Source organism: Streptomyces sp. NPDC001904, assembly GCF_040297005.1.
GTDB lineage: Bacteria > Actinomycetota > Actinomycetes > Streptomycetales > Streptomycetaceae > Streptomyces.
This window is the reverse complement of record NZ_JBEOYI010000006.1, coordinates 338,507-393,137: the sequence shown is the minus strand read 5'-3', so window position 1 is coordinate 393,137 and position 54,631 is coordinate 338,507. Positions and strand designations below refer to the sequence as shown.

60 protein-coding genes and 1 riboswitch (1 of these 61 only partly in view) are annotated in these 54,631 nt (G+C 72.1%); of the genes, 21 read left to right on the top strand and 39 right to left on the bottom strand.

The genetic code is table 11. The features are described 5' to 3' along the window. Positions 1-329 precede the first annotated feature (329 nt). Positions 330-1,160, bottom strand: a complete 831-nt coding sequence (locus ABT127_RS13260; protein WP_351448178.1) for an alpha/beta fold hydrolase — start codon at positions 1,158-1,160, stop codon at positions 330-332. Positions 1,161-1,338: 178 nt separating this feature from the next. Here ABT127_RS13260 and ABT127_RS13255 point away from each other — a divergent pair, with 178 nt between their 5' ends. Further along, a complete protein-coding gene (locus ABT127_RS13255) occupies positions 1,339-2,232 on the top strand; it encodes an RNA polymerase sigma-70 factor (protein WP_351448175.1) in 894 nt (297 codons plus the stop codon). A 265-nt stretch (positions 2,233-2,497) separates the two neighbouring features. Further along, positions 2,498-3,259, top strand: coding sequence for a GntR family transcriptional regulator (locus ABT127_RS13250; protein ID WP_351448172.1), 762 nt, complete (start codon positions 2,498-2,500; stop codon positions 3,257-3,259). A gap of 147 nt (positions 3,260-3,406) precedes the next feature. Here the strand turns inward: ABT127_RS13250 and ABT127_RS13245 are convergent, their stop codons facing one another. From ABT127_RS13245 to ABT127_RS13235, 3 genes are all read right to left on the bottom strand, one after another. Next, positions 3,407-4,564, bottom strand: coding sequence for an ROK family transcriptional regulator (locus ABT127_RS13245; RefSeq protein ID WP_351448169.1), 1,158 nt, complete (start codon positions 4,562-4,564; stop codon positions 3,407-3,409). 131 nt (positions 4,565-4,695) lie between these two features. Further along, the gene (locus ABT127_RS13240; RefSeq protein WP_351448166.1) at positions 4,696-5,346 is read right to left on the bottom strand and encodes a response regulator transcription factor; all 651 of its coding nucleotides are present in this window, start codon (positions 5,344-5,346) and stop codon (positions 4,696-4,698) included. Positions 5,347-5,360: 14 nt separating this feature from the next. Further along, positions 5,361-6,578, bottom strand: coding sequence for a sensor histidine kinase (locus ABT127_RS13235; protein ID WP_351448163.1), 1,218 nt, complete (start codon positions 6,576-6,578; stop codon positions 5,361-5,363). A 108-nt stretch (positions 6,579-6,686) separates the two neighbouring features. Here ABT127_RS13235 and ABT127_RS13230 point away from each other — a divergent pair, with 108 nt between their 5' ends. The 4 genes from ABT127_RS13230 to ABT127_RS13215 all read left to right on the top strand — a co-directional run bounded on the left by ABT127_RS13230 (position 6,687) and on the right by ABT127_RS13215 (position 9,821). After that, entirely contained in the window at positions 6,687-7,610 is a 924-nt protein-coding gene (locus ABT127_RS13230) for an ABC transporter ATP-binding protein (RefSeq protein WP_351448160.1), read from the top strand. A 2-nt stretch (positions 7,611-7,612) separates the two neighbouring features. After that, complete coding sequence (locus ABT127_RS13225) at positions 7,613-8,377, top strand: ABC-2 transporter permease family protein (protein WP_351448157.1); 765 nt, start codon at positions 7,613-7,615, stop codon at positions 8,375-8,377. A gap of 44 nt (positions 8,378-8,421) precedes the next feature. Then, the gene (locus ABT127_RS13220; RefSeq protein ID WP_351448155.1) at positions 8,422-8,841 is read left to right on the top strand and encodes a hypothetical protein; all 420 of its coding nucleotides are present in this window, start codon (positions 8,422-8,424) and stop codon (positions 8,839-8,841) included. 167 nt (positions 8,842-9,008) lie between these two features. After that, positions 9,009-9,821 carry an SAM-dependent methyltransferase gene (locus ABT127_RS13215; RefSeq protein ID WP_351448152.1) on the top strand — a complete coding sequence of 271 codons (813 nt, stop codon included), beginning with the start codon at positions 9,009-9,011 and terminating at the stop codon, positions 9,819-9,821. A gap of 24 nt (positions 9,822-9,845) precedes the next feature. Here ABT127_RS13215 and ABT127_RS13210 read toward each other — a convergent pair whose 3' ends face one another. The 4 genes from ABT127_RS13210 to ABT127_RS13195 form a co-directional block, all read right to left on the bottom strand. After that, positions 9,846-11,303 (bottom strand): amidase, encoded by a 1,458-nt coding sequence (locus ABT127_RS13210; protein WP_351448150.1) that lies wholly within the window; start codon positions 11,301-11,303, stop codon positions 9,846-9,848. Beyond that, positions 11,300-12,967, bottom strand: a complete 1,668-nt coding sequence (locus tag ABT127_RS13205; protein WP_351448148.1) for an MFS transporter — start codon at positions 12,965-12,967, stop codon at positions 11,300-11,302. Before ABT127_RS13205 ends, ABT127_RS13210 begins: the two co-directional genes overlap by 4 nt. 209 nt (positions 12,968-13,176) lie before the next feature. Then, complete coding sequence (gene purB, locus ABT127_RS13200) at positions 13,177-14,616, bottom strand: adenylosuccinate lyase (RefSeq protein ID WP_351448145.1); 1,440 nt, start codon at positions 14,614-14,616, stop codon at positions 13,177-13,179. Between the two features lie 97 nt (positions 14,617-14,713). Then, on the bottom strand, positions 14,714-15,484 hold the full coding sequence (locus ABT127_RS13195; RefSeq protein WP_351448142.1) for an SGNH/GDSL hydrolase family protein: 771 nt from the start codon (positions 15,482-15,484) through the stop codon (positions 14,714-14,716). A 146-nt stretch (positions 15,485-15,630) separates the two neighbouring features. On the opposite strand from ABT127_RS13195, the gene ABT127_RS13190 reads away from it, so the two are divergent. After that, on the top strand, positions 15,631-15,891 hold the full coding sequence (locus tag ABT127_RS13190) for a holin (protein ID WP_351448140.1): 261 nt from the start codon (positions 15,631-15,633) through the stop codon (positions 15,889-15,891). Positions 15,892-15,938: 47 nt separating this feature from the next. Here the strand turns inward: ABT127_RS13190 and ABT127_RS13185 are convergent, their stop codons facing one another. From ABT127_RS13185 to ABT127_RS13155, 7 genes are all read right to left on the bottom strand, one after another. Continuing rightward, positions 15,939-16,952, bottom strand: a complete 1,014-nt coding sequence (locus ABT127_RS13185; protein WP_351448138.1) for a hemolysin family protein — start codon at positions 16,950-16,952, stop codon at positions 15,939-15,941. Next, positions 16,949-18,283: a hemolysin family protein gene (locus ABT127_RS13180; RefSeq protein ID WP_351448239.1), complete on the bottom strand. Its 1,335-nt coding sequence runs from the start codon at positions 18,281-18,283 to the stop codon at positions 16,949-16,951. Before ABT127_RS13180 ends, ABT127_RS13185 begins: the two co-directional genes overlap by 4 nt. Positions 18,284-18,483: 200 nt before the next feature. Beyond that, positions 18,484-18,912, bottom strand: a complete 429-nt coding sequence (locus ABT127_RS13175; protein WP_351448136.1) for a GNAT family N-acetyltransferase — start codon at positions 18,910-18,912, stop codon at positions 18,484-18,486. Between the two features lie 43 nt (positions 18,913-18,955). Continuing rightward, on the bottom strand, positions 18,956-19,405 hold the full coding sequence (locus ABT127_RS13170; protein ID WP_351448134.1) for a thioesterase family protein: 450 nt from the start codon (positions 19,403-19,405) through the stop codon (positions 18,956-18,958). Beyond that, complete coding sequence (locus ABT127_RS13165) at positions 19,402-20,370, bottom strand: 3-hydroxyacyl-CoA dehydrogenase NAD-binding domain-containing protein (RefSeq protein WP_351448132.1); 969 nt, start codon at positions 20,368-20,370, stop codon at positions 19,402-19,404. The genes ABT127_RS13170 and ABT127_RS13165 overlap by 4 nt, the downstream gene beginning before the upstream one ends. Before the next feature lie 26 nt (positions 20,371-20,396). Beyond that, the gene (locus ABT127_RS13160; protein WP_351448130.1) at positions 20,397-21,284 is read right to left on the bottom strand and encodes a beta-keto acid cleavage family enzyme; all 888 of its coding nucleotides are present in this window, start codon (positions 21,282-21,284) and stop codon (positions 20,397-20,399) included. A gap of 176 nt (positions 21,285-21,460) precedes the next feature. Then, positions 21,461-22,276, bottom strand: a complete 816-nt coding sequence (locus ABT127_RS13155; RefSeq protein ID WP_351448128.1) for an IclR family transcriptional regulator — start codon at positions 22,274-22,276, stop codon at positions 21,461-21,463. Between the two features lie 252 nt (positions 22,277-22,528). On the opposite strand from ABT127_RS13155, the gene ABT127_RS13150 reads away from it, so the two are divergent. Together ABT127_RS13150 and ABT127_RS13145 are read left to right on the top strand one after the other, a co-directional pair. Then, entirely contained in the window at positions 22,529-22,768 is a 240-nt protein-coding gene (locus tag ABT127_RS13150) for a toxin-antitoxin system HicB family antitoxin (RefSeq protein ID WP_351448126.1), read from the top strand. Positions 22,769-22,814: 46 nt separating this feature from the next. Further along, positions 22,815-23,153, top strand: coding sequence for a fic family toxin-antitoxin system, toxin component (locus ABT127_RS13145; protein WP_351448236.1), 339 nt, complete (start codon positions 22,815-22,817; stop codon positions 23,151-23,153). A gap of 10 nt (positions 23,154-23,163) precedes the next feature. Here the strand turns inward: ABT127_RS13145 and ABT127_RS13140 are convergent, their stop codons facing one another. From ABT127_RS13140 to bioB, 4 genes are all read right to left on the bottom strand, one after another. Then, positions 23,164-23,823: a class I SAM-dependent methyltransferase gene (locus tag ABT127_RS13140; protein ID WP_351448124.1), complete on the bottom strand. Its 660-nt coding sequence runs from the start codon at positions 23,821-23,823 to the stop codon at positions 23,164-23,166. 190 nt (positions 23,824-24,013) lie between these two features. Further along, the gene (bioD, locus tag ABT127_RS13135; protein WP_351448122.1) at positions 24,014-24,745 is read right to left on the bottom strand and encodes a dethiobiotin synthase; all 732 of its coding nucleotides are present in this window, start codon (positions 24,743-24,745) and stop codon (positions 24,014-24,016) included. Positions 24,746-24,751: 6 nt separating this feature from the next. Next, positions 24,752-26,029, bottom strand: a complete 1,278-nt coding sequence (locus ABT127_RS13130; RefSeq protein WP_351448119.1) for an adenosylmethionine--8-amino-7-oxononanoate transaminase — start codon at positions 26,027-26,029, stop codon at positions 24,752-24,754. Beyond that, positions 26,022-27,158, bottom strand: coding sequence for a biotin synthase BioB (gene bioB, locus ABT127_RS13125; RefSeq protein WP_351448117.1), 1,137 nt, complete (start codon positions 27,156-27,158; stop codon positions 26,022-26,024). Before bioB ends, ABT127_RS13130 begins: the two co-directional genes overlap by 8 nt. 143 nt (positions 27,159-27,301) lie before the next feature. Here bioB and ABT127_RS13120 point away from each other — a divergent pair, with 143 nt between their 5' ends. Next, complete coding sequence (locus ABT127_RS13120) at positions 27,302-28,492, top strand: 8-amino-7-oxononanoate synthase (RefSeq protein WP_351448115.1); 1,191 nt, start codon at positions 27,302-27,304, stop codon at positions 28,490-28,492. Here the strand turns inward: ABT127_RS13120 and ABT127_RS13115 are convergent. After that, positions 28,476-28,700 carry a DUF397 domain-containing protein gene (locus tag ABT127_RS13115; RefSeq protein ID WP_351448113.1) on the bottom strand — a complete coding sequence of 75 codons (225 nt, stop codon included), beginning with the start codon at positions 28,698-28,700 and terminating at the stop codon, positions 28,476-28,478. The genes ABT127_RS13120 and ABT127_RS13115 overlap by 17 nt on opposite strands. A 59-nt stretch (positions 28,701-28,759) precedes the next feature. Continuing rightward, the gene (locus tag ABT127_RS13110) at positions 28,760-29,611 is read right to left on the bottom strand and encodes a helix-turn-helix domain-containing protein (RefSeq protein ID WP_351448111.1); all 852 of its coding nucleotides are present in this window, start codon (positions 29,609-29,611) and stop codon (positions 28,760-28,762) included. Positions 29,612-29,896: 285 nt separating this feature from the next. On the opposite strand from ABT127_RS13110, the gene ABT127_RS13105 reads away from it, so the two are divergent. Beyond that, on the top strand, positions 29,897-30,355 hold the full coding sequence (locus tag ABT127_RS13105) for an ATP-binding protein (RefSeq protein ID WP_351448109.1): 459 nt from the start codon (positions 29,897-29,899) through the stop codon (positions 30,353-30,355). Between the two features lie 7 nt (positions 30,356-30,362). Here the strand turns inward: ABT127_RS13105 and ABT127_RS13100 are convergent, their stop codons facing one another. From ABT127_RS13100 to ABT127_RS13085, 4 genes are all read right to left on the bottom strand, one after another. Then, complete coding sequence (locus tag ABT127_RS13100) at positions 30,363-30,854, bottom strand: DUF6328 family protein (protein ID WP_351448106.1); 492 nt, start codon at positions 30,852-30,854, stop codon at positions 30,363-30,365. An 87-nt stretch (positions 30,855-30,941) separates the two neighbouring features. After that, positions 30,942-31,415, bottom strand: coding sequence for a C40 family peptidase (locus tag ABT127_RS13095; protein WP_351448104.1), 474 nt, complete (start codon positions 31,413-31,415; stop codon positions 30,942-30,944). Positions 31,416-31,418: 3 nt separating this feature from the next. Further along, a riboswitch (cyclic di-AMP (ydaO/yuaA leader) is annotated at positions 31,419-31,542 on the bottom strand. A gap of 412 nt (positions 31,543-31,954) precedes the next feature. Next, entirely contained in the window at positions 31,955-32,263 is a 309-nt protein-coding gene (locus tag ABT127_RS13090) for a hypothetical protein (protein ID WP_351448103.1), read from the bottom strand. Between the two features lie 7 nt (positions 32,264-32,270). Next, the gene (locus ABT127_RS13085) at positions 32,271-32,906 is read right to left on the bottom strand and encodes an ATP-dependent Clp protease proteolytic subunit (RefSeq protein WP_351448100.1); all 636 of its coding nucleotides are present in this window, start codon (positions 32,904-32,906) and stop codon (positions 32,271-32,273) included. 83 nt (positions 32,907-32,989) lie between these two features. Between ABT127_RS13085 and ABT127_RS13080 the strand changes: the two genes are divergently transcribed. The 8 genes from ABT127_RS13080 to ABT127_RS13045 all read left to right on the top strand — a co-directional run bounded on the left by ABT127_RS13080 (position 32,990) and on the right by ABT127_RS13045 (position 40,032). Beyond that, a complete protein-coding gene (locus tag ABT127_RS13080; RefSeq protein ID WP_351448097.1) occupies positions 32,990-33,268 on the top strand; it encodes a type II toxin-antitoxin system Phd/YefM family antitoxin in 279 nt (92 codons plus the stop codon). 390 nt (positions 33,269-33,658) lie between these two features. Then, complete coding sequence (locus ABT127_RS13075) at positions 33,659-33,961, top strand: urease subunit gamma (protein ID WP_351448095.1); 303 nt, start codon at positions 33,659-33,661, stop codon at positions 33,959-33,961. Positions 33,962-33,977: 16 nt separating this feature from the next. After that, positions 33,978-34,289, top strand: coding sequence for an urease subunit beta (locus ABT127_RS13070; RefSeq protein WP_351448093.1), 312 nt, complete (start codon positions 33,978-33,980; stop codon positions 34,287-34,289). After that, complete coding sequence (locus ABT127_RS13065; protein ID WP_351448091.1) at positions 34,282-36,003, top strand: urease subunit alpha; 1,722 nt, start codon at positions 34,282-34,284, stop codon at positions 36,001-36,003. The genes ABT127_RS13070 and ABT127_RS13065 overlap by 8 nt, the downstream gene beginning before the upstream one ends. 22 nt (positions 36,004-36,025) lie before the next feature. Further along, positions 36,026-36,700 carry an urease accessory protein UreF gene (locus ABT127_RS13060; protein ID WP_351448088.1) on the top strand — a complete coding sequence of 225 codons (675 nt, stop codon included), beginning with the start codon at positions 36,026-36,028 and terminating at the stop codon, positions 36,698-36,700. Between the two features lie 118 nt (positions 36,701-36,818). Then, positions 36,819-37,496 (top strand): urease accessory protein UreG, encoded by a 678-nt coding sequence (gene ureG, locus ABT127_RS13055; protein ID WP_351448233.1) that lies wholly within the window; start codon positions 36,819-36,821, stop codon positions 37,494-37,496. Beyond that, a complete protein-coding gene (locus ABT127_RS13050; RefSeq protein ID WP_351448086.1) occupies positions 37,496-38,263 on the top strand; it encodes an urease accessory protein UreD in 768 nt (255 codons plus the stop codon). The genes ureG and ABT127_RS13050 overlap by 1 nt, the downstream gene beginning before the upstream one ends. A 149-nt stretch (positions 38,264-38,412) precedes the next feature. Further along, a complete protein-coding gene (locus ABT127_RS13045; RefSeq protein ID WP_351448083.1) occupies positions 38,413-40,032 on the top strand; it encodes an alpha/beta hydrolase in 1,620 nt (539 codons plus the stop codon). A gap of 54 nt (positions 40,033-40,086) precedes the next feature. Here the strand turns inward: ABT127_RS13045 and ABT127_RS13040 are convergent, their stop codons facing one another. The 7 genes from ABT127_RS13040 to ABT127_RS13010 all read right to left on the bottom strand — a co-directional run bounded on the left by ABT127_RS13040 (position 40,087) and on the right by ABT127_RS13010 (position 46,491). Beyond that, the gene (locus ABT127_RS13040; RefSeq protein ID WP_351448080.1) at positions 40,087-41,115 is read right to left on the bottom strand and encodes an NAD-dependent epimerase/dehydratase family protein; all 1,029 of its coding nucleotides are present in this window, start codon (positions 41,113-41,115) and stop codon (positions 40,087-40,089) included. Positions 41,116-41,190: 75 nt separating this feature from the next. Then, positions 41,191-41,907 carry a lysophospholipid acyltransferase family protein gene (locus tag ABT127_RS13035; RefSeq protein WP_351448077.1) on the bottom strand — a complete coding sequence of 239 codons (717 nt, stop codon included), beginning with the start codon at positions 41,905-41,907 and terminating at the stop codon, positions 41,191-41,193. A gap of 68 nt (positions 41,908-41,975) precedes the next feature. After that, positions 41,976-42,134 carry a hypothetical protein gene (locus ABT127_RS13030; RefSeq protein WP_181512557.1) on the bottom strand — a complete coding sequence of 53 codons (159 nt, stop codon included), beginning with the start codon at positions 42,132-42,134 and terminating at the stop codon, positions 41,976-41,978. A gap of 101 nt (positions 42,135-42,235) precedes the next feature. Next, positions 42,236-43,192, bottom strand: a complete 957-nt coding sequence (locus ABT127_RS13025; RefSeq protein ID WP_351448073.1) for a cytochrome c oxidase assembly protein — start codon at positions 43,190-43,192, stop codon at positions 42,236-42,238. A gap of 104 nt (positions 43,193-43,296) precedes the next feature. Beyond that, positions 43,297-44,322, bottom strand: a complete 1,026-nt coding sequence (locus tag ABT127_RS13020; RefSeq protein WP_111663521.1) for a 6-phosphofructokinase — start codon at positions 44,320-44,322, stop codon at positions 43,297-43,299. Between the two features lie 149 nt (positions 44,323-44,471). Next, entirely contained in the window at positions 44,472-45,206 is a 735-nt protein-coding gene (locus ABT127_RS13015; RefSeq protein WP_351448070.1) for a type 1 glutamine amidotransferase, read from the bottom strand. A 46-nt stretch (positions 45,207-45,252) separates the two neighbouring features. Then, the gene (locus tag ABT127_RS13010; RefSeq protein WP_351448068.1) at positions 45,253-46,491 is read right to left on the bottom strand and encodes a MurT ligase domain-containing protein; all 1,239 of its coding nucleotides are present in this window, start codon (positions 46,489-46,491) and stop codon (positions 45,253-45,255) included. 129 nt (positions 46,492-46,620) lie between these two features. Between ABT127_RS13010 and def the strand changes: the two genes are divergently transcribed. Beyond that, positions 46,621-47,169, top strand: coding sequence for a peptide deformylase (gene def / locus ABT127_RS13005; protein ID WP_351448065.1), 549 nt, complete (start codon positions 46,621-46,623; stop codon positions 47,167-47,169). Positions 47,170-47,178: 9 nt separating this feature from the next. On the opposite strand, the gene ABT127_RS13000 is transcribed toward def, so the two are convergent. Then, positions 47,179-47,832, bottom strand: coding sequence for a TetR/AcrR family transcriptional regulator (locus ABT127_RS13000; protein WP_351448063.1), 654 nt, complete (start codon positions 47,830-47,832; stop codon positions 47,179-47,181). 164 nt (positions 47,833-47,996) lie between these two features. Between ABT127_RS13000 and ABT127_RS12995 the strand changes: the two genes are divergently transcribed. Further along, positions 47,997-49,223 (top strand): acyl-CoA dehydrogenase family protein, encoded by a 1,227-nt coding sequence (locus ABT127_RS12995; RefSeq protein ID WP_351448060.1) that lies wholly within the window; start codon positions 47,997-47,999, stop codon positions 49,221-49,223. A 10-nt stretch (positions 49,224-49,233) separates the two neighbouring features. Here ABT127_RS12995 and ABT127_RS12990 read toward each other — a convergent pair whose 3' ends face one another. From ABT127_RS12990 to ABT127_RS12965, 6 genes are all read right to left on the bottom strand, one after another. Then, positions 49,234-49,986 (bottom strand): SDR family NAD(P)-dependent oxidoreductase, encoded by a 753-nt coding sequence (locus ABT127_RS12990; protein ID WP_351448057.1) that lies wholly within the window; start codon positions 49,984-49,986, stop codon positions 49,234-49,236. Positions 49,987-49,991: 5 nt separating this feature from the next. Beyond that, positions 49,992-50,555, bottom strand: coding sequence for a cupin domain-containing protein (locus ABT127_RS12985; protein WP_351448055.1), 564 nt, complete (start codon positions 50,553-50,555; stop codon positions 49,992-49,994). Next, on the bottom strand, positions 50,552-51,772 hold the full coding sequence (locus ABT127_RS12980) for a cytochrome P450 (protein ID WP_351448052.1): 1,221 nt from the start codon (positions 51,770-51,772) through the stop codon (positions 50,552-50,554). Before ABT127_RS12980 ends, ABT127_RS12985 begins: the two co-directional genes overlap by 4 nt. Next, complete coding sequence (locus tag ABT127_RS12975) at positions 51,769-52,851, bottom strand: type III polyketide synthase (RefSeq protein ID WP_351448050.1); 1,083 nt, start codon at positions 52,849-52,851, stop codon at positions 51,769-51,771. The genes ABT127_RS12980 and ABT127_RS12975 overlap by 4 nt, the downstream gene beginning before the upstream one ends. 151 nt (positions 52,852-53,002) lie before the next feature. Next, positions 53,003-54,328, bottom strand: a complete 1,326-nt coding sequence (locus tag ABT127_RS12970) for an SWIM zinc finger family protein (RefSeq protein ID WP_351448047.1) — start codon at positions 54,326-54,328, stop codon at positions 53,003-53,005. Then, positions 54,325-54,631, bottom strand: partial view of an SCO1167/SCO6262 family helicase gene (locus tag ABT127_RS12965; protein WP_351448230.1) — the end only. Its footprint extends 2,591 nt past the window's final position; the window shows 307 of its 2,898 coding nt (coding positions 2,592-2,898); the start codon falls outside the window, past its right edge; the stop codon is at positions 54,325-54,327. Before ABT127_RS12965 ends, ABT127_RS12970 begins: the two co-directional genes overlap by 4 nt.

The window sequence follows — 54,631 nt, the reverse complement described above, 5'->3', positions numbered from 1 at the left end:
CCGTGTGCGCCGTCGCGGCCCTGGAGTCGGCGGCGGTGGGCCTGGCCGTGGACGGCGCGTCCTGGCTGCGCGTCCCGGACGCCGCGGAGACCGCCGCCCTGGCGTGGCAGGCGGCGGTCGTCACGGTGATCGGCTTCGTGTGCTGGTACATGGGCATGCAGCGGATCGGCACCGAACGCGCCACGCTGTTCTCCGGTCTGATCCCGGTGGCCGCCGCACTCACCGCGCCCCTGGTCGGCTCGGGCACCTACGGCGCCGCCCAGGCCGTCGGCAGCGCACTGGTGGGCGCCGGTGTCGCCGTGGGCTCGGGAGTGCGCGGCCGACGCCGGTCAGCGGCTGGTGTCGAGGACGACCCGCGCGACCAGGGCGGGGTCGTCGTGCATCGGGACATGGCCGCACCCGGGCAGCCGGACCAGCCGCGCCCCCGGCAGGATCTGCTTGGCGCGGACGCCCTGACGGCGCACGAGCAGCCGGTCGCGGGTGCCCCAGGCCACCGTCACGGGCACCTCGGGGACATCGTCGCGGAACTGGACGTCGCGCCCCGCGTCCAGGGTCTGCCGGAACCCGGTCGCGTTGCGCAGCGCCAGCGTCTCGGCGACCACGGCCTCGGGTGAACGGCGCCCGGGATGCGCGTAGATGGTGCTGGTCAGCGCGGTCCGCCCGGCCACCGAACGGGACAGCCGCTCGATCACCGGCAGCGGCAGCACCCGCGCGCCCTGCCGCATCGCCAGCAGCGTGCCGAACGCGTACCGGCGCTCGGCCTGCGTCCAGAACCCGGCGGGGGACAGCGCCGTGACGGACCGTACGAGCTTCTCGCGGCCCAGCTCCAGGGCGAGCAGGCCGCCCAGCGAATTGCCGGCCACATGGGGGCGCCCGATGTCCAGGTGGCGGCAGAACGCGTCGAGGACGGGCACCACGCCCGGCAGGCCGTAGGCCAGTCCCTCGGGCAGCGCCGGGGACGCGCCGAACCCCGGCAGATCGACGGCGATGACATCGCGCTCGGCGGCCAGGATCGGCAGCACCGGCTGCCACGCCTGCCAGTGATGGCCGATCCCGTGCAGCAGGAGCAGCGGCTCCCCGGCGCCCGCACGCTCGTACGTCAGCGTCACCTCGCGCGGTCCGCCGGGGCTCTCGATGGTGAAGGACGCCTGTTCCGCCATGTCGTACGCTCCCTGTCCCCGCCGTGCCGCGACGGTTCTTCAGACTCCTTGTCAGCAACAATTACCGCCCAGTAGCGCCCAGTTCAAGGGGTGGGGAGCGGCGGCGCCCTTGTGGGGCGGACGTCCCGGTCCGGATCCGCCTGGACAAAGCCGTGATCCGTCGGATGGGATGGGGGGCGTGGCCGCCGACACGCCGACCGACGACGCCCTTCGCGCCTTCGAGGAACACCGTTCCGTCCTCATGGGTGTGGCCTACCGCATGCTGGGCCGCGTCGCCGACGCCGAGGACGTCGTCCAGGACACCTGGCTGCGCTGGTCACGCGCCGACCGGGGCGAGGTCCGCGAAGCGCGCGGCTACCTGGTGCGCATCACCACCCGCCTCGCCGTCGACCGGCTCCGCCAGGAGCAGGCGCGCCGCGAGTCCTACGTGGGCCCCTGGCTGCCCGAGCCGCTGGTCACCGACTTCGGCCCGACCGTGCCCGACACCGCCGAACAGGCCGTGCTCGCCGATTCCGTCTCCTTCGCCGTGCTCGTCGTCCTGGAGTCGCTCTCGCCGCTGGAGCGCGCGGTGTTCGTGCTGCGCGAGGCGTTCGGGCTGCCCTTCGCGGAGATCGCCGCCGTGCTGGACCGCGGGGAGAGCGCGGTGCGCCAACTCGCCGCCCGCGCGCGCAAGCACGTCGAGGAACGGCGCCCCCGGTTCGACGTCGACCCCGCCCAGCAGCGCGACCTCACCGAGCGTTTCCTCGCCGCGGCGGCCGAGGGCGACCTCGACGGCCTGCTGGCCCTGCTCGCCCCCGACGTCCGCCTCGTGGGGGACAGCGGCGGCAGGGCCAAGGCGCCGCTGCACGTCATCGAGTCGGCCGACAAGGTGGGGCGGTTCCTGCGCGGCGCCGCGGCGAAGGACGCCCACCTCGGCTTCGAGTTCCGCTTCGCGGAGCTCAACGGTGCGCCCGCGCTGATCGTCCTCGTCGACGGCAAGCCCGACGCGTTCTTCCAACTCGGCGTCTCCGGAGGCAGGATCCAGCACATCTACATCGTGCGGAACCCGGACAAACTGCGAGCGCTCCGCTAACCGGCACCTCACGCCGGGCTGTTGTCCGCCCCGTTCCTGTGCGACTTCTCACGCAACGTTCATCCATGTCTCACGAACGCGGTGTGAACACCGTGCGGCGCTCCATGAATGCTCTGCGGCACGACCCCTGTACGCATCGCAGCCGATCGATGATTGGTCTTGACCAAGTCCGAGGGCGGCCCTACGCTCGCAGTGATAGTGCAGGAACCTTTAATAAACAAGGGCGCTAAAAAGCCGCCGGAGTACGGCTGTTGCGGAGGACAGGGTGGGGACCACGCAGTTGGAAGCGGCACCGGAGCCGAAGTACTGGCACCTCAAGACCGTGCTCAGCGAGGCGCTCGACTCGGAATTCGCCGTGGGGGAGATCCTGCCGAACGAGCGTGATCTGGCGGCCCGCTTCGGCGTCGCCCGTGCCACGCTCCGCCAGGCACTCGAGCAGCTCGAACTGGAAGGCCGTCTGCAGCGTCGCCGCGGCGTCGGCACGACCGTCGCACCGCCGCGCGTCGGGGTGGACGTCTCCGCCACCGGCCACGACTGGCCGGGCGCGGCCGGTGACGCCTGGCAGGCCGTCGACTGCGTCCTCGACGCGGCTCCGGCCGCGGTCGCCGACATGCTGGAGACCGCCCCGGACGAGCGGGTGCACGTCCTGCGCCGCACGCGCGTCTCGCACGGACAGCCGGTCGCCGCCGAGCTGCTCTACGTACCCGCGGCGTCGGTGCCCGACCTGACGGCCATAGACGCCCCGTCCGGCGCGGCACGCGCGCGTGCCGTCCTGCGCGAGCTGCAGCACCTCGGCCTCGACGGCCAGGACCGCGCGGTCGAACTGGGCTCGGCCCGCGCCGACGACGCCAAGGAACTGGACCGTCTTCCCGGCGCCCCCGTCCTCGTGGTGACCACCCGCTACTTCAGCGAGGGCATCACGGCGGCCGTCTCCATGGCCACGTACCGGGCGGACACCTGCCGCCTGACGTTCGGCGACACCCCGGACGTGGAAATCCACCACGCTCCCCACACCCAGGCGTCCTGAGCCCCGCCGGGGGCGCGGGGAACTGCGCGCTCAGCCGCAGACGGCGCTCACCCGTCAGAAACCCTTGAGCAGCACATCGGGTGGGCGCCCCACGGCGCCAGGGCCGCACACGACGGGCCCGCCGGGGGCCGGCGCCCCCGGCCCCCGTCACCGCCGAGCCGTCACCGTCCCCTCGGTGGCGAACAGCTGCTCCTCGACATGGTCCAGAGCCAAGCGCAGGGCCCCGGTCGCCACAGCGGCCTCCCCGAGCAACGACAACGCCACCCGAGGCGGCCGCAGGCAATACCGCTCCAGCTCCCGTCGCAACGGATCGAGCACCCCGTCGAGCCCGGCGGCCCACCCCCCGACCACCACGAGCTCCGGATCGAGCGCGAGCACCAGCGCGGCGACGTCGTGCACCAGCCGCTGAATGAACCGCTCCATGGCGGCCCCGGCCTGCGCGTCGCCCTGGCGCGCCAGCGCGAACACCTTCGTCACGGCCTGCTCGTCGAGAGGGTGCAACGGCTCGTCGGTGGTCGACAGCAACGTCTCCGGCCGCACCCCGCGCCCCAGCAGGTGCAGCGCCCCGATCTCCCCGGCGGCACCCCCGTACCCCCGGTGCAACCGCCCGCCGATCAGCGATCCGGCCCCCGGGCTGAGTCCGGCCATGACGAACACCATGTCGTCCGAGTCGACGCCGGCGCCCTGCCAGTGTTCGGCCACGGCCGCGGTGTTGGCGTCGTTCTCCACGATGACCGGGCACTTGAAGGAGCGGCGCAGTCGCTCGCCCAGCGGCAGCCCCGTCCACCCGGGCAGCGCCGTACCGAGCCGGACCGTGCCGTCGGCCTCCACGATCCCGGGACTGCCCACACCGACCGCCCGCAGCGATCCCCGGGCCACCCCGGCCCGCCGCAGCAGATCGGCGACGGTCCCGCGCAGCCGTTCGATGCGCTCCTCCGCGGGGGCGGCCTCGTCGACGTCCTTGGCGGCCGTGCCGATGATCCTGCCGTCGAGCGCGGAGAGCACCGCGGCGACCCGGTGCGGTCCGATCTCCAGACCGAGCAGATGCCCCGCCTCGGCCCGGAAGCGGAACTTCCGCGCGGGCCGTCCCTGGCGCCGTGCTCCCGGCTCCTCGACGGCCGTCTCCACGACCAGCCCGGCGCCGATGAGATCGTCGACCACACCCTCGACGGTCGGCCGTGACAGCCCCGTCACGCGGGTGATCTCGGTGAGCGTCGCGAAATCCGTGGCCCGCAGCGCGTGCAGCACCACCGCGGAATTGATCCGCCTGAGCAGAGAAGGATCCCCGCCGGTCAGCCGCCCCAACGTCAGTCCTCCCAGCTAGTGCGCGTGTTCGCCGGATGCTACTCGCCGATACGGGCGGCGGCGAGAGCCGGGTGCACTTCTGTGGCGGCCGGCGCTCAGCCGGGCGGCGAACGAAACGGACGGACCGGGCGTCAGCCCGGCGCGACGAAACCGGATTCGTACGCGGCGATCACCGCCTGGGTCCGATCACGCGCCCCGAGCTTGGCCAGCACGGCGCTCACGTGCGACTTGACCGTCTCCGTGCCGACGACGAGATCCGTGGCGATCTCCGCGTTCGACAGACCGCGCGCCATCAGCCGCAGCACCGCCGACTCCCGCTCGGTCAGCGCGGCGCGCGCCATGGCGGCCCGCGCCGACGGATTGCCGTACTCGGCGGCGAGTCTGCGCACGGCGGCCGGAAAGAGGAGGGAGTCGCCGTCCGCGACGAGCCGCACGGCGTGCACGATCTCGGCGGGCCGCGCCCGCTTCAGCAGAAACCCGTCGGCGCCCGCGCGCAGCGCCCCGTACACGTACTCGTCGTTCTCGAAGGTCGTGATGACGAGGATCTTCGGCGGGTCCGGCACGGAGCGCAGTACCGCGCGGGTGGCCTCGATCCCGTCGAGCAGCGGCATCCTGACGTCCATGGCGACCACGTCCGGCCGCAACTCGCGCACCAGGGGCACCACGGCCGCGCCGTCCGCGGCCTCACCCACCACCGTGATGTCGCCCTGCGCCTCCAGCACGGCACGCAGGCCCGCGCGGACCAGGGGTTCGTCGTCGACGAGGAGGACAGTGAGCGGCACGGCGTCAGCGTAGATCACGTCACGGGGAGTTCGACGTGCACCTGCCATTCGTCGCCGAGGGGGCCGGTACGGGCCCGCCCGCCGAGCAGCGCCGCCCGCTCCCGGACCCCGCGCAGCCCGCTTCCCGTACCGCCGCCCCCGGCAGCACGGCCCGCGGGCAGCGGATTGCGGACCTCCAGGACGAGGCGCCGGTCCGCGACGCGGAGGGCCACGGTGACCGGGACGGTGCCACAGTGCCGCAGGACATTGGTGAGCGCCTCCTGAAGGATGCGGTAGCCCTCGCGGGACACCGGCCCCGGCACCGTCTCCAGCGGTCCGTCCACCGCCACCTCCACCGTGGCTCCGGAGGCCCGTGCCGAGTCGAGCAGCCGGTCCGCCTCCTGGAGCGTCGGGCGGCTGCCCGCCGGCCGCTCCGCCTCGCGCAGCACCAGCAGGACCCGTTCCAGATCCTCCAGGGCGGCCCGGCCGGTCTCCTCGATGGCGTCCAGCGCCCGCTGCGTGAACGCCGGATCACCCGCCGCCCGCGCCGCACCGGCCTGCACCACCGCCACGGTCAGGGCGTGCCCGATGGAGTCGTGCAGTTCGCGCGCGATGCGATTGCGCTCCAGGAGTTGCTCGGTGCGCTCCTCCAGGGCGGCGAGCCGTTCCGCGGCCGACGGCCCGAGCAGCAGCGGAGCCACCCGCGCGAGCACCCACCCGACGCCGGCCACCAGATACAGCAGGGCGAGCACGGGGACCGGGACGAGCAGCGCGCACACCAGGGCCGCGTCCGGCGCGGGCAGCACCGAGAGAGTGCCTGCGGGCCGACCCGCGGCGGCCGAGATCAACTCCAGGAACAGCGCCATCAGTTGTCCCGTGGCGAGGGCCACGGACAGGCCCAGAACGAGCCGCAGCACCAGCCACACGGCGGTCCGCGCGCGGTCCCGCCAGGACGCCGAGGGCGCGACCGACACCCCGCCCTCCGCGCCCTCGCCCGCCACGCGCGCGTGCCCGCCCGGGAACAGCATCAGCCGCGCCTGCAGACCCTCCGCCCGCCGGGCCACCGGGACCAGGGCGAACAGCAGGAGGAACGGTACGGGAACCACGTAGACGAGCAGCCAGTCGCGCAGGGTCGGCGACGACAGACCGGGAAAGACCGCGCCGCACACGAACGCGAACACCGACGCGCACAGCAGGTGGAGCCAGCGGGTGTAGGTGACCGCGCGTATCAGCGGTCCCGGGAAGCGGCGCATGCCGTCATCGTGTCAGCAGGCCCGCCCGGCACGGCTCCCCCGGACGGGGGAGACGCGCCCCACCGGCGGGGGAGGCCCCGGCCCCGGTCCGTCCACCAGGCTGGCGACATGACCAGCATCGACGTCCAGAACCTCACCAAGGAGTACGGCGCGACCCGCGCGGTGGACCGGCTGACCTTCCGCGTCGAACCGGGCCGCGTCACCGGATTCCTCGGCCCGAACGGCGCCGGGAAGTCCACCACCCTGCGGCTCGCCCTCGGCCTCGCCCGCCCCACCTCGGGGACGGTGCTCATCGGCGGCCGCCCGTACACGGCGTACGACGCACCGCTGCGGCGCGTGGGCGCGCTGCTCGACCCGCAGGCCGCCCACGGCGCACGGACCGCACGCGACCACCTGCTGGCGCTCGCCGCCGCCAACCGACTCGCCGCGCGCCGCGTCGACGAGGTGCTCGAACAGGTGGGCATCGCCGCGGTGGCGAAGCGCCGGGTGAAGACCTTCTCGCTCGGCATGCGGCAGCGGCTCGGCATCGCGGCCGCCCTGCTCGGCGATCCCGAGGTGGTGCTCCTCGACGAGCCGTCGAACGGGCTCGACGCCGAAGGCATCGTCTGGATCAGGGAGTTGCTGCGCGACCTCGCGCGCGCGGGACGCACGGTACTGGTCTCCAGCCACCTCATGAACGAGACCGCGACCTTCGCCGACCACCTCGTCGTCCTGGGCCGTGGCCGGCTGCTCGCCGATACGCCGATGCCCGACTTCATCGCCGCCCACAGCGCCCGCCGGGCCCGGGTGCGCAGCTCGGATCCGGCGCGACTGCACGCGGTGCTCACGCGCGCGGGCCACACCGTCGCGCGCACCGCCGACGGCCGCTGCACGGTCGACGGAGCCCTCGCCGCGGAGGTCGGCGCCCTGGCCGCCGCCGACGGCATCCCCGTGCTCGAACTCGCCGACGAACAGGTCTCGTTGGAGCAGGCCTACCTCACCCTGACCGCAGGCGACGCCGAGTTCGCCGCGACGCCCCTCCAGGAGGCGTGACCGTGCCCCGAACCGCTGTACCGCACCCCGCCACACCGCACATCGCCGTACTGCACTCCGAGTGGATCAAGATCAGGTCGCTGCGCGGCAGCCTGGGTTCGCTGATCGCCGTGTTCGCCGCCACCGTCGGCATCACGGTCCTGGTCTTCGCCACCGTCGGCCGGTCCGAGGTCACCAGCGGTGACGACCTCCTGTTCGGCGCCTTCTACGCCCTGAACTTCGGCCAGATCGCCGCCCTCGCCTTCGGCGCCACCGCCGTCTCCTGCGAGTTCCTGAACGGAGCCCTGCGCGTCTCCCTCGCCGCCGTCCCGCGCCGCGGTCTGTTCTACGCGGCGAAGACCACGGTCGTCGGGGCCTGCGCGTTCGCCGTCGGTACGGTCACCACCTGCACGGCGTTCCTCGCCGGGCAGGCCTTCATGGGGGACGACGCGCTGCGCCTCGGTGACCCGGGGGCGGTGCGGGCCTGTGTCGGCGGCGGGGTGTATCTCGCGCTCATGGCGCTGTTCGCGGCGGGACTGACCGCCGTGCTGCGCAGCGCCGTCGTGGTGCTCAGCATCCTCGTACCGTTCCTGCTCATCGTGTCGTTCGTGATCGGCGACGTGGCGGGCTCGGCCGCCGACTACCTGCCCGACCGGGCCGGTCAGCAGATCCTGCGCCAGGACGCCGTGGGCTCCCTCGGCCCCTGGACGGGGCTCGCCGTGACCGGGCTGTGGGCCGCCGCGGCCGTCCTCGCCGGCTGGTGGAGCGTGCGCCGCAGGGACGCCTGACGCACGACCGGCCCGTTGTCGGTGGTGGGCGCTTTACTGGAACGGTGAACCTCGCGGAGCAGTGCGCGACCATCGATCAGCTGTGGGCGGCCCCCTTCCCGGACGACCACGGCAGATCCGCCGCGGGCTGGGGCGGACCCGGATACACGGTGGCGGAGCTGACCCGACGGCACGGGCCGCGCGAGGAGGCCGAGGACCGGGCCGACGCGGACCGCGACGACCTGTCGGCGCTGCTCGCGCAGGGCTGGGGGCCGCCCTACCGGTTCAGCCTGTGGAGCGTGCACACCCGCGCGCTGGAGCAGGGCGCGGTGGTGGCCGAGCCCTGGGGCTGGCTCAGCGCCTGCGCCCAGGAACTGCACGCGTGGTGCGTCGGCGAGCGCTGGGTCGCCCTCGCCGTGGCACACCAGGGAGACGACCCGTCCTACCAGCTCATGGCCGTCGTCACCGTTGTGGCGCCGCCGTAGGGGCACCTGGCCGTGGAGACACCTGGGGGAGCCGCCACGGTCGGGAGTCGCCGGACCGGCGACGCGCGGGCGCAACACCCGTGCCACCATGGCATCTTGATCACCAGCGGCACCCCTCACGACCACCGCACGCGGCACCCCGGCAGGACCGCGGGAACGGAGACCAGATGAGCGACGACGGCGCGCAGCAGCAGGACATCGAGCAGCGGATCTCCGCCCACATCGCGCACAACGCCCGCGTGTGGAACTACTGGCTGGGCGGCAAGGACCACTACGAGGTGGACGAGCAGGTCGGCGACATGGTCACGTCCATGTACCCGAGCATCGGCGAGGTCGCCCGCGCCGACCGCGCCTTCCTCGGCCGCGCCGTCACCTACCTCGCGGGCGAGGCGGGCATCCGGCAGTACCTCGACGTCGGCACGGGTCTGCCCACCGTGGAGAACACGCACGAGGTCGCCCAGCGCATCGCACCCGACGCCCGCGTGGTCTACGTGGACAACGACCCCATCGTGCTCACCCACGCCCGCGCGCTGCTCACCAGCTCCGCGCAGGGCGCCACCAGCTACGTCGACGCCGACGCGCACGACCCGAAGGCGATCATCGAGGCCGCGTCGCGGACCCTCGACCTCGACAGGCCCGTGGCGATCATGCTGCTCGGCATCCTGAACTTCGTCCTCGACACCGAGAAGGCCACCGCCATCGTGCGCGACCTCGTCGCCGCGGTCCCCTCGGGCAGCTACCTGGTCCTCACCCACCCCACCCTGGAACTGGGCGGGGAGGGCAACGAGGCGGCGATGAAGTTCTGGAACGAGAACGCGACGCCGCCGATCACCGCCCGCACCGGCGCCGAGGTGTCCGCGTTCCTCGACGGCCTGGAGCTCGTCGAGCCCGGCCTCGTCTCCTGTGCGCGCTGGCGCACCGAGGGCACCGAGGAGGGCCCGCTGGTCGCCCAGTTCGGAGTCGTCGCCCGCAAGCCGTAGCGCGGCGCCCGGCGGCGCCCGCGCTCACCCCGCGAGCGCCGCCGGAGCCGACGCCGACAGCAGCCGCGCGTACCGGTCCCGCCAGGGCAGCGCCTCCTCCAGCTGGGCACTCAGCGCGATCAGAGTGGCCTCGTCCGCGGGCCGCCCGACGAGCGACACCCCGATCGGGATGCCCTCCCCGGCGGTCCAGTACAGCGGAACGTTCACCGCGGGCTGGCCCGTCATGTTGTACGGACTCGTGAACGCGCTGAACGCGCTCTGCCGGTGCAGATTGACCAGCGGATCGCCCGACTCGTCGAAGTACTCGACGGGCCGCGGCACGGTCGCCAGCGTCGGGGTGAGGACGACGTCGTAGGCGGCCGTCGCCCGGATCGCCCGACGCGAGGCGCGCTGCATCCCGGTGATCGCGGCGGCGAACCGCTCGCCCGACACCGTGCGCCCGTACTCCCGCCAGGCGCGGGTGACCGGCCGCAGCAGCTCCTCGCGGTCCGCGTCGACCGCATACCCCAGCGACTGGACGCCCCAGGCCGACACGAAGTGATCGCCGATCTCGGGACCGAAGGGCGTGGGGATGTCCTCGACGCGGTGCCCGAGGCTCTCCAGCAGCGCGGATGCGTGCTCCCACGCGGCCACGCACTCCGGGTCGACCGTGACGCCCTCCGCCGCGGGCGTCGCGTACCGCCCGATGCGCAGCCGGCCGGGGGAGCGGTCGGCGTGCCCGAGGAACGTCTCGCCCGCGGGCAGCGGCGCCGCCCAGTGCGGATCGCCCGGCTCGGGCCCGGCCAGCACGTCGAGCAGCGCCGCCGCGTCCCGCACCGAGCGCGCCAGGGGCCCCTGTACCGCCAGGCTGGTGACCTCGGCACCCGCGGGCCCCGAACTCACCCGCCCCCGCGACGGCTTGATGCCGAACAGACCGCACGCACTGGCCGGGATCCGGATCGAACCGCCTCCGTCGCTGGCGTGCGCGACCGGTACCAGACCGAGCGCCACGGCGACCGCGGACCCGCCACTGGAACCGCCCGCCGACAGCGCCGGATCCCAGGGGTTGCGAGCCGGGCCCTTGATGTCGTTGTCGGTGTAGCAACAGCAGCCGAACTCGGGGGTGTTGGTCTTGCCGATGCTGACCGTGCCGGCCGAACGCAGCCTGGTGACGCTGTGCGCGTCGGCCGCCGGCACGTGCGCGAGGAACGCCTTCGAGCCGTACGTGGTCGCCACCCCGGCGGTGTCGGTGAGGTCCTTCACCGCCGTCGGCACCCCGAACAGGGGCGAGGTCCGGCCCGCCTCCGGCCGCTCCCGCAGCGCGGCCGCCGCGGACAGCGCCGCCTCGGGGGTACGGGTCACGAAGGCACCGAAGGACTCGTCGAAGGCCTCGGCGCGGGCGAGATGGTGCCGGACCAGCTCCTCGGGAGCGAGGTCTCCGGCGCGCACGGCGGCGGCCTGCTCCAGCGCGGTGAGCGCGTGCGGGGCGGTGGGGGTGCTCATACGGTGCTTCCTTCTTCCGCGTCGTGCCGCATTCCGGCGACCTGGCGGGCCACCGACTCCTCGTGCTCCGCGAGATCGCGCTTCGCGTCGCGCGGGCGCCAGCGGCCGGTCATGACGAAGACGAACGGCAGGAACAGCACCTGTCCGCCCAGGCATACCCACCACCAGGTCTGCCACGCGCCGGGGTTGTCCGCGCCGGCCCGCTGTACCTCGGCGCCGTGCTCGCGCAGAATCTTCAACTGCGGAGCCGCCTTCTGGACGGTCCGCAGCCCGTCGGCACCGACCTCCTTCTGTGCGTGGGCGAGCAGTGCCGGGGGCACCTTGCCCGGTCCGTACCGATCGAGTTCCGCGAACAGCTTCGGGTGGGCCTCGGTGATGGCCAGCGCCGGAGCCGCCTGCACCGAGGCCGCCTTCACCTCGGTGCCGTGCTCGATCAGCGGGGTCACCGTGTTCACGACGAGCGGGACACAGGCGGCGGAGAGCGCCACCGTGATGCGCACGATCCAGCCCCAGATGGCGAGGCCCGTCGCGGTGGCCGCCGGATTGTGCCGCTCCACGGTCTCGGTGAAGCTCGCCATCCACGGCGAGTAGGCGATACCGCTGGTCACGCCGATCCCGGCGACGATGAACGCGAACGTGTAGTAGCCGGTGTGCGGTTGGGTGGCGTGCAGCGTGAAGGCGAGGGTGAACCCGATCGAACCGAGCGCGCCCGCCAGCATGAACGGCTTGCGCACCCGCAGCCGGTCGGAGAGCAGTCCCGCGAGGACCAGGGAGATCGCGTTGGCCCCCCAGTACCAGTTGAGCAGGGCGTTCGCGCGCTGCGCCGAGTAGCCGAACGTCGTGGCGAAGTACAGGACGAAGTTGCCCACGGCCGCGTAGTAGAGGAGCAGGTACAGGCTGATGGCGACGGCGGAACCGATGACGTCGAGGCGCATCATCTGCCGCCACTGGCCGTGCAGCGCGCCGGCGGTGTCGATGCCCCGGGCGCGGGCCTCGACCAGCGCGCGGTCGCGCAGGCTCACCATGATCTGGTCCCGCAGCGCCGGCGCCAGCTCCCGCAGTCCGAACAGGGCGATCATGAAGAGCACGAGCCCGCTGATGCCGGCGAAGCGGATCTCGTCCTGCCAGCTCGTCCCGTCGCCGTACGTGCGCGAGGTGACGGCCGTGACCACGAGGGAGCCGATGATCGGCCCCATCGTCCAGTAGCCCATCGCCGAGGCCCGTCCCAGCTGCGGGGAGAAGTCGCGGATCAGGGCGGGGGTGGCGACGAGGATCATGCCCTCGACGAGGGCGACGGCGCAGTAGAGCAGCAGATAGCTCGTCCTCCCGGGCGCCTGGGGCAGCGCGAAAGTGGTCAGCAGCCCGACCACGAGCAGGCCGTAGACCACGATGTTCGCCCGGCCCCAGCGGTCGGCGAACCCGGCCGCCAGCGAGGCGAACGCGCCGACCGCGTTCGCGGCCACCGAGATGTACACGAAGTACAGGAAGGTCATGTGGTACTCGGCGATGATCGCGGTCGACACCGCGTACTGCACGTACAGCTGGTAGTACAGGACGATCGTGACGAGCACGACGATCCCCAAGTACCAGTAGCGGGCGCCGCGTTCGGGGTAGTGGTCGAGCCGACGTCCGCCCGGCCCCCGAAGCGTGAACGAGGTCGTCACCTTGCCTCCTGTGCTGGTCAGCCGCACGCCGGAACGCGTGCTCGCCGCCGCGAGGCTAGTACCGACTGGTCGGTACGTAGAAGGGGTCGGAACGATATTTGTTGATCGGCATGTGTCGGCCGGCCGGAGGCCACCCGCACGCGGAAGCCGCCCGTGGCGTCCGGGTACCGGACATCACGGGCGGCTTCAGGGGCTGCGGCGGGACCGCGTCAGAGAATGGCCCCCGGCGTGTAACCGGCGGCATCCGGGTGCTGCTTCACGATCTCCTCGATCCGGCCGAGGATCTGGCCGACCTGACCGGCGGCGGCGCCCGTGAACGACAGCTTGTCCGCCATCAGCGCGTCGAGCTGGGCACGGTCCAGCGGAATGCGGGAGTCGGCGGCGAGCTTGTCGAGCAGCTCGTTGCGCTCGGCGCCCTGCTCGCGCATGGCGAGCGCGGAGGCGACCGCGTTCTCCTTGATGGCCTCGTGGGCCTCCTCGCGGCCGACGCCCGCGCGCACCGACGCCATGAGCACCTTGGTCGTGGCGAGGAACGGCAGGTAGCGGTCCAGCTCACGGGCGACGACGGCCGGGAACGCGCCGAACTCGTCGAGCACCGTCAGGAACGTCTCCAGCAGACCGTCGAGCGCGAAGAACGCGTCCGGCAGCGCGACGCGACGGACCACCGAGCACGAGACGTCGCCCTCGTTCCACTGGTCGCCCGCCAGCTCGCCGGTCATCGACGCGTAGCCGCGCAGGATCACCATCAGGCCGTTGACGCGCTCGCAGGAGCGGGTGTTCATCTTGTGCGGCATCGCCGACGAGCCGACCTGGCCCGGCTTGAAGCCCTCGGTGACCAGCTCGTGCCCGGCCATCAGCCGGATCGTCTTGGCCAGCGAGGAGGGCGCCGCGGCGAGCTGCACCAGCGAGGTCACGACCTCGTAGTCGAGCGAGCGCGGGTAGACCTGGCCGACCGACGTGAACGCCTGCGAGAAGCCGAGGTGACCGGCGATCCGGTCCTCCAGGTCGGCCAGCTTCGCGGCGTCGCCGCCGAGCAGGTCGAGCATGTCCTGCGCGGTGCCGACGGGACCCTTGATGCCGCGCAGCGGGTAGCGGTTCAGCAGCTCCTCGACCCGGCCGTACGCGACGAGCAGCTCGTCGGCGGCGGTGGCGAAGCGCTTGCCGAGGGTGGTGGCCTGCGCGGCGACATTGTGCGAGCGGCCCGCCATGACCAGCTCGCCGTACTCGCCGGCCAGCTTGCCCAGACGCGCGAGGACGGCCACGGAACGGTCCCGGACCAGCTCCAGCGAGAGCCGGATCTGCAGCTGCTCGACGTTCTCCGTCAGGTCGCGGGACGTCATGCCCTTGTGGACCTGCTCGTGCCCGGCGAGCGCGTTGAACTCCTCGATACGGGCCTTCACGTCGTGCCGCGTGACCTTCTCGCGCTCGGCGATCGAACCCAGGTCGACCTGGTCGAGCACCCGCTCGTAGTCGGCGATCGCGGCGTCCGGCACCTCGATCCCGAGATCCTTCTGGGCCTTGAGCACGGCGAGCCAGAGCTTCCGCTCCAGCTTCACCTTCTCCTCGGGGGACCAGAGGGTGGCGAGGTCGACGGAGGCGTAGCGTCCGGCGAGAACGTTCGGGATACGGGGCTTTGCAGGCGCAGTCACGTGTACGGATTCTACTGGCGGTTCGTGCAGGCCGACGCCACGGGCTCGTTCGTTCGAAGCTACGAGAGCGTCGGCGGCGCCCGCCGCCCGGCAGCCGTCAGTCGTCGTACGGGGCGAGGTCGGCCCGCTTCGGCGGGCGGCCGTCGCCGGAGGACCTGCCGGTCAGGCGGCGGCCGATCCAGGGGACCAGGTGCTGCTTGGCGAAGCGGGCGTCGCTGACCCGGCGCCTGACCCAGGTCGGCGTGACCGCGGGGGGCAGCGGGGTGCGCCAGTCGTCGCCGGGCTCGTACCCGAGCGTCTCCCAGACGGCCTCGGCGACCCTGCGGTGGCCCTCGGCCGTCAGGTGCAGCCGGTCGACGTCCCACAGCCGCTGGTCGCCGAGGACCCCGGCCCCGTACAGGTCGACGACGACGGCTCCGTGCCGGGCCGCGAGGTCGTCGATGCAGGTGAACAGCTCCTCCATGCGGGGCCGGAACCGCTCCATGACCGGCCCGTTGCGGCCGGGGCTGCGCATCAGGACCAGCTGCTCGCAGGCGGGCGCGAGCTTCTCGACGGCCTCGGTGAGCAGGTCGCGGACGCGGACCATGTCGCACTTGGGGCGCAGGGTGTCGTTCAGGCCGCCGACGAGCGTGATCACGTCGGGCTTCATGGCGGCGGCGACATCGACCTGCTCGTCGACGATCTGGCCGATGAGCTTGCCGCGCACCGCCAGGTTCGCGTACCGGAAGCCGGGGGTGTGCGCCGCCATCCGGCCGGCCAGCAGGTCGGCCCAGCCGCGGTAGGAACCGTCGGGCAGCAGGTCCGACATGCCCTCGGTGAAGGAGTCGCCGACCGCGACAAGACTGGTGTAGTTGGCATTCATCTGCATGGCGCCAGTGATGGTATCCCGGCCTCCCCAGCCGCGTGCGCCGCAGGTCTGGGCAGCGGGCGGGCGCGGCGGTATGTCAGGAACACGGAGAAGTCCGGGCACCGGACCCCGGAGCCGGGGAAACGAACGGGGAGAGCGACATGGGCATGAGCAGCTTGTGGACGGCCGCCTTCTGGAAGGCCACCGCCGAGCGCGCCGTCAGGACCTTCGCGCAGTCCCTGGCGGCCGTCCTGGTCGCCGGGGCGACCAATCTGCTGGACGTCGACTGGGCGGCGGCGCTCGGCACCGCGGGCCTCGCCACGCTGCTCGCGGTGCTCACCGCGCTCGGCACCGCGGGCGTGGGCCCGCACGGCCCGGGGCTCCTGGAGACCCCCACGCCGGAGCCCGCGGGCCGCCGCGCGGACTGAACCCGGCCCGGCCGCCAGGCCGGCCCGCACCCGGTGGCACCCGCCCCTCACACGGTCTGCCCGAACAGCTCGCGCAGCAGGTCCTCCATGGTGACCAGGCCCGCAAGGCGGCCGTCCGCGCCGAGGACCGCCGCCACGTGCGTCCGGCTGCGCCGCATCGCGGTCAGGACGTCGTCCAGCGGCGTCGCCTCGCGCACCCGAGCGATGGACCGCATGTCCGGCACCCGGAACGGCAGATCGCGCGGCATGGCGTCCAGCGCGTCCTTCACGTGGAGGTAGCCGACGATGCGCCGGCTCTCGTCCACGACCGGGAAGCGCGAGAAACCGGACTCGGCGGAGAGCTGTTCCAACTGTTCCGGAGTGACGCCCACGCGCGCGTAGACGACCTTCTCCAGCGGCAGCACGACGTCCTTGACCGGGCGGCGCCCCAGCTCCAGGGCGTCGTGCAGGCGTTCCTGCGCGCGGTCGTCGATCAGGCCCGCCTCGGAGGAGTCCCGGACGAGTCGGGCCAGCTCGCTGTCCGAGAAGGTCGCCGCGACCTCGTCCTTCGTCTCCACGCGCAACAGCTTCAGCAGCGTGTTCGCGAAGGCGTTGACGGCGAAGATCACCGGGCGCAGGGCGCGCGCGAGGGTGACCAGCGGCGGGCCCAGCAGCAGCGCGGAGCGCACCGGCTCGGCGAGCGAGATGTTCTTCGGCACCATCTCGCCGAGGAGCATGTGCAGATAGGTCGCCACGGCCAGCGCGATCACGAACGCGATCGGGTGGACCAGGCCGTCCGGCATCCCGACGACGTCGAAGACCGGCTCCAGCAGATGCGCGATGGCCGGCTCGGCGACGATGCCGAGCACCAGGGTGCACAGCGTGATGCCGAGCTGGGCCGCGGCCAGCAGCGCCGACACGTGCTCCAGACCCCACAGCACGCTGCGCGCCCTGCGGTCCCCTTCTTCGGCATGGGGCTCGATCTGGCTGCGGCGCACGGAGATCAGCGCGAACTCCGCGCCGACGAAGAAGGCGTTGACGACGAGGGTCGCCAGGCCGATCAGAAGCTGGATCGCGGTCATCGGGCCTTCTCCTGCACGGCGTCGGTGGCGAGCGGGGCGTGCAGCAGGACGCGGGCGGCACGGTGCCCGTGCGCGTCCACCACGTCGAGCCGCCACCCGGCGACCTCGACGCTGTCGCCGATGTCGGGGATGCGGCCCAGCTCGGTGGCGACGAGTCCGGCCAGGGTCTCGTACGGGCCGTCGGGGGCGCGCAGTCCGACCCGCGCGAGCTGGTCGGTGCGGGCGGCGCCGTCGGCCGAGTACACCGACCGGCCCTCGGCGTCCGCGCCCGCGGCCGCGATGTCGGGCGTCTCGTGCGGGTCGTGCTCGTCCCGCACCTCGCCGACGACCTCCTCGACGATGTCCTCCAGCGTGGCCACACCGGCCGTGCCGCCGTACTCGTCGATGACCACGGCCATGGTGCGCTTGCCGGACAGCCGGTCGAGGAGCTGGTCGACGGAGAGCGTCTCGGGGACCAGGAGCGGTTCGCGCAGCAGCTCGGACACGCTCTTGCGGGCCCGCTGTCCGGCAGGCACGGCGAGGACGTCCTTGATGTGGGCGATGCCGACGACGGTGTCGAGGTTGCCCCGGTAGACGGGGAAGCGGGACAGGCCGGTCGCGCGGGTCGCGTTCGCCACGTCCTCGCAGGTGGCCTGCGTGTCGAGGGCGACGACCTGGACGCGCGGCGTCATCACGTTCTCCGCGGTCAGGTCGGCCAGGTTCAGGGTGCGTACGAAGAGCTCGGCGGTGTCCGCCTCCAGGGCGCCCTCCTTCGCGGAGTGGCGGGCCAGGGCCATCAGCTCCTGCGGACCGCGCGCGGAGGCCAGCTCCTCGGTCGGTTCGATGCCGAAGCGGCGCACGAGCCGGTTCGCGGTGTTGTTCAGGTGCGTGATGAACGGCCGGAACACCGCGCTGAACCAGCGCTGCGGCGTCGCCACCCGCTTGGCGACCGCCAGCGGGGAGGAGATGGCCCAGTTCTTCGGCACCAGTTCGCCGACGACCATCAGGAACACGGTCGACAGCGCGGTGCCCAGCACCAGCGCCACCGACGACGACGCGCCCTTCGGAATGCCGACGGCTTCCAGCGGCCCCGCGATGAGCTTGGCGATCGACGGCTCGGCGAGCATGCCGACGACCAGGTTGGTGACGGTGATGCCGAGCTGGGCGCCCGAGAGCTGGAAGGTGAGGTTGCGCGCGGCCTTCAGGGCGCCGGCGGCACCCCGCTCACCCCGCTCGACGGCGTCCTCCAGCTCGCCGCGCTCGACGGTGGTGAGCGAGAACTCCGCGGCGACGAAGGCGCCACAGATCAGCGAGAGCAGCACTGCGACGGCGAGCAGGAGCACTTCGGTCATCATCGGGACCTCACCTCCGTCCCATGATCGGCCAGGGGCGGCTGTGGCGCGCGATCTCGGGGACCGCGCAGGGGGAAGGACCGGGTACTGGGAGGCTCGCCCATGGGCGGACGCTCACACCTTTCGCTGGAGAAGTTGGTGTGCCTCGCGCGATGCGAGGCACACGCCCATGGTAAAGGACGGGCAAAGCAAACGATGCGCTACCGCTCGGTCAGCGGCTTGACCCACCGGCTCCACTGCGGCTCGGGCGCGTAACCGGCGGCCTCCCACGCGTGGTGCGCCTGTTCGTTGCGGTCCAGGACCATCGCGTCAGCGCGCCGCCCGCCGAGCGCCAGAAACCGCTCCTCGGCCGCCGCGAGCAGCGCCGAGCCGATGCCCCGCCGCCGCGCGTCCGGATGGACGGCGAGCCGGTACAGATGGCACCGCCAGCCGTCGAATCCGGCGATCACCGTCCCCACCAGCTCTCCGTCGCGCTCGGCGAGCAGCAGCGCCGCGTGGTCGCGGGCGACCAGGCGCTCCACGCCCGCGCGGTCGTCGCTGATGCTGGTGCCCTCGGCGGCCACCTTCCAGAAGGCGAGCACGGCGTCGAGATCGGTGGGGGCGGCGGACCGGATACGAAGATCACTCATGGCCGGAAGGCAATCAGGCGGAGCCGGACCCCCGCAAAGGTTTTCAGGGACCGGTCACCGACCGCCCCGCCCACGGCGGCGCCGGTTCCGCCAGGGCCGCGAGCCGGTCCCGCAGCGCGTCGGGGAAGGGGACCGCCCGGCCCGCCTTCTGATCGACGTACAGGGCGAGCAGTTCGATGGTGGCGACGGCCTCCGGGCCGCCGGCGAACATCTCGTGCGCGAACCGCACCTTCTTCCCGGCCGCTCCGAGCACCCGCGTCCGTACGGTGAGCGCGGTCCCCTCGGGGACGTCCCGCAGATAGCGGACGTGGGACTCGACGGTGTACAGCGAGCAGCCGGTGCGCTCGCGGTGGACGGCGTCCACTCCCGTCCGGTCCATCAGCGCGTCCGTCGCGAACCCGAAGACCAGGACGTAGTACGCCTCGCTCATGTGGCCGTTGTAGTCGATCCACTCCGGACGCACGGTCTCGTGGAACAGCGGGAGGCCGCTCACGCGTCACCGCCCCGGGGCAGCCGGCCGGTCGCGCGCAGGACGGCGATGACGCCCCGGTCGCGCTCGCCGACCAGGTCGGCGACGGTGCGCCCGGCGGCGGCGTCGTCGCAGCCGGAGACCACGGCGTCGTACAGCTCCTTGTCGAGCTCGGGGGCTTCGAGCCGGGTCCACGGGGACTTCAGGGACGGCCCGAAGTGGTCGAGCATGTGGGCCATGCCGCCCTCGCCGCCCGCCAGCGCGAAGGTGAGCATCGGGCCCATGACCGCCCAGCGCAGCCCCGGCCCCTCGGTGATGGAGCGGTCGATGTCGGCGACCGTCGCCTCGCCGTTCGCCACCATGTGCAGGGCCTCGCGCCACAGGGCCTCCTGGAGGCGGTTGGCGATGAAGCCGGGGACCTCCCGGTCCATGGTGATCACGGACTTGCCCGCGCACTCGTAGAAGCGGGACAGCCAGTCCACGGCGTCCGCGTCGGTGTCCTCGCCGCCCGCCACCTCGACGAGCGGTACGAGGTACGGCGGATTGAAGGGATGCCCGACGACGAGACGTCCGGGAGTGGCCGCCGCCGTCTGCATGTCCGTCATCGGATAGCCGGAGGTGGAGGAGGCGATCACGACGCCGGCGGGGGTCGCGGCGTCCAGCGTCGCGAGCAGGTCGCGCTTGAGCTCCAGCTTCTCCGGCGCGCTCTCCTGCACGAACTCGGCGTCTGCTACGGCCTCTTCGAGGGTGCCGGTGACCGTCAGCCGGTCCGGCGACGCGCCGGGGGCGAGCCCCAGCTGTTCGAGTGCGGGCCAGGCCGCGTCCACCAGGCGTCGCAGCCGGGCCCCGGCGTCCGGCGCCGGGTCCCACGCGGTGACGTCGTAGCCGCGGCCGAGGAAGTGCGCGACCCAGCCGCCGCCGATCACTCCGGCGCCGACGCAGGCGACTCGGCGCACGCTCTCGGGGGAGGTCCTCTTCGGGGAACTCACGGAAGGCTCCTTGGGGTGGTCGTGGCTCAACTGCGGGGCTTGAGGCCGAGCTTGAGGCGGGCCTCGTCGGGCGTGGCGATCCGGGCGCCCATCGCCTCGACGATCGTCACGGCCCGTTCCACCAGCTGGGCGTTGGTGGCCTTGACCCCCTTGCCGAGATAGAGGTTGTCCTCCAGGCCGACGCGCACGTGCCCGCCGAGCAGGACCGACTGCGCCACCCACGGCATCTGCATCCGGCCGAGCGCGAAGCTCGCCCACTGGGCGCCGTCGGGGAGCATGGCGACCATCGACTGGAGCACGCCGGGATCGGCGGGCGCGCCCCAGGGCACGCCCATGCAGAGCTGGAAGACGGTCGGGTCGTCGAGCAGCCCCTCGGCGAGCAACTGCTTCGCGAACCACAGGTGTCCGGTGTCGAAGATCTCCAACTCCGGCCGCACACCCAGCTCCTGGATGCGCGCGGCCCCGGCCCGCAGCATGTCGGGCGTGGAGATGTAGAGGTTCGAGCCGTCCCCGAAGTTCAGCGAGCCGCAGTCCAGGGTGCAGATGTCCGGCAGCAGTTGCTCGACGTGCGGCAGCCGCTCAAGGCCGCCGACGAGGTCGGTGCCGGGCAGGTGGCGCAGTGGCTCGTCGGGGTCGACGACCAGGTCGCCGCCCATGCCGGCGGTGAGGTTGATGACGACGTCGGTGCCGGTCTCCTTGATGCGCTCGACGACCTCGCGGTACAACCGCGGATCGCGTGACGGCGCACCGGTCTCCGGATCACGTACGTGGATGTGGACCGCGGCGGCACCGGCCTCGGCGGCCTGCACCGCGGAGGCGGCGATCTGCTCGGGGGTGACGGGGACGTGGGGGCTCTTGCGCACGGTGTCACCTGCGCCGGTGAGGGCGCAGGTGATGATGACGTCCTGGTTCATGGGTCGCGTCGGTTCCTCTCGGGAGTGAGGCGGGCGGGCGACGGGAGAAGGGCCCGAAGGGCGGGCGGCTCGGGGTCGGGACGTCACGACCGTAACCACGGACCGGCCGCAACCTCAAGTCTCCGTTTCATTATGCGAGCGAGCATCGCACCAAATGAACGCCGGAAGAGCGGCTGTCAGAGCGTCTCCGTGGCCCGTGCGATCTCCTCCGCGGCGGCCCGCGCGAGCGGTCCGAGCGTCTCGAAGCGTGACTCCGGCACCCGGTCGTGCGGCCCCCAGATGCTGACCACCGCGAACGGCCGGCCGCGGCTGCCGAGCACCGGCGCGGAGACCCCGTACAGGCTCCGTTCCATCTCGCCCGTGCAGACGCTGTACCCGCGCTCACGGGTCCGTTCGAGATCGGCCCTGAGGCGTCGCCGGTCGGTGATCGTCGTGTCCGTGTACGCCTTCAGCGCGTCGCCGAGCAGCGCGTCCCCCTCGTCCTCGGGCAGCCAGGCGAGCAGGGCCTTGCCGGTGGACGTGGCGTGCAACGGCACCTGTCGGCCCAGCCACTTGGCGCTGAGCACCACCGGCGGCGTCACCTCGTCGACGTAGGTGAGCCCGAGCTGTTGCACCACCGCGAGGTCGGCCGTCTCGCCGGTCTGCTCGCTGACCCGGCGCAGGGTGCCGTGCGCGCGGCGGATCAGCCCGTCGTACCCGGCGGCCGACGCCATCCGGGCCACCTCGAAGCCGATCGTGTAGCGGTTGGTCACCGGGCTGCGCTCCACCAGGCCGAACCGCTCCATGGTCGACAGCAGCCGCCAGGCCGTCGCCCGGTTCAACTCGCAGCGGGCGGCGAGATTCGTCGCGGTGTCGCCGTCCGGCGCGCTGTCGGCCGCCGCCCGCAGCAGAGTGATCGCGCGCTCCAGGGACTGGACCTTGCCCGACGGGCTCGCACCCTCGCCGGCCTGGGCGGATTCACTGTCGTTCGTGGTGTGCCGTGCGTTCGGCATCGGTATCTGTCCCTCGGCTCTCTGGCCCGGTTGTTCATCGGGGGAATGCAAGTGTTCATCGCGGGCAGGAGCGCAGGCGCACGGCCTGCGACCTGGATCTTCCTCACTCGACCTGCCTCACGGCCGTCCCCATGTTCTCAGCATCCGGGCGGCGACCGCACTATGTGAACGCAGACAACGTCTTCCCGTACCCGGGCCGACGGCGGCGCACCGCTCTTGCCGGTGCTAGCGGACCGGCGCTAGCGTGAAGGCATGCCGAAGACGCAGCTGAACGTGCGGGTGGACGCGGACACCGCGCGCGCCGCCCGCGAGCGGGCCCTGGCCCGCGGGATGAGCGTGAACCGCTACATCGAGGAGCTCGTCCGGCGGGACGCGGGCGAGCAGGGCCGCATGTTCGTCGACGCCGCCGCCGACTTCATGCAGCGGTACGAGACGGTCTTCGCCGAGGAGTTCGGCCCGGACACCGAAGGCCGGCGCCGCCCCGTTGAGTGACGTGAGCGGCGCCCCGCACTTCACGGTCGACCTCGCCTGGCTGCTGATGGTCGCCGAACAGAAGACCCCGGGCGACCCGCAGGTCACCGACTGGGGCGCCCTCGTGGCGGCGGTGTCCCGGCACACCGCGCGGATCCTCGACCTCCCGGTCTACGACTCCCCGCAGGCGCGCGCCGCCGCACTCCTGCAACTGCTCATCCACGTACCGGCGTTGGAACGGTCGAACGCGATGTACGCCACCGCCGTCGCCTATGCCTACCTGGTCGCCAGCGGGGTGCCGGTGACCACGTCCCCGGAGCAGGTCAGGGAACTGGCCCGGCTGGTGAAGCACGACGGCGCCAGCGTCCACGACATCGAGAAGGAACTGCGCGGCTGGAGCCGGTGAAGCCTGCGCCTCAGGGGAGTCGGGCCGTGCCGAGCACGCAGTACGAGGTGGGCAGCCGCGGCCCGCGATCCGGGACGATCAGCCTCCGGTGCTCCCCGATCTCGAACCCGGCCCCGCGCAGGTCGGCCACCGTGTCCCGCGCGGTGTGACACCCGCCGAAGAGCAGCGGCCACACCGTCCGGTCGAGGCCCTTCTGCGCCCCGCGCATCGCCCGCCCCGGCGCCCGCCCGTGCTCGAAGAACCGCACCTCGCCGCCGGGCCGCAGCACCCGCCGCACCTCACCCAGGGCCCGCGTCACGTCGCGCAGGCTGCACAGCACGAGACAGAGCACGACGGCGTCGTACCCCTCGCTCTTGACCGGCAGCGCCTCCGCGGTCCCCGGCGCCACGTCCACCGGGACGTCCACGCGCTGCGCCGCCTCGACGGCCAGCCGGCGCAGGCCCCGCTCCGGCTCGATGGCGACGACCTCGGAGACCGCGGCGGGGTAGTGGCCGAAGTTCAGCCCGTTCCCCGCTCCGACCTCGAGCACCCTGCCCGAGAGCCCGGCGAGCAGTTCGCTGCGCACCGGGCCCATGAACGGCTCGATCCGTTCACTGAGTCCCGCGTAGAACCGGGCGAACACGGGGTGCCGCACGGCGTCCCCCGTTGCTGTGCGAGGCCGATCCGTCATCGCGCGCCTCCTGTCGTGTCGTGACCGGAGTCTTCCCCGACCGGGGCGTGCGTCAACGCGGAGCGTGGTTTCTCCGGTGGCCGGGGGGGGGGGCGCCCCTGAGGCTGCGGCTGCGCCGCGGACGCCGCACGAAGTGCGCATCTCAGGGGCGCGGGGAACTGCGCGACCAGCCACGACGCGAGGCGCGCTCTCAGAACTCGCCCGCGGAACCCCAACGGCGAGCGAACGCGGCCCCGTCCCACACCCCGCCCAGCTCGGGCGCGACCCAGCCTCCTGCCGACGCCCGGAACCTATCCGCCGAGAGCCCCCCGGACGCCTCCGGCACCGCTCCGAGCAGCGCGGCCCCGGCGACCTTCGGCAGGTCCGCCACGTTGCAGCGCTCGGCGAGTCCGGGATCCCGGGGCCAGGCCCCGATGACGACCCCGGCCTGCGTCAGCCCGCGGGCCCGCAGCGCCTCCGCGGTCAGCTGCACCGAGTTCAGCGTCCCGAGCCCGGCCCGCGCCACCACCACGACCGGCGCACCGATCAGCCGCGCGGCGTCCGCCAGGGTGGACCCCTGCCCGTCGAGGTGCACGAGCAGTCCGCCGGCGCCCTCGACCAGCACCAGATCGTGCGAGGCCGCCAGCTTCGCGGCCGCCTCGGCGATCTCGGCGGGCCCGACCGGCGCCAGCCCGGCCCGGGCAGCGGCCGTCCCCGGCGCCAGCGGTTCCGGATAACGGGCCAGCTCGACCCCGGTCACCTGTTCGCCGGCCAGCCGCACCACTTCGGCGACATCGCCCGGCTCATCCGGCGCGACCCCGGTCTGGGCGGGCTTGAGCACCGCCACCGAACGCCCGGCCCGGACGGCGACCGCCGCCAGCGCCGCCGTCGTCACGGTCTTGCCGATCTCGGTCCCCGTCCCGGTGACCACCCATACGGTCATGCCCGTTCACCCTTCCCTCGCGGCGGCGCACACCGCACGCGTGATCCGTGCCAGATCCTCGTCACCCGTGACGTACGGCGGCATGGTGTAGACGAGGTCCCGGAACGGCCGCACCCACACCCCCTCGGCGACCGCGGCGCGGGTGGCCGCGGCGATCTCCACCTCGTGGTCGAGCTGGACGACACCGATCGCGCCGAGCACCCGCACGTCCCGGACTCCCGGTACGTCCCACGCCGCCGACAGCCCCTCACGCAGCCCGGCCTCGATCCGCTTCACCTCGCCGAGCCAGTCCTGCCCGAGCAGCAGATCGATCGAGGCGCACGCCACGGCGGCGGCCAGTGGATTGCCCATGAAGGTCGGCCCGTGCGCCAGCACCGGCACCTCGCCGCGCGAGATGCCCTGAGCCACCCGTGCCGTGCACAGCGTCGCGGCCAGCGTCAGATATCCGCCGGTCAGCGCCTTGCCCACACACATCACATCGGGGGTGAGCGCGGCGTGCTCCGCCGCGAACAGCGCGCCCGTGCGCCCGAAGCCCGTAGCGATCTCGTCGAACACCAGCAGCACGTCGTGCGCGTCGCACGCCTCCCGCAGCACCCGCAGATACGCGGGGGAGTGGAAGCGCATCCCGCCGGCGCCCTGCACCACCGGCTCCACGATCACGGCGGCCAACTCGTGCGCGTGCCGTTCCACGGTGCGCCGCAGATGCTCCGCGTACGACTCCTCGTACGCGCTCGGCGGAGCGTCCGCGAACACCTGCTCCGGCAGCACACCGGACCACAGGCCGTGCATCCCGCCCTCGGGGTCGCACACGGACATCGGCTGCCAGGTGTCGCCGTGGTAGCCGCCCCGCCAGGTCAGCATCCGGCGCTTCTCCGGCCGCCCGAGCGAGCGCCAGTACTGCAGGCACATCTTCAGCGCGACCTCGACCGACACGGACCCCGAGTCGGCGAGGAACACGTGCTCGAGACCGGCCGGCGAGATCTCGACGAGCCGCTGCGCGAGCCGGACCGCCGGTTCGTGGGTGAGCCCGCCGAACATCACGTGGCTCATCCGGTCCAACTGCCCGCGCGCCGCCTCGTTGAGGACCGGGTGGTTGTAGCCGTGGATCGCCGACCACCACGACGACATCCCGTCGACCAGCTCGCCGTGCCCGGCGACCCGCAGCCGCACCCCGGCCGCCGACTCGACGACCAGGGGCTGCTGCCGACCGGGCATGGGGCCGTACGGATGCCAGACGTGATCCCGGTCGAGCCGGAGCAGTTCCTCGATGCGCGGATCAGGCATTGGGCGCGAGATCCGTCCCGGCGCCCCGGCGGCGTACGGCGACCAGGTCGGTCCGCGCCTCCGACACCTCGGGCGTCCCGGCGGCCTCGGCCTCCTCGGGCCCGCAGACCGAGCCGCAGCCGCCCGCGCGGTGCTCCGGCAGCGTCACCTGGTCGGTGCCCTCCACCTCGAACCCGGCGTCCGCGATCATCTCCAGGTCCGCCCTGCCCGCCTGGCCCTCACTGGTCAGGTAGTCGCCCAGGAAGATGGAGTTGGCGATGTGCAGGGCCAGCGGCTGCATCGTGCGCAGATGCACCTCGCGGCCGCCCGCGATCCGCACCTCCACGTCCGGGCAGACGAAGCGGACCATGGCCAGGATCCGCAGACAGCGCTGCGGCGTGAGGTTCCACTCCTTGGCCAGCGGCGTCCCCTCGAAGGGGATCAGGAAGTTCACCGGGACCGAGTCCGGGTCCAGCTCGCGCAGCCCGAACACGACGTCGACCAGGTCCTCGTCGCTCTCTCCCATGCCGGCGATGAGCCCGGAACACGCGGACAGACCCGCCGCGTGCGCCTTCTGCACCGTGTCGACCCGGTCGGCGTACGTGTGCGTCGTGGTGATGTCGCCGTACGTCGCCTCGGACGTGTTCAGGTTGTGGTTGTAGGCGTCGGCGCCCGCGCCGCGCAGCCGCTCCGCCTGTCCGTCGGAGAGCAGCCCGAGGCAGGCGCACACCTCGACGCCCTCGTTCTCCGCCTTGATCGCGTCGATGGTCGCCGCGACCCGGTCCACGTCCTTGTCCGTGGGGCCGCGCCCGCTCGCCACCAGGCACACCCGCTTGGCGCCGCCCGCGACACCCGCGGCGGCCGCCTGCGACGCCTCGTCCGGCTTGAGCCAGGTGTACTTGAGGATCTCCGCCTTCGAGCCGAGCCGTTGGGAGCAGTACGAGCAATCCTCGGGGCACAGGCCCGACTTGAGGTTCACCAGGTAGTTCAGCTTCACCCGGCGCCCGAACCACTGGCGGCGCACCTTGCCGGCCGCGGCCACCACGTCGAGCAGTTCGTCGTCCCGCGTCGCCAGGACGGCGAGCGCTTCTTCACGGCTCGGCGTCTCGCGCCGAAGCCCCTTGTCCACCAGCGTGTTCAGCAGGTCCATGAGCCCTGATCCTGGCTCAAAGAAGTGTCCCGGCGAAAGGAGAGTTCGTACAAAGGACGGTGCTCGACGTGTGGGTATTGCCACATCCTGGGCCGGTGGCGCGGCGGCTAGGGTCTGTGCATTACCTACAAACAGAGGGAGTCATGGCTCCAGCGCACAGCACCCCTGCCCCCGCCCTCGCCCCGGCCTTCGGCTGGCTCGGCGAGCAGCGCCGCGCCCGCGAGGCCGCCGGACTCGTCCGCACCCTGCGCCCGCGTCCCGCCGACTCCCCGCTGCTCGATCTGGCGAGCAACGACTATCTCGGCCTCGCCCGGCACCCCGAGACCGTCGCGGGGGCGGTCGAGGCGGCGCGCCGCTGGGGCGGCGGCGCGACCGGTTCGCGGCTCGTCACCGGCACCACCGAACTCCACGCGGAACTGGAGCGGGAACTGGCCGGGTTCTGCGGCTTCGAGGCCGCGCTCGTGCTGTCGTCCGGCTACGCGGCGAACCTCGCGGCCGTCACGGCGCTCGCCCCGCAGGGCTCGCTGATCGTCTCCGACGCGGCCAATCACGCCTCCCTGATCGACGGCTGCCGACTGGCCCGCGCCACCACCCGCGTCGTACCGCACGCCGATCCCGAGGCCGTCCGCGCGGCACTCGGCACGCACGACGGCCCGGCTCTGGTGGTCAGCGACACCGTCTTCTCGGTGGACGGGGACCGCGCGCCGCTCACCGAACTGAGTTCCGTGGCACAGGAGTTCGGGGCCGGTCTGATCGTCGACGACGCGCACGGGCTCGGTGTCCTCGGGGCGGGCGGGCGCGGCGCCCCGTACGCGGCGGGTCTCGCGGGCGACCCCGGGACCGTCGCCACCGTGACCCTCTCGAAGTCGTTCGGCAGCCAGGGCGGCGCGGTCCTCGGACCGGCACCGGTCATCGAGCACCTCGTCAATGCGGCGCGTACGTTCATCTTCGACACCGGCCTCGCGCCGGCCGCCGCCGGTGCCGCGCTCGCGGCACTGCGACTGCTGCGCCGCGAACCCCGGCGGGCGACACGGGCCCGCGAGGTCGCGGCGACGCTGCATCAACTCCTCACCGATGAGGGCCTGTCGGCCGTTCGCCCGGAGGCGGCGGTGGTCTCGGTGCGCGCACCCTCGCCCGACGAGGCGGTGCGCTGGGCCGCGGCCTGCCGGGCGGCGGGACTGGCGGTGGGCTGTTTCCGTCCGCCCTCGGTGCCGGACGGTGTCTCACGGTTGCGGCTGACCGCCCGCGCCGACCTCACCGACGAGCAACTCGCCGAGGCGGTGCGGGTGATCAGTCGAACGGCTCCCCGGGGCGCGGTCAGCGCAGGGAGCTGAGGAACCCTTCCCAGGCGGAAGGCGCGAACAGCACGGCGGGTCCCGCCGTGTCCTTGGAGTCGCGGACGGCCAAGAGGCCGGCCGTGGACCCCGAAGGCAAGGGGGCCGTCTCGACGCAGTTGTTGGCGCCTGTGCTGTAGCTGCTGCGCCGCCACCGCGCGCCGTTCAGCGACATGCTGTCGGAAACGTACCGAGGCAGTGCATTCATGGTGCCTCCCTGACGCAGTGCCGGAGCGTGACGGAGCGTCGGCGGCCCCGCACACCCGGCTATCCGGCGATCTGTGCGATGAACTCGAGCGAGTCCTCGGGCGAAAGAGCGTGTCCTTCAAGAGCTTCAAAGGCGTCCGTGTACGCCTTGAGGTCTTCTTTCCGCTCGAGGTAGAGACTACTCGTCAAATGGTCGAGAACAACCACATCCAGATCAGTTGTGTTCGGAAATGAGAACACAACGAAAGGCCCGGTGATACCGAGGTGCCCACCTGCTGAGAAGGGAAGCACCTGAATCCGGACATGCGGCAGCCTGGCCACCTCGGCCAAATGTGCCAATTGCCTTTGCAGAATGTCTTTTCCGCCCACTTCGCGACGGAGTACCGCCTCGTCGAGGATGGCCGTCAACTGAAGGGGCGTCTGCGAACGCAGCACCTCCTGTCGCGCGAGACGCACTTCCACCAGTGCCTCGATGTGCCCCTCGGACATGCCGCCGAGAACGGATCGCGTCACCGCGTAGGCGTACTCCGGCGTCTGCAGCAGCCCCGGCACGACGGTGTTCTCCAGCGTCCAGATCCGGCATGCCTGTGACTCCAGGCTGATGAAGTCGCGGTACGCGGGCGGCAGCAGACCGCGGTACGCGTGCCACCAGTGGTGCCCGCCGACATCCTCCGCCCCCGCCAACGCCACCACGAGCTGACGTAGTTGGGGGTCCTTCGCGTCGAAGGCGTCGAGCAGACGGAGTACGTCCGACGCCTTCACGCCGCTGCGTCCTGTCTCGATCCGGCTCACCTTGGACTGGTGCCATCCGACGAGTCGCGCGGCCTCACCACTGGTGAGCCCGGCGCCCACGCGCAGCGCGCGCAGTTCGGCACCCAGTTTGCGGCGACGTACCACGGGACCGTACTTCATGCTGACTCCTCTGCCCTTCGGGCCGCGCGGCCGCTCTCCCTCCCGGCCCGTGCGGGGACGGCTCCTGAGCAGACGGTAGAGGAACCGGCGTGCGCTCGCCCAAATACGGTCTACCGTCGCAGAGTTCACCGCTTCGGGCGACAGATATATGCATATCTTGGGGGATCGCCACCCTGGAAGCGCATCCAAGTGGCACGCTGGCGCGAAGCAGTAGCCGGGGCCGGTGAAGTGATGCATCCGCGGCGGGCGGTCGAGCGGCCCCGGCAGGAAAGGGACGACTTCGCCATGGCAGACCACCAGGAAGCATCCGTCACACTGCCGAGCGATCCCGCGTCGGTCTCCACGGCCCGGAGGTACGTGAGCAACGTGCTGACGGAGTGGGGCATGCCGGGAGACGGTGACACGGCCGACACGGTCCGGCTGATCGTTTCCGAACTCGCGACGAACGCGGTGCAGCACACCCGCGGCCTGTCGCCCACCTTCACCGTCGAGCTGGAACTGGAGCGGGACGAGCGGCTGCGGATCGGCGTGACCGACAGCCACCCCCGCTATCCCAAGCGGCTGCCCGCCGCGGTGCAGCAGGACAACGGACGGGGCATGGTCATCATCCGCTGTCTGACGGCGGAGTGCGGCGGCAGACTCTCGGTCTGCCCGACCCCCGAGGGCGGCAAGACGGTGTGGATCGCGCTGCCCTGGAGAAGCGCCCTGGCCGGCGGAGACCCCCACCCGGCCCCGATCGGCTGAGCGCCGGTCAGCCGGACCCCTCCTCGCCCGCGGGCCGCCCGGCCAGCGAGCGGCGGAGCACCCCGGGCAGCACGCCCCACAGGCCCGCGCACACCAGGAACGTTCCTGCGCCCGCGGCGATGCCGCCGCCCCGGCCGACCGTCACATCGACCACCAGCAGCACCGAACCCGTGAGCGCGAGGGAGAGGGCGGCCATGCCGCACGCGGCGAGCCGTGACGAGACCCGGACGATCCGGGTCTTCGCCCCCAACTGGAACAGCACCCGGTGCACCGCGGCGGGCGCCATCAGCAGTGCGGCCGCGACGACCGCGAGGAGCAGCGTCGTCACATAGGTGGCGCGCTGCACCGAGTCGAGCGTGGGAAAGCGCTGCGTGAACGCGAGGGTGAGCAGAAAGGCGAACAGGAACTGCACGCCGGTCTGGGTGACCCGGAGCTCCTGCAGCAGCTCGCCGAAGTTCCGGTCGGCCCGCTGCAGCGGCGTCTCGTTCCGTTCGTCCATGCGGTGCGCGTACCCCTTCCGGCCGATCGAGGCATGGTGGCGGGCCTGGCGCCCGGCCCGTCACCACATCCTGGCCGAGGGCGAGCGTCAGCGCACTCGGCCGTACCAGACGCTCTTGGTCCAGATCTTCTGCAGGCGCACCACGTCCCCGGTCTTCGGGGAGTGCCAGATGCGTCCCTTACCGGCGTAGATGCCGACGTGGTAGACGCTCCGGCCGGAGTGGAAGAACACCAGGTCGCCCCGCTTGCGCTGGGACCCGGACACATGGCGGGTCTTGTTGTACTGCTGCGCGGCGGTGCGGGGCAGCTTCTTGCCCGCTCGCTTGAACGAGTACAGCGTGAGCCCCGAGCAGTCGAACCGGTGCGGGCCGGTGGCGCCCCACTTGTACGGCGCCCCCTTCTTCGAGGCCGCGACCTGGAGAGCCTTGGACGAGGCCACGGCCGCCGACGCCTCGGGCGCGGCGCCGGGGACCAGCAGCCCGGCGCTCGCGACGGCGAGGGTCAGGGCCGAGGCGGTGCCGGCCCGGGTCAGCAGCGAGGGGACACGATTGAGCGCGGACATGCGCAACCCTTCGTCAGCCGCCTGCGAAGGATGACCTGTCGGGTTCGGGCTGGCGAAGATGCCCGGCCGCTGGACGCGGCTTCACCCCAAGGACTGCTCGCAGCGGTTGCTGCGGCGGCCCGTCGTGCCTGGGTCCTCCACTCCTGCCGATCCACTCCTGTCGACCTGACATCCGGGCGGCGGCAGGACTCGGCGTCCGCACGGACCGCCCCGCCGCGGCGGCGGGGGCTTGTCGTCGGAGGGATCTTGACCCACCTCTGCGGTGAAAACCGAGCTGAACCGGCGGTAAGTGAGGCTCCTCACGCTTGACCCGTTCAGGTGGACAGTGCGGCTTTCGGGGCCCGGCGGCCATGCTCGACCATGCCCGCACCAGGCACGGAACCGGAAATTCCGGTGTCGGCCTACCGCCGTCGCGCAACTCTTGCGGTCTCCAGCGTCTACTCATATCTACGCCATCCGGCGGTACCCCATCTGGCCCGTTTCGCCGCGGCCGCGGACGACGTGGCCGCCGAGGGGCGTCCGGCGACTCCAACTGACTGTCAGGTGGCGTTTTCTGGCGGCAAGGTGACTGCCTTCGTTCGTCTCTCGCCGTCCAGGACGCGCAGCGCCCGCGCCAGGGTCTCCGCGTGCACCCGGCTCTCGCCCCGCTGGTGCATCAGGGCCAGGGCGTCCCGGAGCGCCACCGCCCGGGCGACGAGCGCCTGGGCCGCCCGCAGGCCCCGGTAGGTGTCGTCGCCGCGCGCCGGGTTGATCCGCGCCAGCAGATCGACGACGGCCAGATAGCCGTCCACCAGCTCGCACTCGGCGCGGGTCAGCGCGGGCAGCGGCGGCAGTTCGGGCGGATACACGGCCGCCTCACCTCGCGCCGGGTGCGCCGTGCGTGGTCTTGCGGCTCTGCAGCACGTGGTCGACCAGGCCGTAGTCCAGGGCCTGGTGGGCCGTGAGGACGGTGTCCCGCTCGATGTCCGCGCTGATCCGCTCCGTCGGCCGGCCCGAGTGGTGCGCGAGCAGTTTCTCCAACCGTGCCCGCGTACGCGCCATTTCACGGGCCTGGATCTCCAGGTCGGTGGGCTGCCCCTGGGCCGGCTCGGGCAGCGCGGGCTGATCGAGCACCACCCGCGACCCGGGAAGCATCATCCGCTTGCCCGGCGCACCGGCGGCCAGGAGCACCGCGGCGACGGACGCGGCCTGCCCCAGACAGGTCGTCGCCACCTCGCAACTGACGTACCGCATCGTGTCGTAGATCGCCGTCATGGCACTGAACGAGCCGCCGGGGGAGTTGATGTACAGCGCGATGTCCTGCTCCGGCGCCGTGTGTTCGAGGTGCATCAGCTGCGCCATCACGTCGTTCGCCGACGTGTCGTCGATCGGCGTCCCGAGCATGACGATGCGCTCTTCCAGGAGCTTGGAATAGGGGTCGAGGGTGCGCTGCCCCGACGTGGTGCGCTCGGTGAACTCGGGCAGGACATAACGGCCGGACGGGCGGGTCATGGAGCCTCCAATGACGATGCGGGCGCTGTGGGCGCCGCCCCTGTAAAAAATGTACAGGATGTACATCACGTACGATGGGGAGCATGGCCTACGAGATTCCGGTGACGCAAGCCAGGGCTGAGCTCGCCGAATTGATCAACCGCGTGGTGTACGGCGGTGAGCGCGTGGTCGTCACCCGGCACGGCAAGCCGCTCGTCGCCCTCGTATCGGCCGCTGACCTGGAGCGACTCGAGGAGATGGAGCCGCAGGCCGAGGAGCCGGTGATCAGTTCCGTCTCCCGCGTGGGCACCTTGTCGTCCGCTCCGGGCGAACGGCAGCGGTTCGGCATCGCGGCCGAGCACCGCGGCCCCGAGTCGAGGTAGCCGCACCCGCCCCCACAGTCCGCACCCGCCCCCACGGTCCTTCGAGCGCTACGGCGACCGGGCGGAGTGGAGCGCCGTCCCGATCCCGGCCGGCCCGGTCAGCACCCCGGGCCGGCTGTCCGCGTGCGCGGTTCCCGCGCGTCCCTCCAGGCGGGTCCGCCGGGACCGTTGGGCATGGGCGAGGTCAGCCGATCACCATGGCGCGGTCAAGCGACGGTTAACGTCATTGAAACTCCGCGCCATTAGCCTGCGGCCCACGCCACCAGGGGTTTTCGTAACCGGGGTGCGCAAGATCATGCGCGTTTCTTGTGTGTTACATCTATATCCGTCGCGGTGGCCGCGGCAGCCGGGCCCCGCACGGCCCGGAGCGAAGGACTGTGAGGTGGGACCGTGCAACTGACCCCGCACGAGCAGGAGAGACTGCTCATCCATGTGGCCGCCGACGTGGCCGAGAAGCGTCGGGCCAGGGGGCTGAAGCTCAATCACCCGGAGACCGTCGCCCTGCTCACCTCACACATCCTGGAGGGCGCCCGCGACGGCCGCTCCGTCGCGGAACTCATGGCGTCCGGGAGGAAGTTGCTCACCCGCGACGACGTCATGGAGGGCATCCCCGAGATGATCCACGACGTGCAGGTCGAGGCCACCTTCCCCGACGGCACCAAGCTGGTCACCGTCCACGAGCCGATCGTCTGACGGAGAAGCGGCAGCCATGATTCCCGGAGAGATCCTCTTCGCCGACGAACCCGTCGTCTACAACGAGGGCCGCGACGTCATCCGCATGACGGTCCTCAACGCCGCCGACCGCCCCGTCCAGGTCGGCTCCCACTACCACTTCGCCGAGGCCAACCCCGGTCTCGACTTCGACCGCGCCGCCGGCCGCGGCAAGCGGCTGAACATCGCCGCGGGCACCGCCGTCCGCTTCGAGCCCGGCATCCCCGTCGACGTCGAACTCGTACCCCTCGCGGGTCGCCGGATCGTCCCCGGCCTGCGCGGCGAGACCGGAGGTCCCCTCGATGCCTGAGCTGTCCCGCGCCGCCTACGCCGATCTGTTCGGCCCCACCACGGGCGACCGCATCCGGCTCGCCGACACCGACCTCTTCGTCGAGATCGAGGAGGACCGCTGCGGCGGCCCGGGCCGCTCCGGCGACGAGGCGGTCTTCGGCGGCGGCAAGGTCATCCGCGAGTCCATGGGCCAGTCGCGTGCCACGCGCGCGGAAGGCACCCCGGACACCGTCATCACCGGCGCCGTGATCATCGACCACTGGGGCATCGTCAAGGCCGACATCGGCATCCGCGACGGCCGGATCACCGCCATCGGCAAGTCCGGCAACCCGGACACGATGGACGGCGTCCACCCGGACCTCGTCATCGGACCCGAGACCGAGGTCCTCGCCGGCAACGGGAAGATCGTCACCGCGGGCGGCATCGACACGCACATCCACTTCATCTCGCCGACCATCGTCGACGAGGCGCTGGCGTCCGGTGTGACGACGCTCGTCGGCGGCGGCACCGGACCGGCCGAGGGATCGAAGGCCACCACCATCACCCCCGGCTCCTGGCACCTCGCCCGGATGTTCGCCGCGATGGAGAACAGCCCCGTCAACATCGGCTTCCTCGGCAAGGGCAACACCATGTCGAAGGAGTCCATGCGCGACCAGCTGCGCGCCGGGGTCTGCGGATTCAAGATCCACGAGGACTGGGGCGCCACCCCGGCCGTGATCTCCGCCTGCCTCGACGTCTGCGAGGAGTCCGGAGCCCAGCTCGCCGTCCACTCGGACACCCTGAACGAGGCGGGCTTCGTCCAGGACACCTTCGACGCCGTCGGCGGCCGCACCCTGCACGCCTTCCACGTCGAGGGCGCGGGCGGCGGTCACGCCCCCGACATGATCACCGCCGTGCAGCTGCCCAACATGCTGCCGTCCTCCACGAACCCGACCCGGCCGCACACCGTCAACACCGTCGAGGAACACCTCGACATGCTGATGGTCTGCCACCACCTCAACCCGGCGGTCCCCGAGGACCTCGCCTTCGCCGAGTCCCGCATCCGGCCCACCACCATCGCGGCCGAGGACATCCTGCACGACCTGGGCGCCATCTCGATCATGTCGTCGGACTCGCAGGCCATGGGCCGCATCGGCGAGGTCATCATGCGCACCTGGCAGACCGCGCACGTCATGAAGCGCCGCCGCGGCCTGCTCCCCGGCGATCTGCGCGCCGACAACCAGCGCGCGCGTCGCTATGTCGCCAAATACACGATCAACGCGGCGATCGCCCAGGGCATCGAGGGCGAACTCGGCTCCGTGGAGAGCGGCAAGCTGGCCGACCTGGTGCTCTGGGACCCGCGGTTCTTCGGCGTGAAGCCGCTGGTGGTCATCAAGGGCGGGCAGATCGCCTACGCGCAGATGGGCGACGCCAACGCCTCCATCCCCACCCCGCAACCGGTGCTGCCGCGCCCGATGTTCGGCGCGCACGGCAAGGCCCCGGCCGCCAACTCCCTCAACTTCGTGACCGAGGCGGCGATCGAGGACGGGCTCGTGGAGCGGCTCGGGCTCGACCGGTCCTTCGTCCCGATCCGGTCCACCCGCGGCCGCACCAAGGCAGACATGATCAACAACGACGCCCTGCCGCGCGTCGAGGTCGCCCCCGACTCGTTCGCCGTGACCATCGACGGTGAACTCGTCGAACCCGCCCCGGCCGCCGAACTGCCGCTCGCCCAGCGGTACTTCCTCTTCTGAGCGCGGAACGGGTACGTATCTCATGACGCGCGCGACGCTGCTCGTCCTGGCGGACGGCCGCTTCCCCGCGGGTGGGCACGCCCACTCCGGTGGCGCGGAGGCCGCGGTCAGGGCGGGCCGCATCACCGGCGGCGCGAGCCTGGAGGAGTTCTGCCGCGGCCGCCTGCACACCAGCGGGGCCGTCGCGGCGGCCCTCGCCGCCGCGGCGGCGCTGGGCATCGACCCGGTCGCCCTCGACGCGGCCGCCGACGCCAGAACCCCGTCGGCCGCGCTGCGGGTCGCGGCCCGCAGGCTCGGGCGCCAGCTGATGCGGGCCGCCCGCGCCACCTGGCCGCACCCCGAACTCGACGCCCTGGCGCAGCAGTTCCCCAAGGGCGCCCATCAGCCGGTGGTACTCGGACTCACCGCCCGCGCTGCCGGACTCGGGCCCGAGGACGCCGCGTACTGCTCCGCGTACGAAGGGATCAGCGGGCCCGCGACCGCCGTCGTGCGGTTGCTCAGCCTCGATCCGTTCGACGCGACCGGGGCGCTGGCGCGGCTCGCACCGGAGCTTGATCTGGTGGTCGCCGACGCCGTGGACGCGGCAAGACGGGCCGTCGACATCGGGGTCGACGCGCTGCCCGCCGGGTCGGCGCCGCTGTTGGAGATCGGCGCGGAAGCCCATGCCGCCTGGCCTGTGCGGCTGTTCGCTTCCTGAACCCCCGGGGGGGGGGGGGGGCTGCCCCCCCCGGACCCCCTATCGGCCTGAACGGCCTCGTCCGCGAACGCCGGACGGGCTGAAAGACATTCCTTCTGGAGCCGTGATCGCTATGCACATGCACCTCGGACACACCCACGACGAAGCCTCCGCCGTCTCCGCCGACGCCCGGCGGCCCGACGGGACCCGGCGCGCCCTGCGCATCGGACTCGGCGGACCCGTCGGGTCCGGCAAGACCGCCACCGTCGCCGCGCTCTGCCGCACCCTGCGCGACGAACTGTCCCTCGCCGTCGTCACCAACGACATCTACACGCGCGAGGACGCCGAGTTCCTGCTGCGCGAAGCGGTGCTGCCGCCCGAGCGGATCACCGCCGTGGAGACCGGCGCCTGCCCGCACACCGCCATCCGCGACGACATCTCCGCCAACCTGGAGGCCGTCGAGGACCTGGAGGACGAGGTCGGGCCGCTCGACCTCATCCTCGTGGAGTCCGGCGGCGACAACCTCACCGCGACCTTCTCCAAGGGCCTCGTCGACGCCCAGATCTTCGTGATCGACGTCGCGGGCGGCGACGACATCCCGCGCAAGGGCGGCCCCGGCGTCACCACCGCCGACCTGCTCGTCATCAACAAGACCGACCTCGCCCCGTACGTCGGCTCCGACCTGGACCGGATGGCCGCGGACGCCAAGGCGCAGCGCGCCGAACTCCCCGTGGTCCTCCAGTCCTTGCGTTCCGAGAGCGGGGTCGCGGACGTGGCCGCCTGGGCGCGCGGCCGGCTCGCGGCCTGGACGGCGTGATGTCGGCGGGTGTCCGGTCCGTCGCCCGGATCGCCGCCCGCGGCGACGGCCGGGGCGGCACCGCCCTGCCGGTCCTGGAGGGCGAGGGCTCACTCGCCGTGCGCCGCACCCGGGCCGCACACGCCGACGAGGCCCGCGTCATGCTCGTCGGCGCGATGAGCGGCCCCCTCGGCGGCGACCGCTTCACCGTCGAGGCCCGCGCGGACGAGGGCGCCCGGCTGCACGTAGGCTCCGTCGCCGCCACGCTCGCCCTGCCCGGCCAGGCCAAGGGCGAGGCCCACTACGACGTCCGGCTCACCGTCGCCGACGGCGCCCGTCTCGACTGGCTGCCCGAGCAGCTGATCTCGGCACACGGCAGCGATCTGCGGGTCACCACCCGCGCCGAGCTGGCCCCGGGCGCCCGGCTCGTGCTGCGCGAGGAGCAGGTGCTCGGCCGGGTGGGGGAGGAGCCGGGCCGCCTGACCAGCCGGCTGACCGTCCGCATCGGCGACCGCCCGCTCCTCGACCAGGAACTGGCGTGCGGCCCCGGCGCACCCGGCGGCTGGGACGGCCCCGCCGTCCTGGCCGGGCACCGGGCCCTGGGCCAGCTCATCGTCGTACGGCCGGAGTTCGAGAAGGACCGGCCGGGCGCCGCGGTCCTGGACGAGCGGGGCACGGCCGCGCTCACTCCGCTCGCGGGCCCCGCCGTTCTCGTCACCGCGGTGGCCCCGGATGCCCTGCGGCTGCGCCGCACGCTCGACGAGGCGTTGCTCCGTCTGGCCGACTGACCGCTCACCGGGGCGAGTTATCCCGTTTATCGGATTGGTAAAGATCGGACGTCGCGACTGTCCTCAGGGTGCTCACAGCCGAAAGGATCCCCGTACCGGTCGGCAACCCGATCGACGTAATGATCGAATCCATGTACGGGAGGGCTCTCTTGAGACGGACTCGACAGACGGGAAGCGGCAGACGGCGGGTGGCGGCCGGTTCCGCCGGTGCCGTCGCCGTGGCGGCGCTGATAGCGGGAGCGGTCACCGCCCCTTCCGCCAGCGCGTCGGCGCAGCACTCGAAGGGCGCGAGCAGCCACAACCGTGAGGCGGTGGGCGCGGCGGTCGCCGCGGCCAGGGCGGCGAAGCACGGCATCGACTGGCAGGACTGTCCCGCCGACTGGGGTCTGGCCAAGCCGATCCAGTGCGGCTACGTCAGCGTGCCGCTCGACTACGCGAAGCCCTTCGGCAAGCAGATCAAGCTCGCCGTCGACCGCGCCGTCAGCACCGGCACCACGGACGAGCGCCAGGGCGCCCTCGTCTACAACCCGGGCGGCCCCGGCGGCTCCGGCATGCGCTTCCCGACCCGGGTGACCAACAAGAACCCGCTGTGGACGAAGACCTCGAAGGCGTACGACTTCGTCGGCTTCGACCCGCGCGGTGTCGGCCACTCGGCGCCGATCTCCTGCATCGACCCGCAGGAGTTCGTCAAGGCTCCCAAGGCGGATCCGGTCCCCGACTCCGAGGCGGACAAGCGCGCCCAGCGCAAGCTCGCCAAGGAGTACGCGGACGGCTGCTACGAGCGCAGCGGCGAGATGCTGCCGTTCATGACGACGCCGAACACCGCGCGCGACCTGGACGTCATCCGGGCCGCGCTCGGCGAGAAGAAGCTCAACTACCTGGGCGTCTCCTACGGCACCTACCTGGGCGCCGTCTACGGCACGCTCTTCCCGGGCCACGTCCGCCGCATGATCGTGGACAGCGTCGTCAACCCCGAGAAGAGCAACATCTGGTACCAGGCCAACCTGAACCAGGACATCGCCTTCGAGGGCCGCTGGAAGGACTGGCAGGACTGGGTCGCCAAGAACGACGCGACCTACCACCTCGGCGACACCCGCGCCAAGGTCCAGCAGCAGTGGGAGACGCTGCGCGCCGCCGCGAAGAAGAACCCCATCGGCGGGGTCCTCGGCCCGGCCGAGCTGATCGGCTTCTTCCAGAGCGCGCCGTACTACGACTCCGCGTGGGCGCCCACCGCCCAGGTCTGGAGCAAGTACGTCGCCGGCGACACGCAGGCCCTGGTCGACGCCGCCGCACCCGACCTGTCGGACACCGCGGGCAACGCGTCCTCGGAGAACAGCAACGCGGTCTACACCGCCGTCGAGTGCGCCGACGCCAAGTGGCCGACCAGCTGGTCCAAGTGGGACAGGGACAACACCGAGCTCCACAAGAAGTACCCGTTCATGACGTGGGCCAACGCGTGGATGAACCTCCCCTGCGCCACCTGGAAGACCAAGCAGCAGACGCCGACCGAGGTGAAGACCGGCAAGGGTCTGCCGTCGGTCCTCATCGTGCAGTCCGAGCGTGACGCGGCCACCCCGTACGAGGGCGCCGTCGAACTGCACAAGCGTTTCAAGGGCTCCCGCCTGATCACCGAGAAGGACGCGGGCTCGCACGGTGTCACCGGTCTGACCAACCCCTGCATCAACGACCGGGTCGACACGTACCTGCTCACCGGCGACGTCGACAGCAAGGACGTGACGTGCACCCCGCACGCCACCCCCAAGCCGTGACCTCCGGCGCCTGAGAGGCCCGGCCCCCTTCACCGGGGGCCGGGCCTCTCGCTGTCAGCGGGACGCCAGCCAGGCGTCCTCGGCCGCGTAGTCGAAGATCCCGGTCGTGTACGAGGCCACCATCTTCGGGAAGCCGTCCTGCCAGTCCTGCTCGCGCAGCCGCCCCGCCAGCCACTCGACGGTCTCGGGAAGCGCCTCGGCGTACGTCGTCACCGGCTTGTACCCCAGCTCGCGCTCGGCGGCCGACATGTCGACGATCAGCGAGTGCGGCACCGCCCACGGGGAGTCCCCGACGGTCGGCGCCGGCGGCGGCCCGTCGACGAGCACCGACTCCGTCTCCACGCCCATCAGCGCGTCGATCATCGCGCCGATCTCGCCGACCGAGGGATGGTCGGGATCGGCCCCGTTCAGCACCCGCGACCCGGGCCTGGCCGCGGCCAGCCGCACCAGTTCCGCCAGGTTGTGCACGCTCGCCGGATGGAACGTGCTGCTGCCGTTGTACGCGAGCACCCGCGACCGGCGCCCGTCCAGGTTCCGCTTCACGAAGTACAGCTCGCGCGGGGTGCGGCAGTGCGGGCCGTACACGGCCGTCGGCCGCAGCACCGTCGTCGGCAGCCGGTCGCCGAGCGCCAGCAGGTCCCGCTCGATCCGCACCTTGCGCGCCCCGTAGCCGTCGCCCGCGGCCACCGTGTGCCAGCTCTCCGGGATCGGCACGGGATATTCGGGCCAGCCGTCCGGCTCCTCCTGCGTGTGGAAACCGCGGCCCCGCTCGTCCACGTAGACCGCCCCGCTCGACGCGACGATCACCGAACCGGCCCGGCCGGCGAGCCCCGCGAGCTGCCGCCCGTGCTCCGGGGTGAAGGCCACCAGGTCCACGACGACGTCCACCCCGTCCCCGACCAGGGCGGCGAGTGCCGCGTCGTCGTCCCGGTCGAGCCGTACCGACCGCACCTCCTGCGGCCAGTCCGCGTCCCGGCCGCCCCCGAGCGAGGCGGCCGTCACCGTCCATCCGTCCCGCGCGAGCGCCCGTACCGCCGGTCGCCCGATCTGTCCTGCCGCACCGATCACCAAAGCCGTCTTCATGCCCGGACCGTACGGTGATCAGGGCGCCGGGGCCCAGGGTTCTCTGCTCACCGCAGAGCGGCCCGCCCGCGGGTTTCAGCTGAGGGGCATCCGCGGGAACTTCCGCGCCGTGGCCTCCTCGGCCTCCGCCTTCACCTGCGCCGCGTACTTGTCGACGTACTCCTGCCCGGACAGCTCCAGGATCGCGTACATGATCTCGTCGGTGACCGCCCGCAGGATCGCCTTCTCGCCGTCCATCCCCGCGTACCGCGCGAAGTCCAGCGGCTTGCCGAAACGGATGGTGATCCGGCGCATGCTCGGGATCTTCTGGCCCGGCGGCTGCGCCTCGAACGTGCCGATCATCGCGCACGGGATCACCGGGACCTGCGCCTTCAGGGCCATCGCGGCGACCCCGACCTTGCCCTTGTAGAGGCGGCCGTCGTGCGAGCGGGTGCCCTCCGGATAGATACCGAGCAGTTCGCCGCGGCGCAGCACTCCGAGCCCCTCGCGGATCGCGGCCTGGCCCGCCTCCTTGCCGGAGCGGTCGACCGGGATCTGCCCGGCGCTGCGGAAGAACGCGGCGGTCAGCCGGCCCTTCACCCCGGGCCCGGTGAAGTACTCCGCCTTCGCCAGGAACGTGATCCGCCGCTTGAGGATCGCGGGCATGAGGAAATGGTCCGAGAACGACAGATGGTTCCCCGCGACGATCGCGGCGCCCTCGTCCGGCACGTGTTCGAGGCCCTCGATGCGCGGCCGGAACATCAGCCGCAGCAGCGGCCCGAGGATCACGTACTTGAGCAGTCGGTAGAACATGGCCGTCGCCTTCCCCCATGGAGCAACTACGGGCGCGAACGCACAGTAACCAAAGCCCGGACCGCGTGTCAGGGGTTGTGCGAGGCCACCATCGCCACGGTGATCAGGCCCAGCACGATCCAGCCGAACCAGAGCCAGCCGTTGCTGCCGAGCGCCACCGTGTAGGCGGTCACGGCCACCAGGCCACCGACGGTGAACACGCCCATCGTCTTCGTGGATCCGGGCATCACACACCCTCCTCCCGGCAGCCGGGACGCCGTACGGCGGTGTTGTGCGGCGCCCGTGCCGCGGCCAGAAGGCCATCCTCACCCGGGAACGGCCTGTGGCGCTACTGTCCGCGTGCGTTCAGCGAGGCCAGGTAGGCGTTGTACGCCTCCAGCTCCTTGTCGCCGTCCCGGTCCGCGGCGCGGTCCTTGCGCCGCGCCTGCCGCTCCTCGGACTTCTTCCACTGGAAGAGCAGCGCGAGCAGCACGAGCACCGACGGCACCTCGCTGAACGCCCAGGCGATACCGCCGGCGGCGGTCTGGTCGGCCATCGGATCGAGCCCCAGGGAGGCCGGCGGGTTCTCGAAGGTCCCGACCATCGTGGTGCTCGCCATCATCAGCGCGATCCCGAAGAACGCGTGGAAGGGCATGCCCGCGAACAGCTCCAGCATCCGCATCACGTACCCGGGCCGGTGCGGCCCCGGGTCCACGCCCATGATCGGCCAGAAGAACACCACGCCCACGGCGAGGAAGTGCACCATCATCGCCAGGTGCCCGACCTGCGACCCCATCAGGAAGTCGAAGAGGGGCGTGAAGTACAGGGCGTAGAGGCTCGCGATGAACAGCGGAATGGTGAACGCGGGATGCGTGATGATCCGCATGTAGCGGCTGTGCAGCAGCATCAGCAGCAGCTCGCGCGGGCCCTTGCTGCCGCGCTTCGACGCCACCGGCAGCGCGCGCAGCGCCAGCGTGATCGGCGCGCCCATCAGCAGCAGGATCGGCGACAGCATGCTGATCACCATGTGCTGCACCATGTGCACGCTGAACATGACCATGCCGTAGTCGTTCAGCTTGGTGCACATCACCAGACCGATGGTGAGCACGCCCACGACGAACGAGACGGTACGCGCCACGGGCCACGAGTCCCCGCGCCGCGCGAGGCGGACGACGCCCCACCCGTAGAGCGCGAGGGCGAGGAGGCAGCCGACGAGGAAGAAGGGGTCGGCCGACCATTGAAGGCCGTTCCCCAGCGTGAACGGCGGCAGATCCATGCCGTCCATGCCGTGCCCGCTGTGGTCCATCGGCCGGCTCCCGGTGCTCGATTCGTACGGATTGTGCGCCACCAGACTAGAACTGCCCCCGGCCGTGACATCGGCCGGGGGCAGTTCTGTGGCGGGGTGGGGGGCTAGAGCACGCACTCCGCCTCGGCGTACCGCTCCTCGGGGACCGTCTTGAGGGTCTCCACGGCCTCGGCCAGCGACACCATCACGATGTCGGTGCCGCGCAGCGCGGTCATGTGTCCGAACTCCCCGCGGTGCACGGCCTCCACGGCGTGCCAGCCGAAGCGGGTGGCGAGCACCCGGTCGTACGCGGTCGGGGTGCCGCCGCGCTGCACGTGACCGAGGATCACCGGCCGCGCCTCCTTGCCGAGCCGCTGCTCCAGCTCGATGGAGAGCTGGCGGGCGATCCCGGCGAAGCGCTCGTGCCCGTACATGTCCTTGACGCCCTCGTCGAACGCCATCGAACCGGCGCGCGGCTTGGCGCCCTCGGCGGCGACGACGATCGCGAACTTCTTGCCCGCGTCGAACCGCTCGCCGACCTTCGCGGCCAGCTCCTCGATGTCGAACGGGCGCTCCGGCACGACGACGGCGTGCGCACCGGCGGCCATGCCCGAGTGCAGCGCGATCCAGCCGGTGTGCCGTCCCATGACCTCGACGATCAGCACCCGCTGGTGCGACTCGGCGGTGGTCTTCAGTCGGTCCAGCGCCTCGGTCGCGACGCCGACGGCCGTGTCGAAACCGAAGGTCACGTCGGTGACAGCGATGTCGTTGTCGATCGTCTTCGGTACGCCGACGATCGGCAGCCCGTTGTCGGAGAGCAGCCGGGCCGCCTTGAGCGTGCCCTCGCCGCCGATCGGGATGATGGCGTCGAGACCGAGGTCGGCGACGTGCCCCTTGGCCCGGTCCACGCCGTCACGCAGATGGGCGGGCTGCACCCGCGAAGAGCCGAGGATGGTGCCGCCGCGGGCGAGGATGCCGCCCACCGCGTCCAGGTCCAGCTTGCGGTAGTCGCATTCGAGCAGCCCCTTCCACCCGTCGTGGAAACCGATGACCTCGTCGCCGTGGTCGACGACGGCCCGGTGCACGACCGAACGGATCACCGCGTTCAGGCCGGGACAGTCGCCGCCTGAAGTGAGGACACCAATACGCATAAGCCCGGATTACCTTTGCAAACGTGGCCCGACGACCGGACCACGTCGTCCGGCGGGAATCCCCCGTACCTTAGCGGCGCCCGGGGGACCGGCCGTATGGGGCGTCCGCCAGGTGGACAGCTCCGCTCATATGGGCGCGGAAGCGCCCCTTAGGCGGGCTGTGCAGCGGTCGCGGAAGCGATCCGCTCGTTGCGGAGCGCCTCGTACCACCGGTCGTCGACGGGCGGCAGCGCGTTGACGTCCAGCGCCAGCTTCAGCAGCAGGTCGGCGATCTGCGGGTTCCGCGCGAGCACGGGTCCGTGCATGTACGTGCCGAACACGGTGTCGTTGAAGGCGCCCTCGGTGCCGTCCCCCGTGCCGTTGCCCTTGCCGATGCGGGTGCGGGCGAACGGGCGGGCCGACGGGCCCAGGTGCGTGATGCCCTGGTGGTTCTCGAACCCGGTCAGCGGCGGCAGCCCCAACTGCGGGTCGATGTCGCCCAGCACGTCACCGACGCACCGCTCGCCCTCGCCGCGCGTGGAGACGACGTCGAGCAGGCCGAGGCCCGGCTCCCGCTCGCCGAGGTCGTTGATGAACTCGTGGCCGAGGATCTGGTAGCCGGCGCACACGGAGAACACGATGGCGCCGTTGGCCACCGCGCGCTGCAGGCCGCCGTCGCGGCGCAGCCGCTCCGCGGCCAGCCGCTGCGGCCGGTCCTCGCCGCCGCCGATCAGATAGATGTCGCCGGAGGTCGGTACCGGCTGGTCGCTGCGGACGTCGGCCCGCTCGACGTGGAGGCGGCGCTGGTTGGCCCGGCGCTCCACGACCAGGGCGTTGCCCTGGTCTCCGTACGTGCTGAGCAGGTCGGGGTAGACCCACACGAGACGCAGGCTGCTTTCACTCATGCTCATGATCCTTCGCTGGCTCGAGCCGCTGTACTGGGGTTCCGGGTCAGTTGCCGACGCGGCGGCGGACGTCCTGGAACGCGGTGTAGTTGGCGATCAGCTCGATCCGTCCGGGGGGCGATGCCTGCACGGCCTGGTCGAGGGTGTCGCAGACCTGGAACTGCAGGCCGGCCACCTCCAGACGTACCGCGAGGTCCAGCTTGCGGTCGCCGATGACGGCGATCGGGTGCCCGGCCAGCCGGGTGTAGTCGACGTCCCACAGCCAGGAGGTGTCGGTGCCGTCCGCGCCCCGCGCGTTCACCGAGAGGATCACCGGGGTGGGCGGCGGGTCGATCAGAGTGAACGTTTCGAGCCAGCCCGCCGGGTTCTTGGCGAGCAGCAGCCGCAGGTCGCGATTGAGGAACTGCACGACGTCGTAGCGGCCGGCCACGGCCTGCACCTGGTACATCCGCTCCAGCGCGACCTGCGGCGGGACGCCGAAGCAGGCGGCGACGGCGGCGGAGGTGGCCGCGTTCGCCTTGTTGGCCCGGCCCGGCAGCTGGAGGTGGATCGGCCAGGCGGAGCCGTGCGGGTCGAGGACGTAGTCGCCCTGGAGCGCCCAGCTCGCCGTCGGGCGGCGGAAGCCGCACTCGCCGCAGAACCAGTCGTCGCCCGGGCGCTGCATCACACCGCCGCAGGCGGGGCAGGACCAGGCGTCGTCCTTCCACTCCTGGCCCGCGGCGACCCACACGACGTTCGGCGAGGAGGACGCGGCCCAGACGACCAGCGGGTCGTCGGAGTTCGCGATGATGATGGCCTTCGAACCGGCCAGCCCCTCACGCCACTTCTCGGCGAGCATGCGGGTCTCGGCGGCGCGGTCGAGCTGGTCGCGCGAGAGGTTGAGCAGCGCGATCGCCTTGGGGGACACGTCCCGGGCCACGCCGGCGAGGTACTTCTCGTCGACCTCGATGACGCCGAACTTGGCCTCCGAACCGCCGGCCAGGGCCGAGGTGATGCCAGCAGGCATGTTCGCGCCCAGCGCGTTCGAGACGACCTCGCCGCTGGCGCGCAGGGCCTCGGCGATGAGGCGGGTGGTGGTCGTCTTGCCGTTGGTGGCCGAGACGAGCACCGTGTCCAGGTGCTGGGCGAGCCGTCCGAGCAGCTCGGGGTCGAGCCTGAGCGCGACCTTGCCGCCGATCACCGAACCGCTGCCGCGACCTGCCGCGCGCGACACCGCGGCCGCGGCCTTGCCCGCCGTCACGGCGAGCTTGGCCCGCGGAGTCATCGACTCCGAGTTGCCTGCCATCTTCTTGGGTCCTCCTTGCGTACGGCGCCGCGCCTGCCCCCGGCATCGCTTTCCTGGCCCAGCCTATCGAGATCCCCTGACAAGCCCGAACTGCGGCTCGGGGTACCGCTCGACCGTACCCTTGCGCTCATGCGACACGGCTCTGTACCGGGCGCCTCCGGGCGCGTACGACCCCTGACCCTGCTCGGTGATCCCGTGCTGCACCGCCCGTGCGGGGAGGTGACCGACTTCGGGCCGTCCCTCGCGCGCCTCGTCGAGGACATGTACGCGACAATGTACGCGGCCCAGGGCGTCGGCCTCGCCGCGAACCAGATCGGTGAATCGCTGCAAGTCTTCGTCTACGACTGCGAGGATGACGACGATGTCCGTCATGTCGGTCATCTCGTCAATCCGCGCCTGGTCGAGGCGGACGGCGTGGTGATCCGCGGCCCCGAGGGCTGTCTGTCCCTGCCGGGCCTGGAGGCGGGCACCCCGCGCTTCGACCACGCGCGCGTGGAGGGGCAGAACATGAAGGGCGACCCGGTGGTGGTCCACGGCACGGGCTGGTTCGCCCGGTGCCTGCAGCACGAGTGCGACCACCTGGAGGGCCGGATCTACGCCGACCGGGTCACGGGCTGGCGCCGCCGCCGCGTGCTGAGGCAGGCGGCGAAGGCGCCCTGGGCGAAGGCACCCCGTTAGAGGCCCGCGTCAGAACCCGGGTCCACCCGCCTTGTCGCCCGCGGCCGCGAGCCGACCCCACAGCAGGTCGGCGAGCGCCCGCACCAACTCGGCCCGCGAACAGGGGCGTTCGCCGAGCCACCAGTCACCGGCGGCGTGCATCATCCCGACGATCCCGTGTCCCCACACGCGCGCGAGCTGCTGGCTCCCGGGCCCGAGGTCGACCCGTTCCTCGATGACCTCGGCCAGTTCCTCGCCCATCCGGCGCAGGAGCGGTGCGGAGTGCTGTCCGACGTCGAACCCCGCCTCGACGGGGGCGCCCTCCGCCGGATGCATCAGGAAGCGGTAGACCTGCGGCCTGGCCTCGATCGCCGCGAGGTAGGTGTCCAGCGTGGCCTCGACCCGCTCGCGCCGCTCGGCGGGGGCGTCCAGCGCCGCCCGCAGGGAGGCCAGCAGGGCGTCCGTGTGCCGCTTGGCGAGCGCCGCGTACAGTCCGCCCTTGTCGCCGAAGTGCCGGTACAGGATCGGTTTGGTGATCCCGGCCTCCGCGGCGATGGCGTTCATCGAGGCGCCGGGACCGTCCCGGAGCACCACGCGGTCCGCGGCCTCCAGCAGCTCGCGTCGCCGGCGCTCGGCGGCGGACTGCTGCTCCGCGCGCTGGTCCGTCCGTTGCTTGGTCTCCATGACGTTCTCCCCGCCCGTGCGATTGCTTGACGCACGCGAAAGGTAACACCCGCCCGCACTTCGGGATCGAACGCTCACTCGGAGGTTGACACGGTCTACTGGCGAGTAACAGACTCTCGTTACCGCAAGTAACATATGCAGTGCACGCAAGCCCTGGAGGGGTCATGGCCGAGTTCACGATGGATCTCAACGACGAGCAGAAGGAAGTCCGTGACTGGCTTCACGGCTTCGCCGCCGATGTGATCCGCCCTGCGGCCGCCGAGTGGGACGAGCGCGAGGAGACCCCCTGGCCGGTCATCCAGGAAGCGGCCAAGCTCGGAATCTACTCCCTCGACTTCTACGCGCAGCAGTTCTTCGACCCGAGCGGCCTCGGCATCCCGATGGCCATGGAGGAGCTGTTCTGGGGCGACGCGGGCATCGCGCTGTCCATCGTGGGCACGGGCCTCGCCGCGGTCGGCGTCCTTGCCAACGGCACCGAGGAGCAGATCGGCACCTGGATCCCCCAGATGTACGGCGACGTGAACGACGTGAAGGTGGCCGCCTTCTGCTCCTCCGAGCCGGACGCGGGCTCGGACGTCGCCGCCATGCGCACGCGTGCCGTCTACGACGAGGCCAAGGACGAGTGGGTGCTCAACGGCACCAAGACGTGGGCGACCAACGGCGGCATAGCCAACGTCCACGTGGTCGTCGCCTCCGTCGACCCCGCGCTCGGCTCCAAGGGGCACGCGTCGTTCATCGTGCCGCCGAACACGCCGGGCCTGTCGCAGGGCCAGAAGTTCAAGAAGCACGGCATCCGCGCCTCGCACACCGCCGAGGTCGTCCTGGAGAACGTGCGCGTCCCCGGCTCGTGCCTGCTCGGCGGCAAGGACAAGCTGGACGAGCGCCTCGCCCGCTCGCGCGAGAAGGCCCAGAAGGGTGGCGAGCGCGTGAAGAACGCCGCCATGGCGACCTTCGAGGCCTCCCGCCCCGCCGTCGGCGCGATGGCCGTCGGCACCGCCCGCGCCGCCTACGAGGAGGCGCTGGAGTACGCCAAGACCCGCGAGCAGTTCGGCCGCCCGATCATCGACAACCAGGGCGTCGCGTTCCAGCTGGCCGACATGCGCACCTCGATCGACGCCGCGCGTCTCCTGGTGTGGCGCGCCTCCTGGATGGCGACCACCGGCAAGAAGTTCGAGAACGCCGAGGGCTCCATGTCCAAGCTGTTCGCGAGCGAGACCGCCAAGAAGGTCACCGCCCAGGCCGTCCAGATCCTCGGCGGCAACGGCTTCACGCGTGAGTACCCCGTCGAGCGCATGCACCGCGACGCGGCGATCTACACGATCTTCGAGGGCACGAGCGAGATCCAGCGCCTGGTCATCGCCCGCACCCTGTCCGGCATGCCGATCCGCTAGCGGTCACCGCTCACGGGTCGGCCAGGGCCCCGCACGAGATGTTCACCGTGGCGGACGTCATCGTGCGGGCACGGTCGCTGGCCACGAACGCGGCGACCTCGCCCACGTCGGTGAGGGTCGCCGCCCGGCCCAGCAGCGTGGGCTCGGTCAGCAGCTCGGTCAGCTCCGCGCGCCCCTCGAAGTCGGGCGGCAGGCTTTCCGGCACACCGCCCGTCTTGAGCGTCACCACACGGATCCCCGAAGAGCCCAGTTCGCACGCCCACTGCCGGCGCAGCCCCTCCAACGCGTCCAGGGAGACCTTGAAGCCGCCCAGGCCCGGCTCCGTCTGCGGGCCGGAGCCGCCGAAGGCGAGCACGACGCCCGAGCCCCGGGCCGCCATGTGGCGGGCCGCCGCCCGCGTGGTGAGGAACTGGGTGCGCATCGTGTTCGTGATCGGGGCCAGGAACTCGTCGACCGTCAGCTCCGTCAGCGGCTTCTGGACGTCGCCGACGCCGATGAGGTTGAACGAGATGTCGATGCGGCCCGCCCGCCGCGCGACGTCGTCGACGAAGCCCTGTACGGCGCTCTCGTCGAGCGCGTCGACCTCGAAGGCCTCCGCGGTGCCCCCGGACTCCCTGATCGCGGCAGCGACCCGCTCGGCGGGCGCCAGGGACCTTCCCGCGAGGAACACCGAGGCCCCTTCGCGCGCGAATCCGCGTGCCGCCGCCCCTCCGACGGCCCCGCCACCGCCGTAGACGAGCGCGACTTTCCCGTCGAGCAACACGGGCCTCAACTCCTCCTGGTGGAAACGTCGTCGAGGTCTCCACCATGGCGCAACGGCGTCAGCTGTTCGATGTCGTAGCGCGAACGGAGGTCGGCGATCGCCGCGTGGTCCGGCGGACCGCCCGCCGAGAGGATCTCCAGCAGTTCCTCGAAGTAGCGCTCGTGGTCCGGCGGGGGAGAGGCCTGGAAGAACATCTTCGCCGGCGTGTCCGTCGGATTGGCGAACGCGTGCGGGCAGCCGGGCGGCACCACGATCACCGTGCCCGGCGTCGCCCGCACCACCTTGTTGCCCGAAGGGGACTGCCAGCGCCGCCAGTTGTCGGGGGTGCGCACCCGCGGCTCGAAGGCGAGCACGTCCAGCTCGCCCTCAAGAACGTAGAACAACTCCTCGCTCCGCGTGTGCACATGGGCCCCGACGTCGAAGCCCGGGGGCACCACGACCTCGAAACTGGACGCCATACGTGAATGGTCCCCGGTGACCTTGAAGGTGACCTGCTGGGCGGCCGTCTGCACGGTCCGGCCGTGCCCGGGCGGCACCAGCAGCCCCTCCGCGGGTGTCAGCGCCGTCATCCGGCCGCCGACCAGGTCACCGGAACGGACTCGGGGCCGCGGATCAACGCGCCTTTGCGGAAGGGAACCTGCTCGGGCGGCACGTCGAGCCGCAGCCCGGGGAAGCGGTCGAGCAACGCTCCCACCAGCAGCTCCGACTCCAGCTTCGCCAGCATGCCGCCGACGCAGTAGTGCGGTCCGAAGCCGAAGGAGACGTGCGGATTCGCGGCGCGGTCGAAGTCGATGCGGTCCGGGTCGGGGAAGACGTCCGGATCGCGGTTGGCCGCCAGGTAGGACACGTAGACCGGGTCGCCCGCACAGATGCGCACCCCCGCCACGTCGACGTCCTCCAGGGCGATCCGGGACAGGCCGACGGCGCTGCGGTGCGGGATGTAGCGCAGCAGTTCGTCGATGGCCCGGGGCCGCAGCGCCGGCTCGGCGCGCAGCCGCTCGGCGAGGTCGGGACGGGTGAGCAGGATGTAGACCATGTTGCCGCAGTTGTTCGTGACGGCCTCGCCGCCGATCTGCACGAGGACCGCGAGGCCCACCGCCTCGTCCTCCGTCAGCTCGCCCGCCCCGACCGCCGTGCCCAGCAAGGAGGTGACGTCCTCGCCGGTGCCGTCGTCGCGCGAGCGGATCAGCCGGGCGAAGTAGGCCGACATCTCGTCCTTGGCGCGCTCACTGACCTCGGCCCCGTGGGCCGACGACAGGATCAGCTGCGTCCAGGTGTGCATCAGGTGACGGTCGGCCGCGGGCACCCCCATCAGCTCGCAGATGACGGCGATCGGGAACGGCGCCAGGAGACGCTCGGTGAGATCGGCGGGCGGACCGTCGCGCAGCAGGCCGGTCACCAGCTCGTCGAGCATCTCCTGCGCGCGCGTGCGCAGACGTTCCACCCCGCGCGCGGTGAACGCCGCCGCCACGGCCCGCCTCAGCCGCGTGTGGTCGGGCGGATCGGCGAAGCCCACGGCTCCCGCCTGCGGGATGAAGTGCGGGGCGAGCCGCGTGACCTGACGCCCCACGACGGCCTCACGGCTGAAGCGCGAGTCGTTGGTCACGGTGCGCACGTCGTCGTAGCGCGTGACGAGCCAGGCCCAGCCCTCGCCGTTGGGCAGCCGGATCCGGGTCACCGGGCCCTCGGCCATCAGCTCGCTCAGCACGGGGTCGAAATCGACCCCGTGCAGGTCCAGGGACGGCCACGGACGGACCGGCGGCCTGGTGGTGGTCTCCTCGGTCATACAGCGGCCTCCACGAGCGCCTCGCGGTCGTCGGAGTGGCTCCAGCGGCCCAGCGACATCTCCGCGGTGATGCCGGGGCCGAACCCGGCGAGCATGCCGCGGGCCGTGTCGTGCGCGCCGCCCTCGTCGAAGAGCCGGCGCAGCGCGTCCAGGACCACGGCACTGGCGATGTTTCCGTACTCCGTGAGCGTGGCGCGGCTGAAGCGGAACGCGTCCGGCGGGACCTGGAGGAACTTGCTGAGGTCGTCCAGGATGCGCGGACCGCCCGCGTGAATGATGTAGAAGTCCAGCTCGGAGGCGTTCCAGCCGTGCAGGCCCGCCAGCTCCTGGAGCGCCGGAGCGAGCGGTTCCATGGTGGTGGGCACCCGCTTGTCGAGCAGGAAGTGGAATCCGGTGGCGCGGACGTCGTACGCGATCCAGTCCTCGGTCTTCGGGATGAGGTACGACCCGTTGCGCTCCAGGGTGATGCCGGTACCGCCGCGACCGCGCACCACGGCGGCCGCCACACCGTCGCCGAAGAGCCCGTTCGAGAGCAGCGAGCCGATGCCCAGATCGGTCGGCTGGTAGCACAGGGAGCAGAACTCGCAGGCCACGATGAGCGCGTTCGCGTCCGGGTAGGCCGTGCAGAAGTCGTGCGCCCGGTTCACCGCGGCGCCGCCCGCGGCACAGCCCAGCTGGGCGATGGGTATCTGACGGGTGTCGCTGGAGAAGTCCATCTCGTTGATCAGCCACGCGGTGAGCGACGGCATCATGAAGCCCGTGCAGGAGACGTAGATGATCACGTCGATGTCTGCGGCCCTGAGCCGGGCGTCGTCCAGCGCCCGCTGCACCACCGCCGGCACCCGGGCCTTGGCCTCCGCCTGGTAGAGCGCGTTGCGGTCCTCGAAGCCGGGGTGCTTCAGCGTCTCCTCGATGGGCTGCACGAGGTGCCGGGTCTGCACGCCCGTGTTCTCGATCAGGCGCAGCGCCAGCGGAAGTTGAGGGTGGTCGGCGTGGTGGGAGCGTGCCAGGGCGAGCGTCTCCTCCATCGTGATGACGTGTTCGGGCACGGAGACAGCGGGTCTGCACAAAGTGGCCATGAGCCTGCGCCTTCTGGTCGCCCCCCGGCTGAGGATGGCCTCCCCGGCACGGGGAGGTCCATTCACGATCACCCGCCGCGCGCCGTTCGTCCCGTCGGACTACTCCATGCCGGTCGCGCGGCGGCCGCCACGGCCCGCCCTGCCGCCCGCGTCAGTCCTGGCCGCTGCCCAGCGCGAGGGCGAGCGCGGCCGCCGGATCGGACGCGGCCGGGCCCGCGGGTGCCCAGCGGCCCCGTTCCTTGCGGTACGGCCACCACCGTCCGTCGCGCCCCAGCCGCAGCTGGGTGACGCCGTCCGAGACCGTCCAGCGCCCGCGCGCGCCCTTGAGGACCGGCCGCTCGTCCTCCTCCCAGGCCGCTTCGATCGCGGCACGCGCGCGTGCGGCACTTCTGGCGTCGGGAGTCCATGCCTCCTCGAGGACGGCCAGCGCGGCGACGCCCCCGTACTCCCAGGCACGGGCGGCCAGCGCGAGACCCTCCCGGTCCCGGCCCGACGCGCGGGCGAGGCGGACGGCGACGGGCTCCGGCGGCGCCGCCGCGGCGAGCCGCGCGGCATCCGCGGAGAGCGTCGGCTCCTGCGCCACGGGCCGCTGCTCATGAGCGGTGGCGAGCGCCTCGGACAGCAGCCGGTGGGCCTCGGCGGCGGCCTGCGCGGCCAGGAACTCCAGCGCGTCGACGTCCGTGTCCCCGGGCGGCGCCGTCTCGGTGTCCAGGACCGGCGGCAGCCCGGGCTCGGACGGCAGGGGCGGCGGCGGGGGCAGCGGCGGCAGGACGATCGCCGACGCGTAGGCATCGGCGGCGTCCACGCCCTCGGCCCCGCCGCTCTCCCGCTCGGCCGGCGCGGGGTCGGCGGCCGCCGCGCTGCGCACCTGGAGCTCGTCGAGCAGCGACCGCTCGTCCCGCCCGCGCAGCAGAAGCAGCACGAAAGGATCCTGGTCGAGCAGGCGTGCCACCTGATAGCTGAGCGCGGACGTGTGCGCGCAGTGGTCCCACGCGCCACAGTCGCACCGCGGCTCCAAGTCGCCGATCCCCGGCAGGAGTTCCACGCCGGCCGCAGCCGCGTCCTCCACCAGGTGCGGCGGCATCTCACGATCGAGGAGCGCCGCGATGTGCCCCGACCGCTCGACGGCCATGCCCAGGAGGCGGTCCCAGTCGTCGCCGTCCAGCTGGTGCAGCAGCACGTCGGAGCGGTGCAGGGCGCCGCCGCGGTCCCGTACGACAGCGGTGATCCGCCCCGGCCGCACCGACACCGCACCGACCGCCCCGGCCCGCGCCAGCCTGCGGCCCGCCTTGAGCTGGGCGAGGTCGAGAGCGGTGTCCTCCAGCGACTTCAGCCACGCCCGGCCCCACCAGGTGTCCGCGAAGCCCCGCCCCTGGGCGGGCGGCAGGGCGGCGAAGACGCGCTCCAGGGCATCGCCGGCCCGGCCCCCCTCACCGAGCTCGTCGAACGCGTCCTGGTCGTCGTACAGGTCACTCATCGGGATCCCCCTCGCAGTTCGACCAGATCGGCCAGTTCGGCATCGCTCAGCTCGGTGAGGGCCCCCTCGCCCGCCCCCAGCACGGCGTCCGCCAACTCCCGCTTGCGGACGAGCATCTCGGCGATGCGGTCCTCGATCGTGCCCTCCGTGATCAGCCGGTGCACCTGGACCGGACGCGTCTGCCCGATCCGGTACGCACGGTCGGTGGCCTGCGCCTCGACGGCCGGGTTCCACCAGCGGTCGTAGTGCACGACGTGTTCCGCGCGCGTGAGGTTGAGACCGGTACCGGCCGCCTTCAGGGAG

Excerpts from the sequence above, each read along its gene's own strand:
- ABT127_RS13260 (WP_351448178.1), bottom strand. The coding sequence starts at position 1,160 with ATGGCGGAACAGGCGTCCTTCACCATCGAGAGCCCCGGCGGACCGCGC.
- ABT127_RS13235 (WP_351448163.1), bottom strand. The coding sequence starts at position 6,578 with ATGCGCCGCTTCCCGGGACCGCTGATACGCGCGGTCACCTACACCCGC.
- ABT127_RS13230 (WP_351448160.1), top strand. The coding sequence starts at position 6,687 with ATGACCAGCATCGACGTCCAGAACCTCACCAAGGAGTACGGCGCGACC.
- ABT127_RS13215 (WP_351448152.1), top strand. The coding sequence starts at position 9,009 with ATGAGCGACGACGGCGCGCAGCAGCAGGACATCGAGCAGCGGATCTCC.
- ABT127_RS13210 (WP_351448150.1), bottom strand. The coding sequence starts at position 11,303 with ATGAGCACCCCCACCGCCCCGCACGCGCTCACCGCGCTGGAGCAGGCC.
- ABT127_RS13195 (WP_351448142.1), bottom strand. The coding sequence starts at position 15,484 with ATGCAGATGAATGCCAACTACACCAGTCTTGTCGCGGTCGGCGACTCC.
- ABT127_RS13190 (WP_351448140.1), top strand. The coding sequence starts at position 15,631 with ATGAGCAGCTTGTGGACGGCCGCCTTCTGGAAGGCCACCGCCGAGCGC.
- ABT127_RS13185 (WP_351448138.1), bottom strand. The coding sequence starts at position 16,952 with ATGACCGCGATCCAGCTTCTGATCGGCCTGGCGACCCTCGTCGTCAAC.
- ABT127_RS13180 (WP_351448239.1), bottom strand. The coding sequence starts at position 18,283 with ATGACCGAAGTGCTCCTGCTCGCCGTCGCAGTGCTGCTCTCGCTGATC.
- ABT127_RS13175 (WP_351448136.1), bottom strand. The coding sequence starts at position 18,912 with ATGAGTGATCTTCGTATCCGGTCCGCCGCCCCCACCGATCTCGACGCC.
- ABT127_RS13160 (WP_351448130.1), bottom strand. The coding sequence starts at position 21,284 with ATGAACCAGGACGTCATCATCACCTGCGCCCTCACCGGCGCAGGTGAC.
- ABT127_RS13155 (WP_351448128.1), bottom strand. The coding sequence starts at position 22,276 with ATGCCGAACGCACGGCACACCACGAACGACAGTGAATCCGCCCAGGCC.
- ABT127_RS13150 (WP_351448126.1), top strand. The coding sequence starts at position 22,529 with ATGCCGAAGACGCAGCTGAACGTGCGGGTGGACGCGGACACCGCGCGC.
- ABT127_RS13145 (WP_351448236.1), top strand. The coding sequence starts at position 22,815 with ATGGTCGCCGAACAGAAGACCCCGGGCGACCCGCAGGTCACCGACTGG.
- ABT127_RS13140 (WP_351448124.1), bottom strand. The coding sequence starts at position 23,823 with ATGACGGATCGGCCTCGCACAGCAACGGGGGACGCCGTGCGGCACCCC.
- bioD (WP_351448122.1), bottom strand. The coding sequence starts at position 24,745 with ATGACCGTATGGGTGGTCACCGGGACGGGGACCGAGATCGGCAAGACC.
- ABT127_RS13130 (WP_351448119.1), bottom strand. The coding sequence starts at position 26,029 with ATGCCTGATCCGCGCATCGAGGAACTGCTCCGGCTCGACCGGGATCAC.
- bioB (WP_351448117.1), bottom strand. The coding sequence starts at position 27,158 with ATGGACCTGCTGAACACGCTGGTGGACAAGGGGCTTCGGCGCGAGACG.
- ABT127_RS13120 (WP_351448115.1), top strand. The coding sequence starts at position 27,302 with ATGGCTCCAGCGCACAGCACCCCTGCCCCCGCCCTCGCCCCGGCCTTC.
- ABT127_RS13115 (WP_351448113.1), bottom strand. The coding sequence starts at position 28,700 with ATGAATGCACTGCCTCGGTACGTTTCCGACAGCATGTCGCTGAACGGC.
- ABT127_RS13110 (WP_351448111.1), bottom strand. The coding sequence starts at position 29,611 with ATGAAGTACGGTCCCGTGGTACGTCGCCGCAAACTGGGTGCCGAACTG.
- ABT127_RS13105 (WP_351448109.1), top strand. The coding sequence starts at position 29,897 with ATGGCAGACCACCAGGAAGCATCCGTCACACTGCCGAGCGATCCCGCG.
- ABT127_RS13100 (WP_351448106.1), bottom strand. The coding sequence starts at position 30,854 with ATGGACGAACGGAACGAGACGCCGCTGCAGCGGGCCGACCGGAACTTC.
- ABT127_RS13095 (WP_351448104.1), bottom strand. The coding sequence starts at position 31,415 with ATGTCCGCGCTCAATCGTGTCCCCTCGCTGCTGACCCGGGCCGGCACC.
- ABT127_RS13085 (WP_351448100.1), bottom strand. The coding sequence starts at position 32,906 with ATGACCCGCCCGTCCGGCCGTTATGTCCTGCCCGAGTTCACCGAGCGC.
- ABT127_RS13080 (WP_351448097.1), top strand. The coding sequence starts at position 32,990 with ATGGCCTACGAGATTCCGGTGACGCAAGCCAGGGCTGAGCTCGCCGAA.
- ABT127_RS13070 (WP_351448093.1), top strand. The coding sequence starts at position 33,978 with ATGATTCCCGGAGAGATCCTCTTCGCCGACGAACCCGTCGTCTACAAC.
- ABT127_RS13065 (WP_351448091.1), top strand. The coding sequence starts at position 34,282 with ATGCCTGAGCTGTCCCGCGCCGCCTACGCCGATCTGTTCGGCCCCACC.
- ABT127_RS13060 (WP_351448088.1), top strand. The coding sequence starts at position 36,026 with ATGACGCGCGCGACGCTGCTCGTCCTGGCGGACGGCCGCTTCCCCGCG.
- ureG (WP_351448233.1), top strand. The coding sequence starts at position 36,819 with ATGCACCTCGGACACACCCACGACGAAGCCTCCGCCGTCTCCGCCGAC.
- ABT127_RS13050 (WP_351448086.1), top strand. The coding sequence starts at position 37,496 with ATGTCGGCGGGTGTCCGGTCCGTCGCCCGGATCGCCGCCCGCGGCGAC.
- ABT127_RS13040 (WP_351448080.1), bottom strand. The coding sequence starts at position 41,115 with ATGAAGACGGCTTTGGTGATCGGTGCGGCAGGACAGATCGGGCGACCG.
- ABT127_RS13035 (WP_351448077.1), bottom strand. The coding sequence starts at position 41,907 with ATGTTCTACCGACTGCTCAAGTACGTGATCCTCGGGCCGCTGCTGCGG.
- ABT127_RS13030 (WP_181512557.1), bottom strand. The coding sequence starts at position 42,134 with ATGCCCGGATCCACGAAGACGATGGGCGTGTTCACCGTCGGTGGCCTG.
- ABT127_RS13025 (WP_351448073.1), bottom strand. The coding sequence starts at position 43,192 with ATGGACCACAGCGGGCACGGCATGGACGGCATGGATCTGCCGCCGTTC.
- ABT127_RS13020 (WP_111663521.1), bottom strand. The coding sequence starts at position 44,322 with ATGCGTATTGGTGTCCTCACTTCAGGCGGCGACTGTCCCGGCCTGAAC.
- ABT127_RS13015 (WP_351448070.1), bottom strand. The coding sequence starts at position 45,206 with ATGAGTGAAAGCAGCCTGCGTCTCGTGTGGGTCTACCCCGACCTGCTC.
- ABT127_RS13010 (WP_351448068.1), bottom strand. The coding sequence starts at position 46,491 with ATGGCAGGCAACTCGGAGTCGATGACTCCGCGGGCCAAGCTCGCCGTG.
- def (WP_351448065.1), top strand. The coding sequence starts at position 46,621 with ATGCGACACGGCTCTGTACCGGGCGCCTCCGGGCGCGTACGACCCCTG.
- ABT127_RS13000 (WP_351448063.1), bottom strand. The coding sequence starts at position 47,832 with ATGGAGACCAAGCAACGGACGGACCAGCGCGCGGAGCAGCAGTCCGCC.
- ABT127_RS12995 (WP_351448060.1), top strand. The coding sequence starts at position 47,997 with ATGGCCGAGTTCACGATGGATCTCAACGACGAGCAGAAGGAAGTCCGT.
- ABT127_RS12985 (WP_351448055.1), bottom strand. The coding sequence starts at position 50,555 with ATGACGGCGCTGACACCCGCGGAGGGGCTGCTGGTGCCGCCCGGGCAC.
- ABT127_RS12980 (WP_351448052.1), bottom strand. The coding sequence starts at position 51,772 with ATGACCGAGGAGACCACCACCAGGCCGCCGGTCCGTCCGTGGCCGTCC.
- ABT127_RS12975 (WP_351448050.1), bottom strand. The coding sequence starts at position 52,851 with ATGGCCACTTTGTGCAGACCCGCTGTCTCCGTGCCCGAACACGTCATC.
- ABT127_RS12970 (WP_351448047.1), bottom strand. The coding sequence starts at position 54,328 with ATGAGTGACCTGTACGACGACCAGGACGCGTTCGACGAGCTCGGTGAG.